This window comes from Methylobacterium crusticola (genome assembly GCF_003574465.1).
Classification (GTDB): domain Bacteria; phylum Pseudomonadota; class Alphaproteobacteria; order Rhizobiales; family Beijerinckiaceae; genus Methylobacterium; species Methylobacterium crusticola.
This window is the reverse complement of record NZ_QOWC01000022.1, coordinates 1-56,210: the sequence shown is the minus strand read 5'-3', so window position 1 is coordinate 56,210 and position 56,210 is coordinate 1. Positions and strand designations below refer to the sequence as shown.

Annotated in this window: 55 protein-coding genes and 4 pseudogenes (1 of these 59 running past the window's edge); 24 read left to right on the top strand and 35 right to left on the bottom strand. The window is 66.7% G+C overall.

All coding sequences use genetic code 11. The features are described from left to right. The 4 genes in view from DT057_RS13460 to DT057_RS13445 are tightly spaced (at most 8 nt apart) and all read left to right on the top strand, a layout consistent with a single transcriptional unit that may run on beyond the window. Nucleotides 1-423: the final stretch of a branched-chain amino acid ABC transporter permease gene (locus DT057_RS13460; RefSeq protein ID WP_128562615.1), read on the top strand. The gene continues 618 nt to the left of window position 1, outside the view; 423 of the gene's 1,041 nt are visible here — the last part of the coding sequence; its start codon lies off the left edge, out of view; the stop codon is at nt 421-423. After that, nucleotides 420-1,238: an ABC transporter ATP-binding protein gene (locus tag DT057_RS13455; protein WP_128562614.1), complete on the top strand. Its 819-nt coding sequence runs from the start codon at nt 420-422 to the stop codon at nt 1,236-1,238. Before DT057_RS13460 ends, DT057_RS13455 begins: the two co-directional genes overlap by 4 nt. Continuing rightward, entirely contained in the window at nt 1,231-1,935 is a 705-nt protein-coding gene (locus DT057_RS13450; RefSeq protein WP_128562613.1) for an ABC transporter ATP-binding protein, read from the top strand. Before DT057_RS13455 ends, DT057_RS13450 begins: the two co-directional genes overlap by 8 nt. An 8-nt stretch (nt 1,936-1,943) precedes the next feature. Next, nucleotides 1,944-2,297, top strand: a complete 354-nt coding sequence (locus DT057_RS13445; RefSeq protein ID WP_128562612.1) for a Rieske (2Fe-2S) protein — start codon at nt 1,944-1,946, stop codon at nt 2,295-2,297. A gap of 174 nt (nt 2,298-2,471) precedes the next feature. Here DT057_RS13445 and DT057_RS13440 read toward each other — a convergent pair whose 3' ends face one another. The 14 genes and pseudogenes from DT057_RS13440 to DT057_RS13375 form a co-directional block, all read right to left on the bottom strand. Continuing rightward, entirely contained in the window at nt 2,472-3,077 is a 606-nt protein-coding gene (locus DT057_RS13440) for an urea amidolyase associated protein UAAP2 (protein ID WP_128562611.1), read from the bottom strand. A gap of 11 nt (nt 3,078-3,088) precedes the next feature. Further along, on the bottom strand, nt 3,089-3,883 hold the full coding sequence (locus DT057_RS13435) for an urea amidolyase associated protein UAAP1 (RefSeq protein ID WP_128562610.1): 795 nt from the start codon (nt 3,881-3,883) through the stop codon (nt 3,089-3,091). An 11-nt stretch (nt 3,884-3,894) separates the two neighbouring features. Then, the gene (locus DT057_RS13430) at nt 3,895-4,491 is read right to left on the bottom strand and encodes a DUF1989 domain-containing protein (protein ID WP_128562609.1); all 597 of its coding nucleotides are present in this window, start codon (nt 4,489-4,491) and stop codon (nt 3,895-3,897) included. Nucleotides 4,492-4,494: 3 nt separating this feature from the next. Then, a complete protein-coding gene (locus DT057_RS13425) occupies nt 4,495-4,887 on the bottom strand; it encodes a RidA family protein (RefSeq protein WP_128562608.1) in 393 nt (130 codons plus the stop codon). Then, complete coding sequence (locus DT057_RS13420; RefSeq protein WP_128562607.1) at nt 4,884-5,693, bottom strand: amino acid ABC transporter ATP-binding protein; 810 nt, start codon at nt 5,691-5,693, stop codon at nt 4,884-4,886. The genes DT057_RS13425 and DT057_RS13420 overlap by 4 nt, the downstream gene beginning before the upstream one ends. Then, entirely contained in the window at nt 5,690-6,346 is a 657-nt protein-coding gene (locus DT057_RS13415; protein ID WP_128562606.1) for an amino acid ABC transporter permease, read from the bottom strand. The genes DT057_RS13420 and DT057_RS13415 overlap by 4 nt, the downstream gene beginning before the upstream one ends. Next, nucleotides 6,343-6,990 carry an ABC transporter permease subunit gene (locus tag DT057_RS13410; RefSeq protein ID WP_128562605.1) on the bottom strand — a complete coding sequence of 216 codons (648 nt, stop codon included), beginning with the start codon at nt 6,988-6,990 and terminating at the stop codon, nt 6,343-6,345. The genes DT057_RS13415 and DT057_RS13410 overlap by 4 nt, the downstream gene beginning before the upstream one ends. Before the next feature lie 6 nt (nt 6,991-6,996). Further along, nucleotides 6,997-7,851 carry a transporter substrate-binding domain-containing protein gene (locus DT057_RS13405; RefSeq protein WP_128562604.1) on the bottom strand — a complete coding sequence of 285 codons (855 nt, stop codon included), beginning with the start codon at nt 7,849-7,851 and terminating at the stop codon, nt 6,997-6,999. Between the two features lie 24 nt (nt 7,852-7,875). Further along, the gene (locus DT057_RS13400) at nt 7,876-8,709 is read right to left on the bottom strand and encodes a nitroreductase family protein (RefSeq protein ID WP_238313566.1); all 834 of its coding nucleotides are present in this window, start codon (nt 8,707-8,709) and stop codon (nt 7,876-7,878) included. An 862-nt stretch (nt 8,710-9,571) separates the two neighbouring features. Further along, nucleotides 9,572-10,906: pseudogene (locus tag DT057_RS13395) on the bottom strand (IS701 family transposase); the annotation flags it as partial. A 59-nt stretch (nt 10,907-10,965) separates the two neighbouring features. After that, nucleotides 10,966-11,927, bottom strand: a protein-coding gene (locus DT057_RS13390; RefSeq protein ID WP_128562603.1) for an IS630 family transposase whose coding sequence is annotated in 2 segments (ribosomal slippage) — nt 10,966-11,576 and nt 11,576-11,927 — 963 coding nt in all. Because the reading frame shifts where the segments join, the coding sequence is not laid out codon by codon here. Nucleotides 11,928-11,946: 19 nt separating this feature from the next. Continuing rightward, nucleotides 11,947-12,501 (bottom strand): recombinase family protein, encoded by a 555-nt coding sequence (locus DT057_RS13385; protein WP_128562602.1) that lies wholly within the window; start codon nt 12,499-12,501, stop codon nt 11,947-11,949. A gap of 297 nt (nt 12,502-12,798) precedes the next feature. Then, nucleotides 12,799-13,707 (bottom strand): ABC transporter substrate-binding protein, encoded by a 909-nt coding sequence (locus tag DT057_RS13380; RefSeq protein WP_162501395.1) that lies wholly within the window; start codon nt 13,705-13,707, stop codon nt 12,799-12,801. A gap of 346 nt (nt 13,708-14,053) precedes the next feature. Then, nucleotides 14,054-15,619 (bottom strand): winged helix-turn-helix domain-containing protein, encoded by a 1,566-nt coding sequence (locus DT057_RS13375; protein WP_407068105.1) that lies wholly within the window; start codon nt 15,617-15,619, stop codon nt 14,054-14,056. A gap of 149 nt (nt 15,620-15,768) precedes the next feature. On the opposite strand from DT057_RS13375, the gene DT057_RS13370 reads away from it, so the two are divergent. Further along, on the top strand, nt 15,769-16,746 hold the full coding sequence (locus tag DT057_RS13370) for a Bug family tripartite tricarboxylate transporter substrate binding protein (protein ID WP_128562599.1): 978 nt from the start codon (nt 15,769-15,771) through the stop codon (nt 16,744-16,746). 17 nt (nt 16,747-16,763) lie between these two features. Further along, nucleotides 16,764-17,396 (top strand): MSMEG_1061 family FMN-dependent PPOX-type flavoprotein, encoded by a 633-nt coding sequence (locus tag DT057_RS13365; protein WP_128562619.1) that lies wholly within the window; start codon nt 16,764-16,766, stop codon nt 17,394-17,396. A gap of 586 nt (nt 17,397-17,982) precedes the next feature. On the opposite strand, the gene DT057_RS13360 is transcribed toward DT057_RS13365, so the two are convergent. From DT057_RS13360 to DT057_RS13340, 5 genes are all read right to left on the bottom strand, one after another. Beyond that, complete coding sequence (locus DT057_RS13360; protein ID WP_128562598.1) at nt 17,983-18,525, bottom strand: hypothetical protein; 543 nt, start codon at nt 18,523-18,525, stop codon at nt 17,983-17,985. 204 nt (nt 18,526-18,729) lie between these two features. Then, the gene (locus DT057_RS13355) at nt 18,730-19,191 is read right to left on the bottom strand and encodes a hypothetical protein (RefSeq protein WP_128562597.1); all 462 of its coding nucleotides are present in this window, start codon (nt 19,189-19,191) and stop codon (nt 18,730-18,732) included. A 657-nt stretch (nt 19,192-19,848) separates the two neighbouring features. After that, a complete protein-coding gene (locus tag DT057_RS13350; protein WP_128562596.1) occupies nt 19,849-20,079 on the bottom strand; it encodes a hypothetical protein in 231 nt (76 codons plus the stop codon). Between the two features lie 133 nt (nt 20,080-20,212). Next, nucleotides 20,213-20,458, bottom strand: a complete 246-nt coding sequence (locus DT057_RS13345) for a hypothetical protein (protein ID WP_128562595.1) — start codon at nt 20,456-20,458, stop codon at nt 20,213-20,215. A gap of 464 nt (nt 20,459-20,922) precedes the next feature. Then, nucleotides 20,923-21,450, bottom strand: coding sequence for an Lrp/AsnC family transcriptional regulator (locus DT057_RS13340; protein ID WP_128562594.1), 528 nt, complete (start codon nt 21,448-21,450; stop codon nt 20,923-20,925). Between the two features lie 328 nt (nt 21,451-21,778). Here DT057_RS13340 and DT057_RS13335 point away from each other — a divergent pair, with 328 nt between their 5' ends. Continuing rightward, a complete protein-coding gene (locus tag DT057_RS13335; protein WP_128562593.1) occupies nt 21,779-23,389 on the top strand; it encodes a GMC family oxidoreductase in 1,611 nt (536 codons plus the stop codon). Between the two features lie 145 nt (nt 23,390-23,534). Next, nucleotides 23,535-25,163, top strand: a complete 1,629-nt coding sequence (locus DT057_RS13330) for an inorganic phosphate transporter (RefSeq protein WP_128562592.1) — start codon at nt 23,535-23,537, stop codon at nt 25,161-25,163. A 25-nt stretch (nt 25,164-25,188) separates the two neighbouring features. Here the strand turns inward: DT057_RS13330 and DT057_RS13325 are convergent. Then, a pseudogene (locus DT057_RS13325) lies at nt 25,189-25,705 on the bottom strand (CYTH domain-containing protein). A 128-nt stretch (nt 25,706-25,833) separates the two neighbouring features. Between DT057_RS13325 and DT057_RS13320 the strand changes: the two are divergent. Continuing rightward, nucleotides 25,834-26,313, top strand: coding sequence for a low affinity iron permease family protein (locus DT057_RS13320; RefSeq protein WP_128562591.1), 480 nt, complete (start codon nt 25,834-25,836; stop codon nt 26,311-26,313). A gap of 78 nt (nt 26,314-26,391) precedes the next feature. Here DT057_RS13320 and DT057_RS13315 read toward each other — a convergent pair whose 3' ends face one another. The 3 genes from DT057_RS13315 to DT057_RS13305 all read right to left on the bottom strand — a co-directional run bounded on the left by DT057_RS13315 (nt 26,392) and on the right by DT057_RS13305 (nt 27,640). Then, the gene (locus DT057_RS13315) at nt 26,392-26,652 is read right to left on the bottom strand and encodes a hypothetical protein (RefSeq protein ID WP_203236266.1); all 261 of its coding nucleotides are present in this window, start codon (nt 26,650-26,652) and stop codon (nt 26,392-26,394) included. Nucleotides 26,653-26,916: 264 nt separating this feature from the next. Next, on the bottom strand, nt 26,917-27,147 hold the full coding sequence (locus DT057_RS13310) for a hypothetical protein (protein WP_128562589.1): 231 nt from the start codon (nt 27,145-27,147) through the stop codon (nt 26,917-26,919). A 226-nt stretch (nt 27,148-27,373) separates the two neighbouring features. Continuing rightward, entirely contained in the window at nt 27,374-27,640 is a 267-nt protein-coding gene (locus DT057_RS13305) for a hypothetical protein (protein WP_128562588.1), read from the bottom strand. Between the two features lie 505 nt (nt 27,641-28,145). On the opposite strand from DT057_RS13305, the pseudogene DT057_RS36790 reads away from it, so the two are divergent. Then, nucleotides 28,146-28,436: pseudogene (locus DT057_RS36790) on the top strand (transposase); the annotation flags it as partial. 231 nt (nt 28,437-28,667) lie between these two features. Here DT057_RS36790 and DT057_RS13295 read toward each other — a convergent pair. Further along, a complete protein-coding gene (locus tag DT057_RS13295; RefSeq protein ID WP_203236265.1) occupies nt 28,668-29,045 on the bottom strand; it encodes a hypothetical protein in 378 nt (125 codons plus the stop codon). A gap of 191 nt (nt 29,046-29,236) precedes the next feature. Here DT057_RS13295 and DT057_RS13290 point away from each other — a divergent pair, with 191 nt between their 5' ends. Continuing rightward, complete coding sequence (locus DT057_RS13290; protein ID WP_162501394.1) at nt 29,237-29,845, top strand: PAS domain-containing protein; 609 nt, start codon at nt 29,237-29,239, stop codon at nt 29,843-29,845. A gap of 85 nt (nt 29,846-29,930) precedes the next feature. Here the strand turns inward: DT057_RS13290 and DT057_RS13285 are convergent, their stop codons facing one another. Together DT057_RS13285 and DT057_RS13280 are read right to left on the bottom strand one after the other, a co-directional pair. Next, nucleotides 29,931-30,215 (bottom strand): hypothetical protein, encoded by a 285-nt coding sequence (locus DT057_RS13285; RefSeq protein ID WP_238314349.1) that lies wholly within the window; start codon nt 30,213-30,215, stop codon nt 29,931-29,933. Nucleotides 30,216-30,410: 195 nt separating this feature from the next. Next, the gene (locus DT057_RS13280; RefSeq protein ID WP_128562585.1) at nt 30,411-31,025 is read right to left on the bottom strand and encodes a TetR/AcrR family transcriptional regulator; all 615 of its coding nucleotides are present in this window, start codon (nt 31,023-31,025) and stop codon (nt 30,411-30,413) included. 103 nt (nt 31,026-31,128) lie between these two features. On the opposite strand from DT057_RS13280, the gene DT057_RS13275 reads away from it, so the two are divergent. The 4 genes from DT057_RS13275 (at nt 31,129) to DT057_RS13260 (ending at nt 35,089) form a co-directional block, all read left to right on the top strand. Further along, nucleotides 31,129-32,043: an SDR family oxidoreductase gene (locus tag DT057_RS13275; RefSeq protein WP_128562584.1), complete on the top strand. Its 915-nt coding sequence runs from the start codon at nt 31,129-31,131 to the stop codon at nt 32,041-32,043. Nucleotides 32,044-32,136: 93 nt separating this feature from the next. After that, nucleotides 32,137-32,574 (top strand): DUF2147 domain-containing protein, encoded by a 438-nt coding sequence (locus DT057_RS13270; RefSeq protein WP_128562583.1) that lies wholly within the window; start codon nt 32,137-32,139, stop codon nt 32,572-32,574. A gap of 88 nt (nt 32,575-32,662) precedes the next feature. After that, nucleotides 32,663-33,796: an adenylate/guanylate cyclase domain-containing protein gene (locus DT057_RS13265; RefSeq protein ID WP_128562582.1), complete on the top strand. Its 1,134-nt coding sequence runs from the start codon at nt 32,663-32,665 to the stop codon at nt 33,794-33,796. A 195-nt stretch (nt 33,797-33,991) separates the two neighbouring features. After that, complete coding sequence (locus DT057_RS13260; RefSeq protein ID WP_128562581.1) at nt 33,992-35,089, top strand: alpha/beta hydrolase family protein; 1,098 nt, start codon at nt 33,992-33,994, stop codon at nt 35,087-35,089. Between the two features lie 440 nt (nt 35,090-35,529). Here DT057_RS13260 and DT057_RS13255 read toward each other — a convergent pair whose 3' ends face one another. Further along, entirely contained in the window at nt 35,530-36,891 is a 1,362-nt protein-coding gene (locus DT057_RS13255) for an esterase-like activity of phytase family protein (RefSeq protein WP_128562580.1), read from the bottom strand. Nucleotides 36,892-37,389: 498 nt separating this feature from the next. Continuing rightward, nucleotides 37,390-37,935: a recombinase family protein gene (locus DT057_RS13250; RefSeq protein ID WP_455429821.1), complete on the bottom strand. Its 546-nt coding sequence runs from the start codon at nt 37,933-37,935 to the stop codon at nt 37,390-37,392. A 4-nt stretch (nt 37,936-37,939) separates the two neighbouring features. Here DT057_RS13250 and DT057_RS13245 point away from each other — a divergent pair. Further along, nucleotides 37,940-38,298: pseudogene (locus DT057_RS13245) on the top strand (integrase core domain-containing protein); the annotation flags it as partial. Nucleotides 38,299-38,416: 118 nt separating this feature from the next. Here DT057_RS13245 and DT057_RS13240 read toward each other — a convergent pair. Then, nucleotides 38,417-39,519 (bottom strand): IS3 family transposase gene (locus DT057_RS13240; protein ID WP_128562578.1). Its coding sequence is split into 2 segments (ribosomal slippage): nt 38,417-39,258 and nt 39,258-39,519, totalling 1,104 coding nucleotides; the frame shifts between segments, so codons are not numbered across the junction. A 742-nt stretch (nt 39,520-40,261) separates the two neighbouring features. Then, nucleotides 40,262-40,552: a DUF6691 family protein gene (locus tag DT057_RS13235; protein ID WP_128562577.1), complete on the bottom strand. Its 291-nt coding sequence runs from the start codon at nt 40,550-40,552 to the stop codon at nt 40,262-40,264. 571 nt (nt 40,553-41,123) lie between these two features. On the opposite strand from DT057_RS13235, the gene DT057_RS13230 reads away from it, so the two are divergent. Continuing rightward, nucleotides 41,124-42,116, top strand: a complete 993-nt coding sequence (locus DT057_RS13230; RefSeq protein WP_244937375.1) for an AraC family transcriptional regulator — start codon at nt 41,124-41,126, stop codon at nt 42,114-42,116. Between the two features lie 177 nt (nt 42,117-42,293). Beyond that, nucleotides 42,294-42,722, top strand: coding sequence for a hypothetical protein (locus DT057_RS13225; protein ID WP_128562575.1), 429 nt, complete (start codon nt 42,294-42,296; stop codon nt 42,720-42,722). Between the two features lie 47 nt (nt 42,723-42,769). Here DT057_RS13225 and DT057_RS13220 read toward each other — a convergent pair whose 3' ends face one another. Beyond that, nucleotides 42,770-43,009, bottom strand: a complete 240-nt coding sequence (locus DT057_RS13220; protein WP_128562574.1) for a hypothetical protein — start codon at nt 43,007-43,009, stop codon at nt 42,770-42,772. Between the two features lie 624 nt (nt 43,010-43,633). Between DT057_RS13220 and DT057_RS13215 the strand changes: the two genes are divergently transcribed. From DT057_RS13215 to atpC, 6 genes are all read left to right on the top strand, one after another. Beyond that, nucleotides 43,634-44,617 carry a phosphate acetyltransferase gene (locus DT057_RS13215; RefSeq protein WP_128562573.1) on the top strand — a complete coding sequence of 328 codons (984 nt, stop codon included), beginning with the start codon at nt 43,634-43,636 and terminating at the stop codon, nt 44,615-44,617. 4 nt (nt 44,618-44,621) lie between these two features. After that, entirely contained in the window at nt 44,622-45,812 is a 1,191-nt protein-coding gene (locus DT057_RS13210; protein WP_128562572.1) for an acetate/propionate family kinase, read from the top strand. Between the two features lie 139 nt (nt 45,813-45,951). After that, the gene (locus DT057_RS13205) at nt 45,952-46,455 is read left to right on the top strand and encodes a hypothetical protein (protein WP_128562571.1); all 504 of its coding nucleotides are present in this window, start codon (nt 45,952-45,954) and stop codon (nt 46,453-46,455) included. A gap of 42 nt (nt 46,456-46,497) precedes the next feature. Further along, nucleotides 46,498-48,834, top strand: a complete 2,337-nt coding sequence (locus tag DT057_RS13200; RefSeq protein ID WP_128562570.1) for a DUF3141 domain-containing protein — start codon at nt 46,498-46,500, stop codon at nt 48,832-48,834. Nucleotides 48,835-48,837: 3 nt separating this feature from the next. Then, entirely contained in the window at nt 48,838-49,620 is a 783-nt protein-coding gene (fabI, locus tag DT057_RS13195; RefSeq protein WP_128562569.1) for an enoyl-ACP reductase FabI, read from the top strand. Between the two features lie 41 nt (nt 49,621-49,661). Beyond that, a complete protein-coding gene (atpC, locus tag DT057_RS13190) occupies nt 49,662-50,063 on the top strand; it encodes an ATP synthase F1 subunit epsilon (protein WP_128562568.1) in 402 nt (133 codons plus the stop codon). A gap of 7 nt (nt 50,064-50,070) precedes the next feature. On the opposite strand, the gene ppk2 is transcribed toward atpC, so the two are convergent. The 4 genes from ppk2 to DT057_RS13170 all read right to left on the bottom strand — a co-directional run. Continuing rightward, complete coding sequence (ppk2, locus tag DT057_RS13185; RefSeq protein WP_128562567.1) at nt 50,071-50,913, bottom strand: polyphosphate kinase 2; 843 nt, start codon at nt 50,911-50,913, stop codon at nt 50,071-50,073. A 42-nt stretch (nt 50,914-50,955) separates the two neighbouring features. Continuing rightward, nucleotides 50,956-54,147 carry an efflux RND transporter permease subunit gene (locus DT057_RS13180; protein WP_128562566.1) on the bottom strand — a complete coding sequence of 1,064 codons (3,192 nt, stop codon included), beginning with the start codon at nt 54,145-54,147 and terminating at the stop codon, nt 50,956-50,958. A 4-nt stretch (nt 54,148-54,151) separates the two neighbouring features. Next, on the bottom strand, nt 54,152-55,300 hold the full coding sequence (locus DT057_RS13175; protein ID WP_128562565.1) for an efflux RND transporter periplasmic adaptor subunit: 1,149 nt from the start codon (nt 55,298-55,300) through the stop codon (nt 54,152-54,154). A gap of 287 nt (nt 55,301-55,587) precedes the next feature. Continuing rightward, nucleotides 55,588-56,210 (bottom strand): IS3 family transposase (locus tag DT057_RS13170; protein ID WP_128562564.1); only part of this gene is annotated, 623 nt, incomplete at its 5' end.

Below are 56,210 nucleotides of genomic sequence, written 5' to 3'. Positions count from 1 at the left end.
AACGAGCCGCTGGCGCTGTCGGTGGGCATCAACGCCACCCGCACGCTCACCGTCGCGGCGGTGGTCTCGGCCGCGATGGCGGGGGCGGCAGGTAGCCTCTACGCGCATTACCTGCGGATCATCGACCCCGACGTGTTCCTGTTCGCCACCACCGTGACGATGGTCATCATGGTGGTGGGCGGCGGCAAGGGCACGCTGATGGGCCCGGTGGTGGGGGGCCTGATCTTCGGCCTGCTGCCGGTGGCGCTGCGCCCCGTCATGGCGCCGGAGGCGCAGTGGATCGTCTACGGGATCGTGCTGATCCTGATCCTGTTCCTGATGCCCCGCGGCATCGTCCCGGGGGCCGCCGCGCTCCTGGCGCGCGGCAGGGCGCCCCGCGCCGGAAATACGATCCTGAAGTCCCGCCCGGCGGTGCAACGATGAGCGCGGCGATCCTCTCGGTCGCGCATGTCGGCGTGCGCTTCGGCGGCCTCGTCGCCATCGCCGACCTGCACTTCGACGTGGCGCAGGGCGAGATCGTCAGCCTGATCGGCCCCAACGGCGCGGGCAAGACCACAGCCTTCAACGTGATGACGGGCTTCCTCAAGCCCAGCCAGGGCGAGGTGCGCTTCCGCGGCACGAGCCTGACCGGCCTGCAGCCGCACGAGATCACCCGGCTCGGCCTCTCACGCACCTTCCAGCGCACCAGCGTCTTCCCGGACGATACGGTGTTCGAGAACGTGATGATCGGTCTGCACCGGCAGGGCGGCGGCATGAGCCGGACGCTTCTCCTCGACGCGCTGCTGGCGCGGACCCGCGCGAGCGAGCGGGCGCTGCGCGAGCGCGCCGAGGCCCTTCTCGACTGGGTCGGCCTCGCGGGGCGCGCGGGGGAGAAGGCCGGGGCGCTGGCTTACGGCGAGCAGCGCCTCGTCGGCGTGGCGCTGGCGCTCGCCACCGAGCCCGCCATGCTCCTCCTCGACGAGCCCGTCTCCGGCATGAACGCCTCGGAGACCCGGATCTTCGTGCGGCTGATCCGCCAGATCCGCGAGCGCGGCATCACGGTCCTGCTCGTCGAGCACGACATGCCGATGGTCATGGAGGTCTCGGACCGCATCGTCGTCCTGAACCACGGCCGCCTGATCGCCGAGGGACGGCCCGAGGCGATCCGCAGCGACCCGGCGGTGATCGAGGCCTATCTGGGCCAGGGCAGCGCCGCGCGAAGGGCCGCGGCGGGCGCGCGGGAGGTCGCCCATGCTTGAGATCCGCGACCTCGTCTGCGGCTACGGCCACGGCACCGCCCTCAAGGGGCTCAGCATCGAGGTGAAGGAGGGGCAGCTCGTCGCCCTCGTCGGGGCGAACGGCGCCGGCAAGTCGACGACGCTGCGAGCGATCTCCGGCCTCGTGCCGCCCCGCTCCGGCGTGATCCGCTTTTCGGGCCGCGACATCACCGGCGCCGAGCCGCGCCGCATCCTGGCGCACGGCATCGCCCACTGCCCGGAGGGGCGGCGCGTCTTTCCGCAGATGAGCGTGGCCGAGAACCTCGCGATGGGCGCCTATCTCCGCCGCGATCGCCCGGGCGTCGCCGCCGATCTCGACCGCATCTACGGCGAGTTCCCGAGGCTCGCCGAGCGGCGGCACCAGGCGGCCGGCACTCTGTCGGGGGGCGAGCAGCAGATGCTGGCGATCGGCCGCGCCCTGATGGCCCGCCCAAGGCTCGTGCTGTTCGACGAGCCGTCGCTGGGGCTCGCCCCCACCATCGTCGAGCGGATGTTCGCGGTCATCCGGGCGATCCGCACCGCCGGCACCACGGTGCTGCTCGTCGAGCAGAACGCCTTCGCGGCCCTCGAACTCTGCGACCACGCCTACCTGCTCGAAACCGGCCGCGTCGTGCGCGCGGGCACGGGCTCCGCCCTGATCGCGGATCCGCACGTCCGCGAAGCCTACCTGGGCGGCTGAGGTCCGCGATGCCCTCAAGCCGTGACGTGGCCGGCGCGGACCGGTGGACCCGCGTCTGCCGGCTCGATGAGGTCGAGGCACGCGCGGTCGTTCCGGTCCGCGTGCGCGGCCGGCATCTCGTCCTGGTGCGGGACGGCGACTGGGTCGTCGCGGCCGAGCGCGCCTGCCCTCACGAGGGCGCGGATCTCGCGCGCGGCCGGTGCGCAGACGGGCGGCTGCTCTGCCCGCATCACCGCGCCTCGTTCGACCTGCGGGACGGGCGGGTCTCAGCCGGATGGGCGACGCGGCCGCTGTGCCTCTACCCGGTCGAGATCCGGGACGCCGAGATCTTCGTCGATGCGTCGGGCCTCGTGCGGTCCTGATCGCTCCCGGAGCGCCAGGAGACGCGGCGTGCCGCGCAGAGCCGGCCGGGGCCACCCGTCCGGGCATTCACGCCCCCGCGCGGCCAGCCGCTTCGGCCATCGGGTTTCAACCCGAACCCTCCTCACCCGCCTGGCACTCCACGGTGGGCTCATCGCGTCCCGAACGCCGTCCTTCTATTCCAGCACCTCCACCCGCACCGGTGTCGGGTGGAAGCCGTTGCAGGGGTTGTTGACCTGCGGGCAGTTCGAGATGACGCAGAGGAGGTCGATCTCGGCACGCAGCACGACGTGGTTGCCCGGCTGCGACACGCCGTCGACCACCGTGAAGTCGCCGCTTGGAGCGATCGGCACGTTCATGAAGAAGTTCACGTTGGCGACGATGTCGCGCTTCGACAGACCGTGCCGGGCGAGTTCGACCAGGAAGTTCTCGCGGCAGGCGTGCTGGTAGCGGGTCTCCTCGCCGAAGCGCACGGCGTTGCTCTCGCAGGAGCAGCAGCCCGCGGAGGTGTCGTGCTGCCCGCAGGAATCGGCGGTGATCGTCGCCATCACGCGCCCCTCGGACGAGATCAGCTGGCTGCCGAGCCCGAGATAGGGCGAGCCACCGATCCGCATGGTGTCCTGCGCGCTGTAGCGCTCGCCCGGGTCGGCGGCGGCGTAGAGCAGGAAGTCGACGGCCTGCTGGCCCTCGGTGTCGGTGATGCGCAGGCTCTGCCCGGCGCGCAGCAGGCGCGACCACGGGGCCTCGGCCGGGATGACGGCGTCGTAGAGGGCGGCGCTCATGACGGGGCTCCTCAGGCGTGGAGGCGGTCGGTGTGCGCGAAGGCGCGGGCCGCCTCCGGGCCGGCGCTGCGGCAGGGATCGTGTGCTGCCGGCGCGGGCGCGCGGAAGCGCACGGCCTCCAGCGGCCCCGGCGGGACGGTCTCGGGATCGAGCGGGTGACGGCAGTTCGACACGGCGACGAGCAGGTCCATCTCGGCGCGCAGGTCGACGAAGTCGCCCGCGGAGCGCCGCGTCCCGTCCCAGACGAAGCGACCGTCCGCCCCGACCGAGACCGGCGCGAAGAAGGTCACGCAGGGCGGGATGTCGCGCTTGGTCAAGCCGAGCTTGCCGACCGCGGCCAGGAAGTTGCCGCGGGTGGTGCGCCCCTCTTCGAGGCCCGCGTCCCCGCGTGAGCCGCCGACGAGGGCGTCGTGCGCGCCGCTCGTGTCCTCGATCAGCGAGAGCATCACCCGGCCCATGTCGGAGAGGAGGATGCGCCCGCGCCGGAGCGCGGCGCTCCACTGCACCTTCACGGTGTCGGCGGCGTTCAGGCGCTCGGACGGGTCGTCCCGCCGCCACGCGATCAGCGCCGCGGCCGCGTCGCCGCCCGGCGTGCGCAGGCGCAGGGCCTCGCCGCGGCGCAAGGCCGTGGTCCAGTACCAGCCGCCGGGCACGGTCTCATGGTGGATCACGGCCCCGTCCGGGATCGGGGCGCCGGACCGGTCGGTCGGGGGCGGCAGGGCCTTCGGGGCGGCCTCCTGCCCGCCCGCGCGCAGTGCCTCATAGCGGGCGCGGTTCCGCGCGATCACGGCCTCGGCGTCACTCACGGCAGCCCTCCTCACGCGATGCGGAAATGCGCCTCGACCGGGCGGCCGGCGGCGCCGTTGATCGGCAGGATGTCCTGCGGGCAGGCCGAGAAGGCGATCACGAGCTCCATCTCGGCGCGTAGCGCAACGTGGCCGCCCGGCACCGGCTTCGGGGGTGAGGCGAATGCCAGCGTCCCGTCCGGGCTCCAGGGGATGTTCATGAACAGGTTGAGGGGGCTCGGCACGTTGGGCGGGACGAGGCCGAGTTCGGCCATCCCCTGCGCGAGGTTGTCGGTGCAGTTATCGTGATGCCCCTCATGGCCGAGGAAGGCGTAACGGTGGCGGTCGCAGGCCGCGATCAGGGTGTCGTGCACGCCGCCCGAGGTGTCCTCCAGCCATGTCAGGATCGGCCGGCGGCGGTTGGTGCGCATCACGTCGCCAGGGCGCGGCACGAGGCGGAGCGTGTGCGCCCGGCTGTGCTCCATCGACATGAACTCGGTCAGGTCCGCCCGGTTGAAGGCCCAGGTATCGACCACCTGCTCGCCGTGGGTGTTGACCACCGTGACGACTTGGCCCTGCGCCACGAAGGCCGCCTTGCCCTTCCGGGCCGGGATGGTGAGGAGGTCCAAGGCTCAGCTCCGGGCCGCGATCAGGTCGATCTCGACGATGCCGCCGCGGGCGAGATGCGTGACCCCGACGGTGGTGCGGCCGGGGAGTTTGCCGGGCGCGAAGTAAGTCTCGTAGAGCGCGTTCATCGCCGCGTAGTCGCGCACGAAATCCGTGAGGAAGATCCGCACGAAAACCACGTCCGGAAAGCCGAGGCCGACGCCTGCAAGCACCCGGCGCAGGTTGTCCATGACCTTGCGCGTCTGCTCCTCGATGCCCTCGGGGAGCGCGGTCGCGTCGTCGTCCGGGTCGGTGGCGAGTTGGCCGGTGACGAACACGAAGCCGTTCGCCTCGACGGCGTGACTGTAGGGTGCGACGGGCTTCGGCGCGTCCGGCATCAGGTGGAAGATCGGACTCATCGGGTCTCTCCGGCGGAGGCGGGCGCGTAGCGGGCGAGGAACTGGCGCGCCCGCTCGGTCCGCGGCGCGGTGAAGAAGGCCCCGGGCGGGGCGGCCTCGACGATGCGGCCCTTGTCGAGGAAGACGACCCGGCTCGCGGCCTCGCGGGCGAAGCCCATCTCGTGGGTGACGACCACCATCGTCATGCCGTCGCGGGCAAGATCACGCATTACGCGCAGCACTTCGCCGACAAGCTCGGGGTCGAGCGCCGAGGTCGGCTCGTCGAAGAGCAGCAGGTCGGGCCGCATCGCGAGCGCGCGGGCGATGCCGACGCGCTGCTTCTGCCCGCCCGAGAGCCGGGCCGGGAAGGCGTCGCGCTTCTCCGACAGGCCGACCTTGGCGAGCAGCGCCTCCGCGGTCTCGCGCGCCTCGGCCTTCGGCGCCCGCAGCACCTGGACCGGTCCCTCCATCACGTTCTGGATCACCGTCAGGTGCGGCCAGAGCGCGAAGTGCTGGAACACCATGCCGATGCGGGCGCGGAGGCGCGACAGCTCGCGGTCGCCCATCACCACGCCGCCCGCTGTCACGCCGACGCGGTCCCCTCTCAGCAGCACCTGGCCGGCGTCCGGGCGCTCCAGCCAGTTCACGCAGCGCAGGAGCGTCGACTTGCCCGAGCCCGACGGGCCGAGCAGGCACACGGTCTCGCCGCGATGGACCCCCAGGCTCACGTCCTGGAGCACGGTCAGCGGGCCGAAGCGCTTCGAGAGCCCGACGATCTCCAGCGTCGGACGTCCCGGCGTGGTGTCGATGTCCGGCATCGCCCTCATCGCCGCGCCTCCGCGAGCCGGCCGACGCGGGCGACGCCCGCCTCGACGATCAGGCAGAGCGCCCAGTAGAGCAGCACCGCCGACAGGAATGCCGCGAAGGGGACGTAGCGGCGCGACTGGATCGAACTCGCCGCGTGGGTGAGTTCGGGGAGCGCGATGATGGTCAGGAAGGCGCTGTCCTTGATGATCTGGATCACTTGGTTGCCGAGCACCGGGCCGGCGGCGAGGAGGAGCAGCGGCAGGACGAGGCGGCGGAAGTGCCGCCACCCGTAGAGCCCGAAGGCGTGGCCGGCCTCGATCGGCTCGCGCGGCAGCGCCGCCCAGGCGCCGCGCAGGATCTCCGCCATGTAGGCGGCATGGTAGAGGCCGAGCGCCGCGAGGCCCGAACTCCAGTTGTCGAGGCTCACACCCAGCGAGGGCAGGCCGTAATAGACGAGGTAGGCGAAGAGCAGGAACGGCACGCAGCGCAAGGCATCGACTGCGGCTTGCGCCGCTTTGCGCAGGAGTGGAAGGCGGGCAGCGAGGACGGGGGCGAGCAGTGCGCCGAGCGCGGCGGCGATCAGCGCGCCGACGATCGAGAGCAGCACCGTGTTGGCGAGCCCCTGCGCGAGGAGCCCGCGCTCCTCCCAGACGATGCCGAAGTCGCGGATCACGCGGCGGCCTCCCTGCGCGCGTGGCGGCGCTCGACGGCGCGCTGGAGCGCCACGAAGGCGAAGACGATGGGGGCGTAGACCGCGACAGCCAGCAGGAAGGGCGGTAGCGGCTCGAAGCTCTCTGCCCCGATGCGCACCGCCGCGCGGGTGATGTCGACGACGCCCACGACGGCGAGCACCGGCGTGACCTTGATCAGGAGGGACATCTCGTTGAAGAGGCCGGGCAGGCTCGCGCGGGCGATCTGCGGGAGCACGATGCGCCGGAAGCGGGTGAGCGCCGGCATGCCGACCGCCTGCGCCGCCTCGTACTGCTCGCGGGGAAAGTTCATCAGGGCCGCCCGCCAGACCTCGCAGTTGAAGGCCGCCGTGTTCATCACCAGGGCCAGGATGGCGGCCGGCACCGGCCCGAGGGGCAGGCCGAGTTCCGGCAGGGCGAAGAACAGGAGCAGGAGCAGGGTCACGAGCGGCGTCGCCCGCAGCAGGCTGACGTAGACGGCCACGACCTGCGCCAGCCCCGGCAGCCGCGCCCAACGGATCACTGCCAGCCCGAGGCCGAGCGGCAGCCCGATCAGGATGCCGAGGCACGACAGCGTCAGCGTCGTGACGGCGCCCCGCAGGATGGCCAGGACGTCGAGCCAGCTCATGCGGACCTAGAACTCCGGGTTCCACGTCACCGGCAGGTCGCGGAATTCTTCCCCGAAGTACTTCCTCTGCAGAGCGTAGAAAGTGCCGTTGGCCTTCTGCCTGGCGATGAACTCGTTGAGGAAGGCGAGGAGTTCGGTGTTGCCTTTCTTGACCGCCCAGGCCGGGAAGGATTTGCCGGAGACGGGCTGGCCGACCTCGAACACCTTCGGTTTCTCGGTCACCAAGGCCTTGAGGTTGATGATCGTGTTGACGACGCAATCGGTGCGGCCCAGCGCGAGGTCCTGGTAGGCCTCCGGGTACGAGGTGTACTCAACCACCTTGCCGAGGCTGCCGCCGTCCTTCTCCAGCATCGCCTTGAGCTCGGGCAGGCGGGCCAGCAGCGCGCTACCAGCCTGGACGCCGACCGTCTTGCCGCTGAGGTCCTTGATGCCCCTGATGCTCGCGTCGCTCTTGCGCTTGACGTAGTAGTGCGTAGCGTCCGCGATCGGGCTGGTGAAGTCGAGGGATTGCGAGCGCTCTTTGGTGATGATCGCCGCCGTGATGGCGCAGTCGTACTTGCCCGTGGCAACCCCGGCCAGGATGCCAGTCCAGGGCAGGATCTGCTGGTTGACCGGGAACCCGGCCTCCTTCTTGAGGATCGCCACGAGGTCGTTGTCGAAGCCGGCGGGCTCGCCGTCCTTGACGAACTCGAAGGGGCGGAAATCGTCCTCCGTCGCGACGATCAGGCCGCGGCGCTTGATCTCCGCCATCGTGCCCTCCGCGCGGGCGACGCCGGAGCCGGTCAGCACCAGCGCTCCCGCGAGACCCGCGAGGGCGCCGCGGCGGGTGAGGCGGGTCGGGTCGAGGCGTCGGTCCGTCATCGCGGGATCCCCTTGAGGTGCGTTTCAGTCGAGGGTGAAGCCGTGGGCGCGCAGCCAGACCGGGAAGGCCGCGCCCTCCGGCACGGCGGCTTGGCGCGCCTTGTCCTCGGACCAGCCGTAGAAGGCGGCGCGGCCGAACCGGTCGGGGGCGCGCTGCTGCTCGGGCGGGATGGCGTGGACCGCGTGGCGGCGTCGGTCGTAGGCATCGAGCGCGGGCGCGGGGTCTGCCGCGTCGTAGGCGTCGCGGTGCACCGTAAGGCTGCGCGGCAGGCGCAGGCTGACGAAGCCGGGTTTAGCCGGGTAGCCGACGCAGAGGCCCGCCACTGGAAACACCTTGTCGGGCAGGCCGATGAGCTCCGCGACCGCGTCGACCCGGTTGCGGATCACGCTGATCGGGCAGCAGCCGAGCCCCACCGCCTCCGCCGCCAGGATGAAGGTCTGCATCGCCAGCGCCGCGTCCACCGCGGCGTTGAAGAAACCCTCCAGCGTGCCGTTCGCGACCGGCTTGTCCCGCAGGGCGCCCGCCGCTTCGAGCCGGCGCGCGTCGCCCAGAAACACGAAGAAGGCCGGCGCTGCGCCGATCCACGGCATCGCCGGGAACAGGGCCGCGAGGGCGTCGCGCTTGGCAGGATCGGCGAGACGCAGGATCGAGGCCTGCTGGAAGTCCGACTTGCTCGACGCGCTGAGCGCCGCGGCGACCAGGAGGTCGAGCAGGCCCTCGTCGGGCGCACGATCCGCGTAGGCGCGCACGGTGCGGCGCGTGAGGATGCGATGCAGCGCGGCGTCGTCGGGGGCGTTCGCGCCATCTGGCCCTCCGTCGCCGAACCGGGCCGTCATCTCGTCGGTGTAGCTCGGCACGCCATCCTCTCGGCCCGACCGCTAATGCGCAGCACGCTTCGTTTCAAGCGATGCAGCTAGCGTGCCAGATGAGTGACGCGGCCGATTTGCGCGTCAGCGAGGCTCACAGCCCTTGGAACTCGGTTTCTCCTCGATCGAGGGAGTGCGCGCTGGATCGTCCCGGCCCGGGGTTGCAACAGCCCCAAAGGCCACGTCGAGAACATTTCGAGGATCTCGACCGCGATGTGCGAGTTGCCGGAAGGTCCCCTGTCGGGTGGCGAGCAGCCATTCCGCGGACCCTGAGCGAAGGTCCGGACGTGGCGCGATCCAGATCTGAAAACTCGACCGTTTCTACGCCCGCTTTGGAGATGCTGTCTAAGGCCAGTGGACGACTGGGATGGCGCGCAATGCCGAAGGTCCGCTTTCCGGCCGGGAACTAAGGTCAGCAGATGATGCTTTGCCGAACCCCCGGGTCTGAGGTCGTTCGTCATTCGCACTGGGGCGTCCGGCCAACCCCCTCGCCTGCTCGGTGACTGCGCGATCCTCAGGCGGACGCGACCAAGACGGTCGAGCGGGTGCTCGCCTGCATGGATGGGCCAGGCTCGGACAAAGACCGCCTTTGCACGGCGATAGCTTGCAGAAGGCGCTCAATCGCTTCAGTCGCCAGCGCCTGGTGATCCGGTGAGTAGGCCGCGTAGATTTCTGTAATCGTAAACCCTCGCACGCGGTGGCCGAGTTGCCCCGATCCCTCCTCGAAGGGCACGCGTTCTTTCCGCATCCAACGTGCCACCGTGTGCCGCGGGCTGTATAGGTTCACCCGCCCGTCCAGCCCCGCTTTCGCGCGGCTTGTGCCTAGTACTACAGTCGGGTTTTGTGCGGTTTGGGTTTTTTGGTTGGTCGTTTTGCCGTTCGGGTGCGTCGTCGCCAATGGGCGCGTCTGGCGCGCTGCTGATGGCGCCGTCGCCAGACTGACCAGCGCAGAACCGCGGCGGTGTCGGGAGGAGGCAGGCCGACGAGGGCGGCCAACAGGTGCCGGATCTCGGGCACGGTCAGCGGCAGCAGATCCGCGGCGAGGTCGACCGTGACCACACCCCCCGATGGCCGCCCGGCGCAGGGCGGCGAGGTAGGCGTGGGCGAGCATCGCCAGGGTGACGTGCCGGTGCCAGCCTGGATACGAGCGCACCTCGTACTGGTCGAGCCCGACCTCGCCCTTGGCCTGCTCGAAGTTGCTCTCGATGGTCCAGCGCTGGCCGGCGATCCGCACGAGGTCGGAGAGGGGCGTGCCTGTCGGTGCGTGGGTGAGAGAGAAGGTCGTCTCGTCCGGATCGGCCAGCGAGCGGCGGACCAGAAGCGCGCACTGGAAGCCGGGCGCGGCCCCGCGATAGGGGATGCAGGCCCAATCGTAGAAGCGCGGGCCCTTGGCACCGTCACCCGCGCTCAGGCGCTGCCAGACGGGCTGGGCGTCCTCGGGCCACGCATCGACCCGATCGGCAAACCACTCTGCCACCGGGCACTGGCCGAGGCGCTGCTGGGTCGTGACCGTCAGCACGTAGCCGATCCCGTGCCGCTCCGCCCAGCGCCGGATCGCGCGATCGCTCCCGTAGACGCTGTCGCCCGCGATCCAGGCAAACGGCAGCTTGGCCGCGCGCGCCCGCTCCAGCATGGCCAGACCCTGCGCCGGCTTGGTCGCGAAGGTCACGTGATCGGGCACATGCGCGGCCCGGCAGCGCGCACGGTCGTCCGTCCAGGACGTGGGCAGGTAGAGCGCCCGGTCGATCAAGGCGTGGCCGTGGCATCCGGCATAACCCAGGAACACCCCGACCTGCGCGTTCTCGATCCGCCCGGCCGTGCCGGTGTACTGCCGCTGCACGCCCGCCGACTTCGTGCCCTTCTTCAGGAAGCCGGTTTCGTCGAGCACCAGAACCGCGTTCGGATCACCCAGATGCGCGGCGACATACGCTTGCAGATCGTCGCGCATGGCGTCCGCGTCCCAGCGCACCCGGCTCAAAAACTCCTGGACCCCATCGGGCGTGGCATCGCCCGCCGCTTCCGCCAGTTGCCAGCCGTTCTTGCGCTCGACCGGCGCCAGGAGGCCGCGCAGGTAGGCCTCGGCCCGCCGACGCGGCTCGGCCCGTCTGAACCGGCCCTCGATCCGCTCCAGAACCTCATCGAAGCCCCGCGCCCACCGCGCCGCATCCGCTCCCGTGACCCGCATCATGGCTCGCCTCCGCCATGATAACGCGCAAAACCCGACTGTAGTACTAGAGCCGTGCCCGCTCACGTAGCGACGGCCAAGTCGGTATTGTAGCCGGCTGCGGCGAGGCAGTTGCGGCACTCGTCGGCCGTGAAGCGAGCGAAGGCCTGCCGGATGCTTTGCCACAGGTCTGGGATAGTGCGGGCTGCCGCGGGTCGGAGCAGGCCCTTCAACTTGGCGAAGATCTGCTCGATCGGATCGAAGTCCGGGCTGTAGGGCGGGAGGTAGAGCAGCCGTGCCCCCGCTGCCTCGACCGCCTCGCGCACGCCCGTCACCTTGTGGGCTTGCAGGTTGTCGAGGATGACGGTGTCGCCGGGCCTGAGCACGGGCACGAGCGTGTCGGCGACGTAGGCCCGGAAGCGTGCGCCGTTGGTGGCTCCGTCGAACAGGGTGGTGGCACACAGGCCATCGCTGCGCAGGGCGGCGGTGAGAGTGGTGGTCTTGTAGTGGCCGTGCGCGACCGCAAGGCGACAGCGCTCGCCCCGCGGAGCCCGACCATAGCGGCGCGCCATGTTGGTGGCCGCGGCGGTCTCGTCGAGGAAGACCAGCCTGTCGGGGTCGAGGGCGTCCTGGTTCTCGAACCAAGCCTCGCGGGCCGTCCTTACGTCCTCGCGCGCCTGCTCGGCGGCGTGGATCGCCCCTTTTTACGGGTGATGCCGTGCCGGGCGAAGAAGCGGGACAAGCTGCTCGTGCTGGTCTGTACGCCGAGCTCGGCCAAGGCGTCACGCAACTCGTGCAGGAAGATCGCCGGCCGCGCCTCGTAGGTCGCCAGGATCAGCTCGGCCTGCGCCTCGATCCGGTGCGAGGCGTGATCGCCACCCGACGGCTTGGGCGCAAGCCGCCTTTCCTGGCGGAACTGTTCCGACCAGCGGCTGGCACTGGACACGCTGACACCGAAGCGAGCTGCCGCCTGATGACAGGACGCCCCCTCCGAAACGGCAGAGACGACACGCTCGCGTAGATCGACGGACAAGGGTGAAGGCATCGGTATCCTCCTTCACCCCTCAACGTCCCAACTCCCGAGCCGTCCCAACCCGCTCGGGCGCGGCTCTAGCTCGGCCGATGCCGAGGCGGCGCGCAATCTCAGTCGGGCTGATCCCCTCGGCCTTGAGAGCCCGTACCTCCTCCGGATCAATTGACGCCGGCCGGCCCTTGTAGACCCCCTCGGCCTTGGCCGTGGCGACGCCCTCCAGCTGCCGCTCCCGACGCAGGTTGGTCTCGAACTCCGCGAACACGCCCAGCATGTCGAGGAAGGCCTTGCCGGCGGCGGTGCCGGTATCGATCGGCTTCTCGGTCGCCTGCAGGATAGCGCCCTTGGCCTTGAGGGTGCTCACGATATCCTGCAGGTCGCCGATCGAGCGGGCGAGGCGGTCGATCACCAGTGTGTCGCCCACGCCGATGAAGGCGAGGATCGTCGCCAGCTCGACCCGGCTGTTGGTGCTGGTGGCGGAGATCTTCTCGGAGCGGATCACCTCGCAGCCGGCGGCCTTGAGGGCGGTGAGTTGGAGGCTGAGGTCCTGGTGGGTGGTGGAGACGCTGGCGTAGCCGATGCGGGCCATGAAGTGTCTCGCTAGGATCTAGATCTTCGCATCATGGTGTCTCGAAAATCGGAAAACAACCCTGTTGGGACGGCAAAGGTGTCTCACGGTCTCGTATCGGATAGATATGCCCCAATGAGGCACTTGGCCATGGTGCCTGTCCGGATGCAGTTGTTCGTAACTAACGTTCGCGGACGCCGGAAGTGGCCCGAAGCAGATGCGTACAGCGCCTATATTTATCCTACTCAATCACCTCGCTAGCTTGGGCGAGAAGAGCGGTTGGGATAGCAAGCCCCAACGCTCCGGCCGTTTTCAGGTTTAGGACAAGTTCAAGGCGTGCAGGCTCCTCATCGGTATCTCAGATGGGCTTTGGCCCTTGAGAATTTTGTCGACGAAGGATGCAACACGTCGAAATTGTGCCGGAAAGTTAGGGCCGTAGGATATCAAACACCCTTCGCAAACCATGAGGCCGTTCGCCACCATCGTAGCGACGCCGTGAGAGAGACCAAGCTTTGCGATCTGCTGACGCTCATTGAAGAATAGCGGGTCCTGCATGAACACCACAGCAGGTATCTCGCTACTGCGGACCCTCGTGAAGGCACTATTCAGTTCTTGGGGAGCTTCGATCCGGGTTACTTCGACAGCGACGTTGAGGGCTGTTGCAGCTGATCGAGTGCGCTCTTCGACAGCATGACTCATCGGCGGATCTTTCGCGTTCACAAACAAGCCAACGCGGGTTAAGCCTGGTATCGCAGCTTTCAACTGCTCGAGGCGTTTTGAACTTAGATCAACAGCTGCTGTTGAAAGGCCCGTCAGGTTTCCGCCCAGCCGCGAAAGACTCTTAGCAAAATTACGGCCAACCGGATCGGGCACAATCAAGAAGACAATGGGGATGGTCGTAGTGGCACGTTGGGCTGCCGTCGCAGCAGGTCCTGTAACGGCTATAATGACACCGACATTAGATTTGACTAACTGGGCTGCATTGACGATAAATTTCTCGTATTGTTCTGATGCATAAGTTTCAATAAAAATGAGATCGCGGTTTTCAACATAACCTAGATCCGAAAAGCTCTTCTTAAGTGGTTCAGCATATACTGCTTCGTCCTCGGGAGTGGCTGCGTGCCAGAGAACTCCAATCTTGGGGATGGGCCGCGTCTGAGCGAGTGCTGGTAACGAAACAAGCGGCGCCATGCCGAGCAAGGCTAGAAAGATCCGACGACGACTCATGCCGGCGCCGTTTCGATACCGGGTCCGAAAGTGTGATTGACGCATCCCATCACCTCGTCAGCACGAGCAGTATGGGCAGCGGACTCTGCCACAGTTCGATGCGGCTTCGATGCTCGCGGGTGGCGTCGACTTCGTCAAGTTATTCTCGAGAAGTGGACCAGCCGCAGCGACACCACACCCGGGGACATGACCGGCGCGGCAGGGCACAATCCACGGTAGATTCACGAAGTCGTATATAGATCCGATGAGACTCGATTTCTATTTTTTATCTGCTGAGGGATAGAGCTTTTGTACGCAATCAAATTTTTCCAGTTCACAGCCAAAATCTAGTGAAACAGCGGGCGAACTATTCAGGTAGCCCAGCCTTCCGCATGGCTTCCACAAATTTAGCCATGTGCTCTGGCCTTTGAAGGAACATCTGTTCGTGCAGGTTCGATAGCCGCAAACCCGGCTGAAGGGTTCGTAGGCGCGTCATCGCCTTGTGCGCCGCCCACTCACGCCCGGTAAGAGCGTTGCTCATCGCCGAGACACGAAGAGCGGCGGGCCAATCGGGTCGCATCTCGAGTGCCCGCTCCGCCCAAAGAGATGACTGTTGGAGATCGCCGACAAGGAAGTAGGCGAAGGCCGCGGCGCTTTGTGCTAAGTGCATCAAGGGGTCCAGGGGACAGAGGCGCATTGCAGTCTGAAGATGCTCAATGGCGAGCTCACATTCCCCCGCATAGACGCGGATCCAGCCGCTTCGCTGCCAAGCGACCGCTAGGTTCGGGTTCAACTGCAAGGAGTAATCCACCAAAGCGCGGCCACTCTCTATGTCACCTACGACGTGGGCAAGCGCATGTGCACTCCAAGCGAGCGCCACAGCGTCTTCACGGCCCAGGTTTGCTCCCAACCTCGCAAGCCGATCAGTTTCAGCTATCTCAACAGCCCGATCGACGACCCAACCGTTCGACTTGCGCATGAGATAGCAGCCTGCGCCAAGGGCGTGTGGCCTTGCAAACTTCGGATCCAGCTCGATGGAGCGATAGAACTGCTTCAGCGCCGCGTCGTGGCCATCTCTGCTCCAATCATGCCACCCCGCCATGCCCCGTAAGAAGCAGTCGTAGGCGCTCGGGCTTTCCGTCGGCTTCCGCCTCGCCCGCTCGATTTCCGCCCGCTCCAGCCTGGGTGCGACTGCGCCCACTACGGTCTGCGCCATTTGGACTTGGAGCGCGAAGACATCCTCAAGCAAGCTGTCGAAGCGATCCGCCCAAATGTGCGTTCCACTCTCCGCATCGACAAGAAGTCCGGTGATGCGCACGCGGCTGCCAGCTCTGCGCACGCTGCCCTCCAGGACGTAGCGCACGCCGAGGTCGCGTCCCACCTCCCGGACGTCGGCCGGCCGCCCCTTGTAAGTGAAGCTCGAGTTGCGCGCGATGACAAACAGATCGGAAAACTTCGATAACTCCGTAATGATGTCCTCGACCACACCGTCAGCAAAATAATCTTGATGTGGGTCGCCACTCAGGTTCGTGAACGGAAGAACCACGATTGAAGGTTGCTCTTGGATGGCTGGGCTCGCCTTCAATCTCTGCATACCAACAGCATGCGGGTTCGCCAGTCCTTCACCCTCACAAACGGCGCCTACGAAACGCATCCCCTTGCGGGGTAACGTCTTGATCAGCCGCTGTGCCACCCCGCTGTCGCCGATCGCTTTCCGGAGGCCGTTCAGACGCGTCGTCAAAGCGGCATCCGAAACGATACGTCCGCCCCAGACAGCAGCGATGAGATCGTCCTTGCTGACGACCCGCTCGCGATGGCGGATCAGGTAGACGATGATGTCGAAGGCCTGCGGCGGGAGGGCTACCAAGTCGGCACCGAGCCGAAGCTCGCGGCGGTCCGTGTCGAGCACGTATTTCTCGAATCTATACAGCAACTTGCGCTCCAACAACAAACGCCGCGGAGGCGGCTCCCGTGTCGAAGAAGAAAGACGATTGTAAGGACAATGTAAGCCGTTCGCAAAGCCGACAGACCGGTGCCATGGCACCGTCGCTGCCAGGAGGCACAGCATAGGGAATACGGGTCATGACGATCGTACGCCGCAGGTTTTTGCAAATTGCAGTAGGAACCACCGCGCTGCAGCTCGTAGCTTCCAATGGGCGAGCGGAAGCCTATCCGGCGCGGCCGATCCGCGTGATCGTTCCGCAAGCAGCTGGCGGAGCTGCAGACATCAGCGCACGGTTGATCGGTCAGTGGCTTTCTGATCGCCTCGGTCAGCCCTGCACCATCGAGAACCGACCCGGCGCGGGCGGCAACATCGGAACAGAAGCGGTCGTGAAGTCAGCGCCAGATGGCTACACGCTCCTGCTGTCCGGATCGTTCAATGCTATAAACGCGACACTCTACGACAAGCTCAACTTCAATTTCACGCGCGACATTGCGCCGGTCGCGGGGATCATGCGCAATCCACTGATGATGGTCGTGCATCCTTCGGTTCCGGCCAGCACCGTGGCTGAACTGATCACACACGCCAAGACTAATCCGGGACAGCTCAACTTCGGCTCGGCAGGCAACGGCAGCCCGCAGCACATGGCTGGGGAACTGTTCAAAGTGATGGCCGGCATCGACATGACGCACGTGCGCTACCGTGGCTCGGCGGCCATGCTGACCGACCTGTTGCGGGGCGAGGTCCATCTGGCGTTCGATCCAATCCTCTCATCGCTCGAGTACATCCGGTCCGGCAGGCTGCGGGCGCTGGCCGTGACGACGTCGACCCGGGCTCCTGCCCTCCCGGATGTTCCCACCGTGGCCGAAACCGTATCTGGCTTTGAATCAGTCGGCTGGGTGGGCATTGGCGTACCTCGACATACGCCAGCGCATATCGTCGTGAAGCTCAACGGCGAGATCAATGCGGGTCTCGCCGACGTCGCAATCAAGGCACGGCTCGCGGATTTGGGCGGCGCACCGATACCGGGCTCGTCGGCCGAGTTCGGCAGGTTGATTGCCGAGCAGACAGAGCGCTGGTCCCATGTCATCCGCGCTGCCCATATCAAGGCAGAATAGCAGCAAGAACACAGGTGATGCTCTTGTCAAGGCTTTTCGACGAGATAATCCTGACGCAACAACGCCTGCGCGAAGTTAGCAAGCTCCCGAGCTTGCGTGCGCAGAACAAAGTTATTGATCATCTCGACGATATATGTCGCCGATTTATTGCGGCCAGCCCTTTTATGATAGTGGCTTCACGGGGGAGAGATGGGCAGATCGACGTCTCACCCAAAGGCGATCCGGCTGGCTTTGTGTCCGTCCTCGACGAGAAAACGCTCGCAATCCCGGATCGGCCCGGGAATAATCGCCTTGATACATTCGAGAATTTAGTCGTGCATCCTGAGATCGGACTCCTCTTCATGATCCCAGGTCATGGCGACACGCTGCGCATCAGCGGCGTGGGGCAGATTGTCCGAGACGGCTCTCTGCAGGCGCGGCTGGCTGTCGATGGTAAGCAGCCGAATTTGATCCTCGTGGTCACGGTTTCGGAAATATTTTTGCATTGTCCGAAGTGCATCCTGCGATCGAAGCTATGGTCGCCGGATCACTGGCTCAAACCATCGAATTTACCCTCTCTGGCACAAGCGATCGCGGCACACGCAAACACGGGTGAGACGGTCGCAGATGTCCAAGTAGTTATAGACGAAAGCATTGCCTGTCTCTACTGATCCTTGAGACAGTTTACACTATTATTTTATGACATGCTTGAATTGCTATACATTCATAAAAATCCAGATTTGACTCGCTGCGCACGCTCATGATTCATGTGCGTCCTCATTCTGATCCCCTAAGCGTCACAAGCCAATTCCATACGCCGGGCTTATGCGAGCAACGGCGGCGTGACAGCCGGGCAGGAGACCGCTGGAGTCGGATTTTGCTTTCCGAACACGGAAGCCTTTCAGGTTTAAGTGGCTGAATATCCGTCGTTCTGTTGATATGCCGACGCGACCAGGCGAATTGCATTCTGAAGTTCTCTTAATCCTCACAACTCGGATTTCGAGCCTACTCAATCACCGCGTTGGCCTGGGTGCAGGCTCAGGAGGCCGGGATCATGCTTGCATCAGGCAGTGACGTGGGTCGTCGCGAGCCTCTCGTGAACGGTCCACGATTGACCGCAGGTCGGCACGAACTGGCGCTGGTCGGAGCAGAGCAGGCAGGTGCCCGGCAGCGCCGCACGCCATGCAGAGGAAACTTGCCATCGCGGCGCCTCCCGGTCGGGTCCCCGTCCCGTCAAACTTCGGCGGCGGACGGCGTTCAACCATCCTGCCGGGTCGTTCGCCCCGCCGCGGGGCCGGCGCGCCCCGTCTCCATCTCGACAGCCCGCAGCAGGGTGGGCTCGCGCAGCACGCTCGGGGGCAAGAGGAGCTGCCGGACCCCGAGCAGGAGGCGGTGTACGTCTGGGTCCCGAGCCGCCAGCCGCTGGATCCCCGCGCCAAAGCGCAGGTCCGTCTCCAGGTCCGGCGGACGCGTGCCTGATGTACGGGGATGCGCGAAGTCCGGGACCGCCGAGATGCCCCACGCCCCCCCGACCGTCGGCTGAATAGCCCGGAACAGGTCCTGGCCAAGATCCGCCAGCGGGTCGCCCGCTCCCCCGCGGCCCGCAGGCAGGTCGCGCAGGATGCAGGCCTGCTGGGCGGCGAGCGTCATGCCCTGGCCGTAGATCGGGTTGAGGCGGCAGAGGGCGTCGCCGACCACCAGGAGCCCGCGGGGGAAGGCCCCGACCTCCTCGTAGTGGCTCCAGGTGCTCTGCGGCAGGACGAAGCGGCCGATCCGCCCGATGAAGCGGCCCTCGCGCATGGCCCCGTATCATGCTGCCGACTGACTGTGTCCGCTCTACCGAACAGGCGCTCACACAGGCTCGCATCTGGGCACCCACTATGCCCGCATCCACGCGACGACCAGCGACATGAGTCCTGAGCCGTCGAGCTATCGCGTGGTCGGGCGGGACGTGCCTGCGCACATGCCGCGAGTTCCTCCCCTCCGAGACAACCGGAAGGCGCATCATCGTGGACATCCCTTCAGAAGGCCTTGCCCATTCGTGCCAATCGCTGCGCGCGCGCCGGCTGTCGGGAACACCTCGGAGGCCGACTTGCTGGGGAGCCTGACGACAAACGCCTTCTCGCTCGTGGTCACGAGGCGCTTCGCGAGCCTCTTGAGTTGGGCTTCCTCCTCTGCGCCTTCGATCTCCGCCGTGCCAGAAGGTCCGTCGAGAACGAACCGAAACTCCTCTGCCGCTACGACCACAAGGAAAGGCTCCTTTCCGCTGAGTGCCCCCATCTCGGTCTCGTATTGAAGCGAGAGGGACTTCCTCGGTGAACCCTGTGTGCAGGCGATGCCGAACGAGGACCCCGCCCTGTTCTCAACGGAGGCCAGAACCTCTCCCCCGGTTCCGGCGCGGATCGTCCAGCGCTCGGCGGCGCTGGCGACGTCAGCCCCCATCAGGACGAAGGCGATGAGGATCACGGCATTCCGCATTACAGGGTCTCCGACGACCGTCGCTGTTGTGACGTTTGGCTGGGCATGAGTTCCGGTCGTGACCGCAGCCCGATGCCGTTATGATGCCTCTGCTCGTCGATCGTAGGGGCACTCGGCGGGAAGGTGGGGCGGGCTGATCTCGAACGGATCCTTTGGAGGGCGGAGCTGTCGACGGTGCAGGCCTTGGAGTTCATCGCACCGAGGCGCTCGCAGTGGTCTGCGGGTTGGCCACCTCGTGTCTCCTGATGGACGACACGCGCCTGGATCTTAGATGCCGCCACCTGGATCGCCGGGGAAGTTCGTGGTGTCGATCAACGAACAGCTTGCGATCGAGGCATTCGCGCAGGCGGCAGGGGCGTTCCGCTCGAGCGAGCGGGATCTCGGGAGCCAGGAAGCTGACCGACTGCGCGAGCTGGTCGACTGCCTCGTGGCCGAGGGAGTGGAAAGCCATCCGACCGCGGTGGCCGTTCGCGCCCTGGCGCGGGCCGGCTATCGGCCCCGGCTATGCCGTGGTTCAAGGCGACGAGATCCTCTGGATCCAGGGCGAGCAGTGAGGTTTGAGTTGCCCGGCGTCAGCAAGGAGCAGAGGAGCACGGCCGCCCTGCCTGAAGGAGTACACAGAGTGGCCGCCCCTTCGCCGGTCGCTCAGCGATAGCCGCAGAAGCGCCGGGAACCCCAGCCGAAGCCGCAGCGATCGTAGAACCCGCTGAAGCGGTGGAAGCGGTGGAAGCGGTGGAAGCCACCGCCATGGAAGCCGTGGTGAAAGCCGCCGCCGTGGAACCCACGTCCGCCAAAGCCACGTGCCTCGGCGGAGCCGGCGAGCGAGACGCTGGCCACTGCGGCCAGGAGAGCCGCGCTAAGAACCGTCTTGATCATGTCCTGCTCCTCTGTGTGTCAGGTGAGAGCAGGGTGCGCGCTGCCAGAGCCACTCTCTGTGAGGCACGTCACACAGGGGTGTGGTTACGGCAGCCCGCTAACCGGATGGTCGAAGGCACCAAGTCCCTTATGATCAGGGCCGAGGCAGCGCCCCAAACGGCCGCGATCCTGCACCGACGAAAGCCCACGGCAGTACGGCTGGCGGCACCTCCGGCGCAGGCGCCAGCACCCGCGGCGCACCGCCCTCGAACGAGTGCGCCGCGCGCGCCGTGTTCAGGCCGCCCTCCAGCAGCTGCTGCCCGACCTTCGCCCCGTACGCCGCCGCTGCCCCGCCCAGCCCGCCGACCTTGAAGCCGACCGCCCCCGAGATCAGGTCCATGGCCTGGCTCGCCACCGCCGCGGCACGACCACCACTGGGAGCCGGCTCCCGTTCGGCATGTGCGTGGCTCGTACCGCATCGGCGTAGCGGTTCAGCAGCGCCAGATCCTCACCCGTGAACATGTGCCGGGCCAGCCCGCTGCCCTCGACACCGGTGAAGGTCCGGATGCGCTCCGCCTCCTCGGGTGCCGGCAGCCCAAGGACGGGACATGCTCCAGATTCCGGATGGGCGAGCGGTTTCGCATAAATCCGGCGTATGGGACCGGGCACGACGGACACGACGCAAGGAGGTGCTTCCGACCCTTCCGGAATCCTCCAAATGTCTGCTTACTGATCGATCTCGAATGACCTCGCGTGGCCGAGAGTGGATCGTCCGATTGGAAGCAGACTGCCGTCGCCGTCTCAAACTTGTCCGAACGGGATGCTGCCTTACCGAGCATCCAGGCTCGCCGATTGGGAGCTCTCTCAGTCCAGCGATACCTCGAGATCGATCGCCGTGTCATATTTGACGCGATTGAGGTTGAAACTCGTGCGAAAGCGCCGGATATTATGCTCGTTGGCGAGCACTTCGCGCACGAACGCATTGTAATGCTTCATGTCGCGGCAAGCGACTACCAGCAGATAGTCGCTCTCACCCGAGATGAAGTAGCATTGCTGAACAGTCTTTTGTGCCGCCATCTTGCGTTCGAATATGGCGAGCACGTCCTCGCGCTGGCGGTCCAGCTCAACACTCACGAAGGCGATCAGGGTGCTGCCCACCCGCGCCGGATCGACGATCGCCACCTCCCGGCTGATGTAGCCGTCGTCGTGCAGGCGCCTCACGCGCCGCGAACACGGAGCCGGCGAGAGACCGACGCGCTCGGCCATATCCAAATTCGTGACCCGGCTATCCCGCTGAAGAATATCGAGGATCTTCCGATCGATACGATCCAGCGCTACGGCGGGCGGTTGCTTCGGTGGCGGCGGATTGCTGCGTACGGCTGATTTTCGCATATCGATTGCTCAGATAACGGCTTGTCGAGCAATTCGAAGATCATGGATTGCTAAAAAACGCAACCCATCGCAATCGGGAAACGGGTAGCCTTGAATCACCTCGAGACACGGAGCCCCTTCGTGCGCTTCCGCGACGACCTGGAGCAAGCCCGGCCCACTGGAGCAGCATCCGATCACGGTTCCATCGGCCGCTGCTCCAGGTTTTTGAGTCTGCCGCATGTTCTGCGGCGAACCGGTGTCCACTTCGCCGGAAAATGCTCTAGCCCGAGGCAACGACGCCGCGCTTCTCTTCTGAGAAGCGCATTGTAGCCGAAAGGACTTCTGCAAAATGACTGAGCGCGACCACGATAGCAGTGAATTCATTCGGCAAGCCCAAGACAACCAGGCGCGGCTGACGGCAGATCTGAAGAGTCACTACGACTTCATCGTCTGTGGCGCGGGTGCGTCGGGCTGCGTGGTGGCGCGTCGCCTCGCCGAGAACCCGGACGCGCAGGTGCTGCTGATCGAGGCTGGGGGGAGCGATGAGACCGAGATCGTGCTCGATCCAGCGTTGTGGCCTGCCAATCTCGGCAGCGAGCGAGATTGGGGTTTTCAGGCGCGGCCAAACCCGCATCTGAGCGGCCGTGCGCTGTCCATGTCCATGGGAAAGGGGCTCGGCGGCGGGTCCAGTATCAACGTGATGGTGTGGGCGCGCGGGCATCGGACCGACTGGGACTTCTTCGCGTCGGAGACGGGAGATGCCGGCTGGGGCTACGAGAACGTCCTCGACATCTACCGGCGGATCGAGAATTGGCGTGGCGCACCCGATACCCGGTTCCGCGGGAGCTCAGGACCCGTCTGGGTCCAGCCCGCGCCGGATCCCAGCCCACTCGCCCACGCCATGCTCGACGCTGCCCGGGAGCTCGGGATACCCACCTTCGACCACCCGAACGGAGAGATGATGGAGGGGGACGGCGGGGCGGCGATCACCGACATGCTGGTCCGCGACGGCCGACGGCACTCGCTCTACAGAGCCTATATCCGCCCCTGGCTCGACCGCCCCAACCTGACGGTTCTGACTGAGACGACGATGCGCCGGGTGGTGTTCGAGGGGCGGCGCGCGACCGGGATCGAGATCGTTCGCGGGGGCCGCATCCTGACCGTCGGTGCGCGAGCCGAGGTCGTCCTGTGCCTCGGCGCGATCCAGACCCCGAAGGTGCTGATGCATTCGGGCGTTGGGGATTGTGCGGACCTCAATCGCTACGAGATCCCCGTGGTGCAGCACCTGCCGGGCGTCGGGCGGAACTTCCAGGACCACGTCTCCTTCCGGTGCCTTTGGGAGTACGTCGAGCCGATCGCGCCCCGGAACAGCGGAAGCGAGGCGACCCTCTACTGGAAGAGCCGCCCCGAGCTGGACTCGCCTGACCTCCTCTTCTGCCAAGTCGAATTTCCGGTTCCGAGCGATCGGACTGCCGCGCGACGCGTGCCAGCTCATGGTTGGACGATGTTCGCGGGTCTCGCGCGGCCGGCGAGCCGCGGCCGCCTGTGCCTGCGAAGCGCGGATCCACTCGCGCCGCTCGCGATCGAAGCCAACATGATGTCGGAGTCCGCCGACATGAGAACCGCGATCGCCTGCGTCGAGTTGTGTCGCAGCTTAGGCAATGCGGCCGCCTTCCGGCGCCTGGTCCGCGGCGAGGCAATGCCTGGAGACCTCGAGGGCAGTGCGCTCAAGGAGTTCATCCGCGATGCAGCCGTCACCTACTGGCACCAGAGCTGTACTGCCAAGATGGGACGGGATTCGATGTCCGTCGTGGACGGCGCGCTTAAAGTTTACGGGATAGACGCCCTCCGCGTTGCGGACGCATCGATCATGCCTCGGGTGACGACCGGGAACACTCAGGCGCCCTGCGCCATCATCGGGGAGCGCGCCGCCCAGATGATCCGGCAGGTGCATGGCTGACCACGCATCGTGAACCGGGATGTGACCGTGCACGGGGCAGAACCTCACGCGCGACGGTGTCGAGGCAACCGGTTCGATCTGTCACCCAAGCGTCATGCGGCCGCTTTAATCCCTCCCCGAACGATAAAATTTTTTGAAGGCACCCATGTCCGATGCAGCCCTCGCCTCGACCGGATCGATCGGGCACGCGCCGACCGGCAAGCCCAAGCTCGACCACGGCATCCACCCGGGCGGCGTCATCGCCTTCCTGCTCGTACTGGTCGCCGGCCTCGGCTACGCCGTCATCAGCCTGATCGCCGACATGAACGCGGTGCATCAGGAGCCTCTGGCGCTCGGTGCCTTCGTCCTCCTCGGCCTCGCGCTGCTGATTGCCCTGGGCTTCGAGTTCGTCAACGGCTTCCACGACACCGCCAATGCGGTCGCCACCGTCATCTACACCCACTCCATGCCGCCGCTCGTCGCCGTGATCTGGTCGGGCGCCTTCAACTTCCTCGGCGTGCTCTTGTCCTCCGGCGCCGTCGCCTACGCCATCGTTACCCTGCTGCCCGTCGAGCTCATCCTGCAGGTCGGCTCGGGCGCCGGTTACGCCATGATCTTCTCCCTGCTCATCGCCGCCATCATCTGGAACCTCGGCACCTGGGCGCTCGGCCTGCCGAACTCCTCCTCGCATGCCCTGATCGGCTCGGTGCTCGGCGTCGGCGTCGCCAACCAGCTCATGGGCGGACAGGACGGCACCTCGGGGGTCGACTGGAACCAGGCGTTCGGCGTGTTCAAGGCGCTGGCCTTCAGCCCGGTCTGCGGTTTCGTGGCCGCAGCCCTGCTGCTTCTCGCCCTCAAGTTCACGGTCCGGCGCAAGGACCTCTACGAGGCCCCGAAAGGCGATGCGCCGCCCCCGCTCTGGATCCGCGGCGTCTTGATACTGACCTGCACCCTGGTGTCGTTTTTCCACGGCGGCAATGACGGCCAGAAGGGGATGGGCCTGATCATGCTGATCCTGATCGGCGCGGCGCCGACCGCCTACGCGCTGAACCGCACCATGAACGCCGACGCGACGCCGGCCTTCGTGCAGCAGTCGCAAGCCGCCAGCGCCGTGTTCGCGGGCTACGCGAGTGGGGGGGCGCGGCCCGACGCAGCGCAGGCCCGTACGACCGTCGCCGACGCCCTGAAGGCGAAGGAGCTCAACAAGCCGGAGGTGTTCGGGGCCCTGGCCGCGCTCGCGACCGAAATCGCGACGTCCGTGAAGAACTACGGCTCGATCCAGCAGGTCCCGGCGGGGGCGACCTCGAACGTCCGCAACGACATGTACCTCGCTTCTGAGGCGATCCGCCTGCTCCCGAAGTCCGGCGCGCCCCTGTCCGAGGCCGATGCCAAGACCCTCAAGGGCTACACGGAACTCCTCAACGCCGGGACCCGCTACATCCCCGACTGGGTGAAGGTCTGCGTCGCCCTGGCGCTCGGCCTTGGCACGATGGTGGGCTGGAAACGCATCGTCGTCACGGTCGGCGAGAAGATCGGCAAGACCCACCTGACCTATGCACAGGGTGCCTCGGCCGAGATCGTCGCCGCCGGCACGATCGGGCTGGCCGAGCTGTACGGGCTGCCGGTCTCGACCACGCACATCCTGTCCTCGGGCGTTGCCGGCACCATGGCTGCGAACGGGTCGGGTTTGCAGGTGTCCACGGTCCGCAATATGGCGCTGGCCTGGGTGATGACGCTGCCGGCCGCGATCCTGATTTCGGGCAGCTTGTACTTCCTGTTCCGGCACCTGTTCTGAGGCGCCTCGCGAGGTGCGAGGCCCATCATGGGCCTGGGATGTCCGCCGCGAGGATCATCGGCAGGGTGAGGGGCCGGCCGGCTTGCGCGGGCAGGCGCAGCAGGGCGCTCTGGCGGAAGCGCGGGTCCCCGGAGACCCCTGGTCCCGCCCAATCCGGGACCTCGGAGGCCTGCTCCTCGTGCTCCAGCTCGACCTCGGCCAGGCTGACATCGGCCAACTCCCCCTCCGTACACGTCGACGACCCAGGTCAGCCCGGCGTGAGGCACGCAGTGGCGGGTCTTCTCGATCAGGCAGCCCCGGCACACGGCCCCGAGCATGGCCTGACCATCGGCCCTGGGGACCTCGTACTCGAACTCCGGCCGACCCAGGCCGACCCGGGCTCCCTTGACGGTGAGCCGGGCCCGCTCCTCGTCCAGGCGGACGCGGACCTTGCCCCCGTCGAACTGCCCGATGAGGCCATCCCGCAGGCGCCGGCTGCCGGTCGTGGCCGAGCGCCATCCATCGTGAGCAATCAGGAACTTCCGCTCGATCTCAAGCCGCATCGGGTCTCCGCCGCTGCCTCGGGTAGCGCGCGGTAGCACGTCCGGTCGCGAGACAGCACTCCGGCAGGGTGACCAACAGGGGCCTGGCGCTTGCAGGTTATCGACGAACGCGATCGGAGCGAGCCCGCATGTCTCCTGCCAAGCTGTTCACCGCATTTGCCTCGGCCGTCGCGAGAGCTGCCGGCAAGCCGGCGACATTTGCGACCGGGGTTGCTGCGATCGGACTCTGGGCCGTGACCGGCCCGCTCTTCCACTACTCGGACACCTGGCAGCTGATCATCAACACCGGCACCACCATCGTGACGTTCCTGATGGTCTTCCTGATCCAGAACACCCAGAACCGGGATGGGGCAGCGATCCAGGCCAAGCTCGACGAATTGATCCGCACGAGCGCGGCCCAGGACCGCTACATCGGCATCGAGAGCCTGACCGAGGAAGAGCTGGGCGATCTGCGCACCCGCTGTGTCGGCCGGGCCGAGCGGGCCAGGCTTGGCGAGGCCAGCGACGAGGCGGCGGAGATGGCCGATCGCAGGGCACGGGCGGCAGCCAGGCAGGCTTCAGGACTGCCGAGCTACCCCGGATCCGAGCAGGCACCCCTCGCCCCCTGACCCGCGGCACAGGGCCCGTCGATCATTCGTGGCAGTGATTGCAGAGAGGCTTGAACCAAGGAGTGCGGGATCATCCGATCACGAACTCGCTCGGCGGGTCAGCCTGCTCTGCCGCTGATCGACCACCGTGTGCAGGAAGCGTGTGAGGGGCTTGCGACCCGCTCCCGATCGATCCCGCACCTCGTGAAGCACGGCTTCGAGCGCGACGACGCGGTCGCTCGGCCGCGCGAAGGCCGCCTCGAGTTCGTCCAGGGCCTCGGCGATCAGATGGGCGACGGTCGAGTCCGTGATCGCCGAGGCGTGGTCGAGGCGTCGCAGGCAGCGACTGACGGGCGTCATGGCCATCCTCTCAGGCGCACGGCGAGCCCGGCCGACCGGGACCCAGCCGGGATGCTGCGGCCGCGTCCCCGACCTGTCTGCCGCACCAGGATCACGGGGGCGAAAGCCCGCGCGAGGGGGTGGGAACTCGAGCATTTTCCGGCGAAGTGGACACCGGTTCGCCGCAGACAATGCGGCAGACTCAAAAAGCTAGAGCAGCGGCCGATTGCAGCGTGATCGGATGCGGCTCTAGCACACGTCGTGCCGATGGAAAGCGGAAGGCCGTCAGTCGTCGGAGCCGTCCGACGGCGCGCGGCGCAGGGCGAGGCGCTCCTCGATGTCGTGCGCGGCGTCACCATAGAGCTCGAAGCGCCGCCGATGGATCGCCCGCTTGGCTTCGTCCTTCGTCGTCCCCGCACGCTCCTTGGCCTTGTCGGCCTTGGCGCGGAGCTTCTGGGCCAGCTTATCGTAAGCGCTGTCGATCTTCTCGGTGACCTCGGCCGTCTCACGCTTCAACCGTTCCGCCGTTCTATCGTCTGGCATGGCAGCCTGCCGAACCCTTTGTCACCGCAATCCCAATCCTCGCGCGGTCCCTCCGAGGCGGACCTTTGACAAAAAGGCCGCCCTCGCGGGCGGCCTGAAGTCAGGGAGGAACCGCTCATGGAGGGCGAAGCGCAGCAATAACGCGCGCCACTGCGGTGCACAATGGTTGTTGCACCGCAGCCGCTGCACAGAGAACCGCCTACTGCGTGCCCGAGCGTCGCGCAGCCGGCGAGGTCGTTCTCACGCTTCCGGTCGCCGCTGGCTCATCGCGGACACCCGAGCGTGCCAGTTCTCTTTGACGTTCAGCATCCTGGTGCATGAAGCGATACATGTCCCATTTCGTGGTACCTTCGCTGAACATGCCGGAGGGAGCTTTATAGCTGAAGTTCTCCTTGGCAGTCTGGGCGGCGGCAGCCGTCGCGACGAGCGCCATCGTCCCGGCCAGGAGCAGGATTGTCTTTGTCATCATAGATCTCTTGACGTTGTTGGAGCGAGCCGCTGCGTGGCGTATTTCGCTAGCTGCTTCTCGCTTCAGGTAATGTTAGAGCCGCGTCTGGCATGTGCGCTGCCACACATCTCGCAGTCAACGATCGAGATGATCCCACCCTTGCTGAAGATTAGCCACCTACATAGATGATGTCATATATTGCGTATTTGTGACAAGCACGTCCTGAGTGCCAAAAAAACTAGCTTTTAAGAATTTTATCCTACAAAAAGCCCTCAGCGCAGGGTTTTGTTTTTTAAACGAGAATGCATCAGCGCTTCCGCGCGATGGCCTCGCGACGAGCATGGCAGGCATGTGGCGTCGGTCGGGAGCGCGGGTGTAAGGGTCGGATCGAAGCAGTTAAGCCTGATTGCCACGGACGGTCGTGTCCAAGGGAGTGGTGTCGAAGCGGGTCGCTGCCAGGTGGCCATCGCCGGTCTTCGGGCAGGGTTCGGTTGCGAGCCAAACTCTGAGACCGGAGACGACGATGACCGACGACAGGATGGTCTGATCGACCTGATCAAGGAGGCGGATAGCGACCCGCTGGCCTCTGCGACCGAGCGCATGATGGGCCTGGAGGTCGAAGCGCGCACGGGGGCACCTAGCCGGCCAGCGCAATCCGGAGCGGCTGACACAACGCACCGGCTACTGGGAACGGCCGTGGGAGACGCGTGCGGGCCGGATCGATCTGGCGATCCCGAAGCTGAGGAAGGGGAACTATCTCCCTTCGTTCCTGGAGCCGCGGTGCACGACCGAGAAGGCGCTGACTGCCGTGATCCTGCGGTGAAGGCCACGGTCAGGCTGGATCTGTCAATCGGCGTCCAATCGGGTCTCTGATTCACTCTCGATAACGCCAGCGGGGTGGGAGGTGCGGATCTCCCATGATGGAGCAGCCCGATGCGCCTGCGCTTACGGCCATCGACCCATGATCCCGGCGCTCGCCTTGCAGCCGCGATGTCTGCAGCGCCCTCAGCGGAGAAGGTAGCGGCCTCCGCATCGGGCAGCGGTTTTAACTGCTCGAAGCATCGCCACTATGCGCGGCAGCAACCACCAGGTCCAGGCACTGCCGGCGCTTATCCGGATCGGTCACGCGGGCAAAGGCCCGGAGCAATTCGAGGCATTCTTCAGCCATCTCCGGCACGGCCGGTGTGACATCACGGGCACGAGTAGTGGCCAAAGCGTCGCGTCGTCCGTTGAAGACGCTCCCGATTTCGTCTTCGGCGAGGCCAAGCGCTGCAGCGATCTTCCGCTGTGTTCTTGTGAAGGATGACGCTTTGCCGGAAAGTGAGCGCGAAGCCCTTCCAGGCCAGGGCAGGAGTTCCGCCGGCGAGCGACTTTGCAACTCTCCCTGCCTGCCCTCGAACATGCGACTTTCGTCGTAGGTCATTCCGGGGATGCGCTTGTCATCTCTGTTCACATTCAGCGCCTTCTCTATCCAGGCATCTCACAGAGCGCTGACTATGGCCGTTCGATGACGATGCAGGGTACATGCCGCCTGCCGCGCGAAGGCTTGTATCACTGCAAAAATCTAACATAAGTTACATGACAAAATTTGGGCTTCTAACTGCCAAGGTTGTCATGGACGTGCACACTCCGACTATTGCGGAAATCCATCCCGAAGCGTTGCAACAATCGATCGATGAGTGCGATGTAGTAGGCTCCTGGAGCTGGCATGTCCAAGATGATTGTGTGTATACGGATGATCTCGTTGCTCATATCTTCGGGCTCGATCCTGCTCTCGGTCGGGCAGGCGCACCGATTGCCGCGTTCGTGAACGGCATACATCCCGATGATCGCACCGTCATCCTCGATCACATCAGGCGATGCGCCACCGAGGGCATCTCCTACGTCGCGGAGTACCGGGTGTGCTCGTCGGACGGGGTCACCCGCTGGGTGCTGGCGCGAGGACGCTTCAAGCTCGACGCGGATGGCAAGCCTTTGTGCGGTCGGGGCATCATCGTCGATGTGACGGCGTGCCGATTGAGCGACAATGCGTTTGCGCGACCGACAAGTGCGGAGATCTCACATCCGCTCGAGCAGGTTGCCGAACACTGCCTGCAGGCGCACGCCGCGATCAGCACATTGAAAAAGCCTCTGCTGCGCAAGCTGATCGAAATGCTTTTGCTGGAAATCGGCCGTGAACTTAGCGTGCTTACCCGTGAGCAGCCACGCAGCCGCAGGCATTGAAGGCCCCGCACACCGATCAATCTACGCGAGTAATCCAAGCTGACATCTCGATGGCGCCGAGCTAATCTTTGCCGCGCGATATATCTTAGGGCTTTGCTGCCCTTTGCTTATGCTTCTTCCGCGGCTTTGATGCTGGCTCGACGTCATCATCGTCGCCCAGCCGCTCGCCGAGCGCGAAGGCGTGAAGTTGCTGTACCTTGTCCGACGTGCCGTCGGTATGTTGGATCACCGCATAGAAAGCTGCCCGTGCAACGTCCTTCTTAGAGGCCTTGGGATGCTGCTCACGCACTGCTGCCATCAAAGCTTTCGGCTTCATGCCTGGAGAAGCCAGGCGAGTGAGCGTTGATGCGATTGCCTGGGTACTGGTCATGCTTCCTCCAAACACGCTGAGGTGGCGTCTACCAGGACACCAGGGAACTCTCATCGCATAGAAAACATCGAAAACAAAAGGGCCGCCCTTGCGGGTGGCCCAAGTCTAGGGAGGAAACGCCCATGAAGGGCACAGCACGACGACGCCATCGCCATGCTGCAACGCACGAACGCATCTTGCGGTGCATGGTTCCTGTCAGCCGCGCGGAGAGTTGCAGACCTCGACCGCAATGGAGCTGAAGGCCTGGGTCAGGAACGCCTCTGCCCCTTGATCACCCCCCGCCTGCATCCATTCCTCGATGGCCAGGCGCAGCGCCCCGAGCGACACCATCGCAACCAGCCGCAGGGCCGTGCTTCGTGCCGGGTCGGGCCAGCGCTCGACGAGCGCCGCGTGCAGGGCTTGCTCATGCAAGCCGTAGATTGCCTGCTTGCGCGCTCTCAGCGTTTCGCTGGTGCGCATCACGCGGTCGATGCTGATGAATTCCTGTGTGCGGATGCCGGCGGCGAGCTTCAACAAGGCATCGCGGACCACCTCGAAAGGCACCTTGCCCGCCGGCTGGGCCAAGACCGCCTTGTGCAGCGACGCGCTGAAACCCCGCATCTGCCAATCCAGCAGGATCTCTTCCTTCGACTTGAAGTAGTAGAAAAACGTCCGCCGCGAGATGCCGGCCGCCTCAGCGATCGCATCCAAGGTCGTCGCCTCGTAGCCGTTCCGGCTGAACAGCCTCAGACCGGTCTCGGCGATCCGCTCCAGCGTCTCCTGACGCTTTCGCGCGCGTAGGCCATCGGGCTTCGGTGACGGGCTATCCATGCCCTCGTTCTCGCATGCGATTTCGCACTTGCAAAGCTGCACTCAGTGCGATTATGTTTTTGCACCGAGTGCGGTTTGTTGCACGGCCGAGGAAAGTACGCGGATGTCTGGCTGGACGCTTGCCAACCTGCCACCACAAGCGGGGCGGGTCGCCATCGTGACAGGTACTGGCGGCCTAGGCTTCGAGGATGCTCTCGCGCTGACGCGAGCCGGTGGCGAGGTGATCATCGCCGGTCGCAACGCAGACAAGGGCGCGGACGCCGTCATGAAGATCCGGCAGCAGGTGCCGGACGCCAGGGTCAGCTTCGAGATCCTGGACCTGGCAAGCCTCGCCTCCGTGGCCGCCTTCGCCGAGCGGATGAGGGCTGGTCTCAACAGCGTCGACCTGCTGATCAACAACGCCGCCGTGATGAACCCGCCCACGCGCAAGGTTTCGGGCGACGGCTACGAGCTGCAGTTCGCCACGAACTATCTCGGCCACTTCGCCCTCACCGCCCATCTGCTGCCGCTGCTGCGCAGGGGGCGCGAGCCGCGCGTCGTCACGTTGTCCAGCGTCGCCGCGCGCGGCGGCAGCATCGCCTTTGACGACCTACAGGCGGAGCGCGCCTATCGCCCGATGGCCGTCTACAGCCAGTCCAAGCTCGCCTGCCTGATCTTTGCCCTCGAATTGCAGCGCCGCAGCGACGCGAATGGCTGGGGGCTCATGAGCCTCGCGGCGCATCCTGGCATTTCACGGACCGACCTGTTGCCGAACGGGTCGGGCCGCTGGAGCGCCGCCGGCATGATGCGGTCTTGCATGTGGTTTCTGTTCCAACCGGCCGCACAGGGAGCGTTGCCGACCCTGTTTGCCGCGGCCTCGCCGCTTGCGGCGGGCGGAGAGTATTACGGCCCGATGTGGCTGGGCGAAACCCGCGGCGCGCCCGGACCCGCCGTCATTCCCGTTCCAGCCCAGGACGAAGCTGTTGCGACGCGGTTGTGGGCTGTGTCGGAGCGTCTTTCCGGCGTGACGTTTCAATAGGTCTCAGCTCGTGGACACGTTGCCCTGAGCACGCGAAAGCCGAAGAAGAGGAGCAGCCGAGTGTTCGGATCGGTACGGGGAGCTTCGCTGGCCGTGGCTGTCGCCATATTGACGGCGGGACCCTCGATTGAACACGCCGCTGCGCAGACTTCCTCGCCGCGTGACATCGTCGGCGTGTGGGCCGAGGATGAGGGACAGCTCAAGTTCGAGGTCTTTGAGGTCGGCGAAGGCTATGAGGCCCGGATCATCCATAGCAGTCGCGTGATGGAAGCCGACGGCAGGACGTTCAAGGCCGATACGCTGAACCCCGATCCGGCCCTGAGAAGCCGCAGCCTGGAAGGTACTGTCTTGCTCTCCGGCCTGACGTGGAGCCCGGAACACCGGCGCTGGGAACGAGGCAATCTCTACGACGGCTCGTCCGGACGGACCTACTCCGCCCACGTGTCGCTCGTGGATGGGCACATGGAGCTGCGGGGCTACCTGGGCGTCCCGTTGCTGGGTCAAACCGTGATCCTGCGTCGCGTACAGTAAGTTGCCTCGATCCCTTCATCCTCAAAGATCCCGTGCGCGTAGCCGGTCACCCGGTTACTTGACCGCACCTCCCACGTGGAAGGAAACGATGTCGAACAGCGCGCTCACGTTCTGGATCGTCGTCGCAGCTGCCAGCGCCGTGTTCGGCGCGCTGTACGGCGTCCTGTTTCACGAGGGGCCGGCCGTTCTCGGTGTCACGTACGGCACCTGCATCGGCATCCTCGCCATTGCCTACGAACGTGGCGCCCTCTTCTCTCATTACACGACCTGCTTGCGGCGCCTGCCTTCCCTCGCCTACTTCGCCGCTGCCGAGATGAGCTTGCTGCTCGTGGTAATCGTCGGGATGGCGGTGGTGGGCATCGTCGTCTGGACGCTCGGCCTGACGGACAAGACTTTGTTGGAGACCGCGACGCCCCGTCCTCAGGCTGTGCTCTACGCCATGGTGGTCTCGGCTCTTCTGGTCAGTGTATTGCGCATGCGCGACTTGATCGGCTCCGAGGCTTTCATCAACTTGATCCTCGGACGCTATCACCGACCACTCAGCGAGGAGCGCATCTTTCTGTTCCTCGACGTTGTCGGCTCGACTGCGTATGCCGAGAAGCACGGTGACTTCGCAGCTCAGGAGTTGCTGAAGGACGTTTTCGCGGCGATTGCCGAACCTGTTCGTCGGCATCGGGGTCAGATCGATGACTACATCGGGGACCAGGTCATCATCTCCTGGCCGCTGATGCGAGGCATCGAGCGCGCTCGGTGCATCGCCTGCATCTTCGCAATTCGCCAAACGCTCAGCGATGACCGCAACCATTGGATTGCACGCTTCGGACTTGTTCCGGAACTGCGCGCAGCACTTCATGGCGGCAGCGTCGTGACGGCCGAGATCGGCATCGACCGGCACAAGATCGCCTACTTCGGCGACGTCATGAATGCGACCGCCCGACTGGAAGGTCTGTGCCGGGAGACGAAGAGGTCCGTGCTCATCTCGGAAGACGTCCTCGCCAGGATGCCCGTGCTTCCCGATGGCATTGAAGCCGAGGCGTTAGGGCGGCATGTCCTCAGGGGGCGCAGCGGAGCGATGGTCGTGCATGCGCTCGCTCAACGGCGAAAACTTGCGGTAGTCGGCGAGGTCCTTGGTCGCCCGCACTACGAGAACGAGGGCGGAATGGCGGCGGTTTTCGGGGGTCATCGTCGGGACGTGCGAACGACGCGAGCCGGTCACGGCTGAAACCTCTTTGGAATGTAGTCTTGACGCGCCTTGGAACGGCAAGGCGCGCCAGGCGGTCGGCACGGCCGGCGTTATCCCGTTCGCGCGGCGCCCGCTCGTCGAGCGGATGTTCGATGCGATGGTACGGCGGTCGTCGAGGGATCGCACCCCCCCTGCCGTCATCCCGTCTCGCCTTCTCTCGCGAAAGCCTCACTGATGCTCGATGGCCCCAACACGACGACCGTACGGCAGTCTCCGAACCGCCGTCAGGTCGGTTCCATGTTGCTGGGTACCCTCGCGGCGGGGATGACCCGCCGGGCGGTCGCACAGCCTCTCGTGGAGGACGTACGCGTCGTCGACTTCGATTGGGTCGACGGCGAGCGCCAGCGTCCGGTGCCGGTGCGCCTCTACTGGCCCAACACGTCCTCGCTGCAGCGTCCTGTTCCGCTCGTCGTGTTCTCGCACGGCCTTGGGCAATCGCGCACGGGCTACAGCTACCTCGGTCGGCACTGGTCCTCCCGTGGGATCGCCAGCCTGCACCTGCAGCACGTTGGCAGCGACACCTCTGTCTGGGCCGGCAACCCCTTGGCCATGCTCGACCGGCTTGAGGCGGCGGCACAGGAGCAAGAGGCCATCGCGCGGGCGCGCGATGTACGCTTCGCCCTGGACCGCATTCTTGTTCAGGACGGCGGTGCTTTCGGCGACCGGATCGACCGGCGACGGATCGTTGCGGCAGGGCACTCCTACGGTGCCAACACGACGCTGGTCGCGGCTGGTGCCCGGGTGATCCGTGAGGGACGCCTCCTTCAATGTCGTGACCTGCGCATCAAGGCCGGCATCGTGATCTCGGCACCGCCATTCTACGGCGAGCGCGACCTGCGGGCCGTCCTGGGCGCGGTGGAGATCCCGACCCTGCACGTGACGGCAACGGAGGATGTCATCCAGTTGCCCGGCCGCACCTCGCCTTTCAGCGACCGCCTCAATGTATACGAGGCCATTGCGACCCCGCGGAAGACGCTGGCGGTCTTCCGGGGAGGCTCGCACAGCATCTTCACCGACCGTCCCTTGACCGGCGGTCTGAACCTGAACCCGCAGGTCAAGGAGGCGACCGCCTCCGCCGCACTGGCCTTCCTCGACTTAGCGTTCCGAGGTGATCCGGAGCCGCTGCGCGCATGGTCAACGACATGGAGGCCGATCCTCGCCGTCGCACCCGTGGGCTTCGAGGGCGCGCCGACGGCGCGATCATCCGCGTCATCCCGCGGAACCAAGGACCGGATGCGGGACGGCCATGTTCGGCCCCTCCAAGGATCGTGAGGGCTGCAAGGCGCTCACGATGAGCCGGCCGGCCTGTATCCCCCTCTTCAGGCCAGCCGGTCTCCAATCCAGGACAGATCGGCGTCACTTGGCCGAAAGCGGCATGGCTGCTCCCGAATAAATCGGTCGAAGAAGCGGATCTTGCCGGTGGTACTACCTTGCCGAGCAACGCGCGGATGATCGCTGCGCGGCGGAGCGACGTCCCGCTGCAGGGCGATCCAGCGCCTGGTGAGACCTGTGCGCGTCTCGATGGAGCTACCAATCCTGGCATCCCTTGGCACAGAGCAGGCCCAAGATGCTGTGTTTCAAACGCTCCGCGCACAGGTCTCATGAGGCTCACCTCAGATGACGCGCCTGACGCGTGAGCGAAGTGCAGCCGCCGATGTCAGGAAAACGTGGCCGTATAACTACTACCAGGGACACTCCGCACCGGGTGACTCTCAGTCTGCCTTCAGGAATGACCCGACCTCGAGCAGCATGAACTCGTTGTCGTCGACGTTATTCGGGTCGCGACTCGCCGAGAAGGGCAGATTGTTATCATTGCCCACAATGATGTGGCTGGCGTCGACCATCTCGACATTCTCGATGGTTTGAAAGGGCATTGCGAGCGCCCCGTCCGTGAGCGGCTTGCGGGCAAGCTTGTTCGGGTCGGCGATGCGCATGAGGTCGATGGAGCCGACCTTGCGCACGGGACCGCCCACATTGGCATCTGTCATCTCAATCTTGAACACGCGCTTGAACTTCGCCGGCGTCGCGAAACAGTCCGGGCGCTTCTGGTCTGGCGGGCAGGCGCGGTCCGTTGTGCCCTCGCCGTCATCGCGCTCGATGACGAGGCCATGAGTGGCGTCGATCAGGTTGAAGTCGCCGATGGCGTGACCGTTCGCCTCAAGCACGTACTGCCAGTGTCGCCCTGTCCAGCGCTCGCGCGCCACGTCGAACTCGAGGATGCGCAGGTAGGTACGTCCGTCCGCCGTGGTCTCAAACGCCTTCTTGTCCGCGTCCCAGAGTGGTCCCTCGAGGAGCGGGTAGAGGAAGCGCCCGTCCGGCGAGGCGGCCATGCCTTCGAAGCCCTTCGAGCGGCGCGCGTTGAAGGTGACCATGCCGCCGGGCAGCGCGGGGGTCGTCACGGCGTAGTGGTCGGGCGAGCGCACGGGCTTGCCGTTCACCTCGGTCTCGAACACCGCCTCGACCTTGCCGGAACGGTCGGCGCGCAGGAGGTAGGGGCCGAACTCGTCGCCGATCCAGAGTTTGTCGCCGACGAACTGGAAGCTCTCGATGTCGAAGTCGGCGCCCGTGAGATAGCGCGTGGGCGTCGCCTCGTTGGTGATGCGGAAGGGCACCTTCCTGTCAGGGTCGCTCAGGAAGATCGTGGCGAGGCGCTGCATCGTGCCCGCTGCCCAGTCCATGCGGTACTGGTTGAGGTAGAGCATCGCGTCGGGCGAGTTCGCCTTCGTGCCGAAGCCGTTGTCGGTAAGTACCCAGAAGCTGCCGTCGGGCATGCGCTTGATGCCGGAATGGCCCTGGAGCGGCGGGCTCTTGAGGGGCAGCTTCACGCCGGTAGGTCGGCCGTCGTTCATGCCCATCACCGTGCCGGAGGCGTCGACCCGCCGTCCCGTGGTGAACTTGCCCGGGACCTTGAGGTCGTCGGGTGCATCGGCGGGCGCCGCCAGGAAGCTCTCCGCCGGCATCACCACGTGCCCGGCGAGCGTCGCGGGATGGACGGTCTCAGCTTGAGCAGGCGTCAGTGCGGTGAATGCCGTGGCCGTAAGGGCTAGTCTGCCGAATGTTCCAAGGAGCGTCATGTGGTCCGACCAGGGGTGCAGGGTTCGGCGTTTCTTGGTAGGTCGGCCATGACACGCCTATGACATCGAACGCCGAGGCACAGCAGCAGCTCCAGCCTCCGTCATGCGCGAGGCGCTGGTTCAGTTTGGGTATGCCCTTCCTGAACCAGGCATCTGACTGGTTCGGGAAGGCTGGCGTGAGGATCAAACTGAACTACCAAGTCATGGACCATCCAGACTGAACCACCGTCGCTGTGATGCTTGCATTGTATAGATAAAGCCTGATCGGTCTGACATGACCTCGGCTGCGAGCCTGATCGATGCAGTGTTCCGGTTAATACTTAGGGGAGTCGTTCACATGAGCGCTGGGACAACATTACGAGTGCACATCAATCCCGGTAACAGAGATACTCATTCTCCACAATCTTGCTCGCATGTTGCCCTTGAATTCCAGCACAAAGATCGAAACTACTTGCTAAAAATTCCATTACTTGAAATCGTGCGCTTACCGGTGTCGGATCATGAGCTTTTGGAGCTTGCGATGTCATCGTTGAAAGAAGCGTTGGAAACCATACCGGGATACAAGTGATTATTGAGCAGGACGTGAGACGCGAGCGCCTCGTAGAGCGCGGTCTTGCTTACCTTCAGCCTCATGGCGGCCTCACGCACGTTCAGCCCCTGCCCCATCAGCACCTGTGCCTTGCGCAGGATCTCGGGCGTCACGACAGGCTTGCGGCCACCCTTCCGGCCCCGAGCCGCCGCGGCACTGAGCCCGGCACGCGTGCGCTCCCGGATGAGATCGCGCTCGAACTGCCCCGGCGCGCCGAAGATGTGGAAGATCGGCCGGCCGTTGGGTGTCGTCGTGTCGATCTGCTCGGTGAGCGAGCGTAGCCCGATCCCTCGCCCCTCCAGATCGTGCACGGTCTCGATCAGGTGGCCCATGGAGCGGCCCAGGCGGTCGAGCTTCCAGATCACGAGGGTGTCGCCCTGGCGCAGATCGGCGAGCGCCTGGGTGAGGCCGGGCCGTTCGGTCTTGGCTCCTGAGACGCCGCGATCCTCGAACACGCGGCTGCATGAGCGTCGTCCCGTCCAGGGCAGCGGGCTGGTGCATCACTCGGATCGCGGCTCGCAATATCTAGCTCTGCGCTACACAGAGCGCCTGGCCGGAGCGGGCATCGAGCCGTCGGTTGGCAGCGTCGGCGACAGCTACGACAACGCCCTGGCGGAGACGATCAACGGTTTGTTCAAGGCGGAGGTCATCCACCGACGAGGGCCGTGGTGCTCCTTCGAGGCGTCGAGTATGCCACACTGGAGTGGGTCGACTGGTACAACCACCGCCGCCTGCTCGCGCTGGTCGGTAACGTCCCTCCCGCCGAGGCCGAAGCGCGCTATCATGCCAACTTCGGCGGCCAGATCATGGCCGCCTGACCCAAGACAACAAGCCTCCGAAGAACCCGGGACGGTTCAGTCAGCCCTCATCTGAGTGGTCTGCCCTGAAGTATGGCTCTGAGCCGACCTGGTCCTGCCCCGGCTTGTGGTCCAAGGGCTATGCAAGTTCTCGGGCTGTGACAGCTTGGTTGGCGAAGGCTCGAGGCGTCAAGCCGCCCAGGGCTGTGTCAGGTCGGTCTTCGTTGGAGTGGCACCTCCCTTCCTCGATGCGCGCACGGGCATCAGCGAGCGACAAGAACCACGACGCGTTCAGACACTCTGCCCGTAAGCGGCCGTTAAAGGCCTCGATGTAGGCGTTGTCCGTCGGTTTTCCGGGCCGAGAGAAGTCGAGCTTCACTCCATCCAGGTAGGCCCACTGATCCAGCATACGACCGGCAAAGTCCGGCCCATTGTCCACCCGCAGGCTATTGGGTCTCCCGCGGAGCCGAACCAGCGCGTCGAGAACCTCCACCACCTGGTAGGCGCGGAAGGTGGCTCTCGGTGACAGCGAGAGCGCCTCTCGCGTGTGGCAGTCCACCACGGTCAGGATCCGGAACGGACGTCCGTCAAAGAGGCCATCGGACATGAAGTCCATCTCCCAGACCTCGTTGGGACCGCCGATCGCGGGCCGCCCTTGCCGGTAGCGCCAGGCTCGCTTGCGCTTGGGCAGCTTGCGCCGGATCGACAGCCCCTCGTCCCGGTAGAGCCGGTAGGTGCGCTTGTGGTTCAAGATCCAGCCCTCCCGCCGCAACAGGACGTGCAGTCGCCGGTAGCCGTAGCGCACCCGCGCAGCTGCCAACTCCTTGAGTCGCATGCGCAACGCGACCTGTGGATCCGAGCGCGTCCTGTAGCGCTGGGACGAACGGCCGAAGCCGGTGGCCTGGCAGGCCCGCCGCTCGCTGATGCCGTGGGTCACCTGCAGGTGACCGACGACCTCACGACGAACGGCGGGCCTCACCACTTTCGCTTGAGCACGTCCTGCAGCATCGAGCGATCCAGCGTCAGGTCGGCGACCAACCGTTTGAGCTTACTGTTCTCGTCCTCTAATTGCTTCAGGCGTCGGATCTCCGGCACGCCCATGCCGACGAACTGCTTCTTCCACCGGTAAAAGGTCGGCTCGGACACGCCCATCTTCCGGCAGACCTCATCCACCGTTGCACCGTTCTCCGCCTGTCGGAGAGCGAAGGCGATCTGTTCGTTCGTGAAGCGTTTGCGAGGCATGGCATCCACCCTCCTTCAGGGTTCAGGATGCCCGAAAAACTTGCGCTCGGCGCGGACCAGTTCGCCGGGGCAGGGTCATTGATTGGATGCTGCGAATGGAATTGGCGTGGACTTTCCATTGGCATCGGCAAAAATGCGCGATTGTGCTCAAAAAACTCTGACTGCAACCGGAACGGTACTCCAGTCCAAGCTGCGCAGGGTAGAATATCCTACATGCGTTCGCGCAATTGGGCGAAAATCCGGGCATACAACGGCAGGTCGGAGATAAAAACTCCTTTTATTAGGTCGTTAGATCGAGCCAGAGACATGGCATCTGATTTTTTTAATAGCATACGCCACTTTCTGACTTTCGCAGTCGATTGAGGGAAAGTCTTTTATCGCAGCAAGTTCTAGTAAAACGTGCAGCCCGTATCACTCCGACGGCTCCGACTTCCTCCTGTGAACGCGCCTATTGAGGAACTAGCATCCATTAGGGTCGAAAGCGCAAAGCCTCAACTCGAAAAACGAAGGCCGGCGCTTGCTTGGTGGCGGTTCGGAAAGTAGAGATCGTAGCGCAGAAGGGGCGGGCTCCAAGGCTCCAGGAACCAAACGAGCTCGCCGGTTTTCAGAAAATTCTACACCTGCCCGCACGGCAGGTAGGCGACTCCGAACCCGTCAAGTCCGCCCGTAAAATCATGCCGACGGTGGTGGAGACACTCTCCTTTTTCGGCGACCTTTACTCAAGATCGAGGCAAACAAGTGATCAGTGATACGCTTTTACAACGTCGCGGAGCCGGGCATGGCTCAGGAGCGCCTGGGCGCTCATGCCGACGAGCGTGGCGAGCACGAACACTGCGACCTGCGCCGGCCCGGTCGAGATCGACGCCGCGGCCGGGCCCGGGCGGGGGCCCGAGGGAGCCCAGCCGATCGTGAACAGGGCCGCGCCGCCGAGCACGGCGATCAGGCTCGGATCCGCGGCGCCCGCCACGCTGAGGAAGCCCAGCACTCGGACCAGGTCGGGCATCTCCGACAGCGACGGGCCGAGTCCGCACATCAGGCCGGCGACGCCTTCTGCCAGAGGCTGACGCGATGCTGGCGCTTAAGAGCGTGACCTCGCGCTTCGCAATGCAGACCGTGGATTTGACCGGTGCTCTCCCGCTCCCGGCCCCTACGGCCCGCCGGCGGCCGCTCACCCGCCGATTGCGGCGAGTCGGATTCGCGCCGCCCCGGATGGGACCCGGGGTGCCGGTAGGCGGTCGCCGCGACCAGACCGCAACCCGGTGGCGCGAATTGGCAGCGGAATGATAGCTTCACACTTAAACGCCGGCGCGCTTCTCAGTGTCAATATGGTCGCGAGCAAACTAATATAGATAAATAACCCCTGTTTAACTGCCTTCAGATCGATCCGCGTTGCCAGCTTATCTTTTCCATGATCTAAGGCGTTTTGCTGACCCAGCAAGACGGGAGGCAGGATCATGCCCTCCTCGGATTCTCCCGAACACAGTCAGTCTACCCGCCTAGCGGAAATAGATAAAATCCCTTGCCGTTTAGTTCATCCCATTCCGCTCGGATTCGTTCATTTTTGTGCCGTTCAGGCGATACACGAGATTCTGATAGAACGTGATGTGGATCCGAAATTTATCTTCCAGAAAGCGGGGATCAGCACGCAGTTTTGGGAGAATTTCGATGTCGTTCCATTGACGGTGTTGGGCCGGTTGACGGCCCTCGCGGCCGACCACACGCGGTGCTCCCATTTCGGGCTCCTCGTCGGTCAACGCGCGACCCTCGCCTCGCTCGGCGTGATCGGGGCGCTGATGCGCAACTCGGAGACGGTAGGCGACGCACTCCGCGCCCTGGTGAGGCACCATGGCATCCTGAATCGCGGCGCGGTGGTGGAGATGTTGAGCGGCGACCACATCGTGGCCGTGAGCTACGTCCCGTACGAGCCCGACGCCGAGGGCGCCGCCCTCCACTGCGAGCGGGCGCTCGCGGCGCTGACCAAGGTGCTGTGGTCCCTGTGCGGCTCCGACTGGACTCCGGAGGCGGTGCTGCTGCCGCGGCTGCAGCCGCCGGACACGACGCCCTACACGGGCTTCTTCCGTGCGCCCGTCCAGTTCGAGCAGGAGACCGCGACCCTGCTGCTCCCGTCCTGGCTCCTGACCAGGTCCATCGAGGGCGCCGAACCCCGCGTCCGAACGGTCGTGGAGCGACGCATCCGGCAGATTGAGGACGAATATCCTCCCGACCTGATCGACGAGATCCGGCGGCGCATGCGCACGGCGGGAATCCGGATGTGGACCAACGCGAAGCAGGTTGCGCGCCAGATGGAAATCAACCGGCGCACGCTGAGCCGCCGCCTGAAGGCCGAGGGCACGAGCTTCAGGCTGGTCGCGAGCCAGCTGCGGCTCGGTATCGCCAAGCAGCTGCTGGCCGACACCAACATGAGCCTGGCACTGATCTCTGCCGCGCTGGAATTTTCGGAGCCGGCCGCCTTCACCCACGCCTTCCGGCGCTGGACGGGCACGACGCCGAGCGCGTGGCGAAAGGAGCGCCGGCCGGACCACGCGACGCCAGGTCCAAGCGCGGCCTGGGGCGGAAGCGGGGTCGCAGATCGATGATCCCACCGAACGGCCAGCGATGATCCGCCGCGTCCCGCCCGCCGCCGCGCCCGCTCCGTTCGAGACGGCCGCGGCTCAGGGCTCTGGCTTTGGCGGGTCGCCCGCGAGGAGCCGGAATCTGCCTCGCCGGACCATGCGCGGGCATCGTCAAAGGCGCAGGCTCGTGGAGAGGGCGACATGGGACTAGCTAAGGTTGTCGGCGCTGTCGGGCTCGGCGTGGGCCTTGCCGCCTCGATCGGGGTGGCGGACGCGCCGGCGGCGCAGGCCGGCCTGTCGGGCTACCAAGGGGCCTGGGTGCTGAGCGGGCGCGACTGCGCGTCGGTGTACTCGTCCGCCGGGAAAGGAACGTCGTTCAAGAAGCCGATCGACATCTTCGCTCCCGCCTTCGTCGTCGCCGGCAACCGCCTGCGGACCCCGATGGCCTTATGCCGCATCGCGTCAGTCCGCCCGGCCAGCGACCGTCAGATCCTCGTCCTCAATTGCGCGAACTCGGTGGCGGCCAACGAAGTCAAGGTCATCATGGCGACCATGCCGAACGGTATCCTGAAGCGATACTACAGCGAGCAGGACTCGACAGGCGTCGATTACCAGCGTTGCTCGCAGTAGCGGCCGGCCGCCGGAACCCACCCCGCGCGGAGCGGCTCCGCCTCGGGTCATCGCCGGGCGGAGGCCGGCGGCGAGACCGGCTTAGCCCGATCCGGGAAGATCACGCCGGCGTCGCGGATGAACAGGGCGCGCAGCTTGTCCCAGAAGCTGCCGCCCAGCACGAAGACGCTGGCCACCTGCGTGATGTCCATCAGAGCATCGACCCAGACCCGATTCTTGATGAGATCCGGCGCGATCTGGCCGGCATAGCGTTCGAGGAAGCCTTGGAGGATCGGCACGCAGAACATAACGAGGCCGATCCTGTGCCGCGTGGGCCCGACCTAGTCTGGGGGGCGATCCGGCTGAACAGCCACCGCCTTAGGAACGCGAAGCCGGGCTTGCCCAGGACGGCGACGGTGCCGACGAACAGCACCTTCTGGAGGATAACCCCGGCGCCGACGAGGCTCGCCACCGTCGCCACGGGAAGGCCATAGGCGACGACGGGGACCAGCAGGCCGTAGGGGATGAGGGTCAGCGGGAAGAGCAGGAGGCCGAGTCTCAGGCGCCACCCCGTCGGCAGGGCCGCGTCGGTCGGAGTGCCGTCGGTCGCCATGCCCACCTCCTGCGACGTTGCCCCGCAGGAAAGCACCTTGCGCGGGCACTGCCATCTATCCTCGCACGCCGGGGCGCCGCCCAGAGGCTCTCGAGGCGTCGTGCTTCGGACCCGCGCGATGGATAGGCTGTCCCGTCCGATCAAGCTTCGGGGTCACGGTTGCAGCAGACTGCGGCACGTAACCGACACAACCCGACAAGGCCGCACCCCGGAAGGCGAGCGCAGATTCAGCGTAACTCGTTCTAGTTCGGTTGATCGTCGCCCGATCGGGCTTCGCCCGCGGCGTCCGCTTTCCTTCCAGCTGTCAGGAGAGGTGATCGTGCCGAGTTCGACACTCAAGCCGGCCCAGGACGAACCTCGCGAGCTCAGGGGGCACGAGAAGTACCACCGCCTGATCGCGGCGGCCCGGGCGCTGCCGCGGCTGAGGGTGGCCGTGGTCCACCCCTGCGACGAGGCCGCTCTCGGGGCCGCTCTGGAGGCCGTCGAGCTCGGGATCGTCGAACCGATCCTCGTGGGTCCGCGCGGGAAGATCGCCGAGGCCGCCGCCGCGCTCGGCGCCGACATCGCGCCCTACTGCCTCGTCGAGGCCGCTCACAGCCACGCCGCCGCCGAGGCGGCCGTCGCCCGCGTCGCCGCCGGCGAGGCCGAGGCGCTGATGAAGGGCAGCCTCCACACCGACGAGCTGATGGCCGCGGTGGTGCGCCGGGACGGCGGGCTGCGGACCGCCCGCCGGGTCAGCCACTGCTTCGTCATGGACGTGCCGAGCCACGACGTGCCGTTGATCATCACGGACGCGGCCGTCAACATCGCCCCATCGCTGGAGGAGAAGCGGGACATCGTCCAGAACGCCGTCGATCTCGCCCACGCCCTCGGAGTCGAGACGGTCCGGGTCGCCATCGTGTCGGCGATGGAGACGGTCAACCCGAAGGTGCCCTCGACCCTTGACGCAGCGGCACTCTGCAAGATGGCCGATCGCGGCCAGATCACCGGCGCCGTCCTCGACGGGCCGCTCGCCCTCGACAACGCCATCGATCTCGGCGCAGCACGGATCAAGAAGATCCGCTCGCCCGTAGCCGGCCAGGCCAACGTCCTCGTGGTCCCGGACCTCGAGGCCGGCAACGTGCTGGCCAAGAGCTTGACATTCCTGGCCGACGCGGACGGCGCCGGGATCGTGCTCGGGGCCCGGGTCCCGATCATCCTGACGAGCCGGGCCGACTCGCGGCTGACGCGGCTGGCCTCCTGCGCGGTGGCCTCCCTGTTCGCGGCAGCGAAGCGGGCGCAGGGCTCGCTGCCGGAGGTCTAGCGGGATGACGCCCGTCTGCCTCGTCCTCAACGCCGGCTCGTCGAGCCTCAAGTTCCAGGTCTTCGCGCTCGACGGCGCCGGCGACCCACGCCGCGTCTTCCGGGGCCTGTTCGAGGGGCTCGGCGGCGCGCCCCACCTGCTGATCTGGGACGGCGCCGGCGCCGCGGAGGCCGACGCGACGTTCGACGAGGGGTTCGGCCACGAGGAGGCGCTCCTGCACGTGGCGGCCTGGCTGCGCGAGCACGGCAGCGGCCTCGCGCTCGTCGCCGCCGGCCACCGGGTCGTCCACGGCGGCATGGCCTACGCTGCCCCGACGCGCGTGGACAATGCGGTGCTCGGGGCCTTGGAGCGCCTGGTGCCGCTGGCGCCGCTCCACCAGCCCCACAACCTGGAGCCGATCCGGATCATCCGGCGACGTTTCCCGGACCTGCCCCAGGTCGCCTGCTTCGACACGGCCTTCCACCGCGACCAGCCGGAGCTCGCGCAGCTCTTCGCGCTGCCGCGCGCGATGACCGAGGCGGGCGTGCGGCGCTACGGGTTCCACGGCCTGTCCTACGCCTACATCGCCTCGGTCCTCGCCGACACCGACCCCGCCCTAGCCGCCGGGCGCGTCGTGGTGGCCCATCTCGGCAACGGCGCCAGCCTGTGCGCGCTCCGGGCCGGCCGGAGCGTCGCGACCACCATGGGCTTCTCGGCCCTCGACGGCCTGCCCATGGGCACGCGGTGCGGCAGCCTCGACGCCGGGGTGGTGTTCTACATGCTGCGGGAGATGAGGCTCGATGCCGACGAGGCCGAGCGGATCCTCTACACTCGGTCGGGGCTGCTCGGCATCTCGGGTCTCTCCAACGACATGCGCGAGCTGCGCATGCGCGCCGCCGCCGATCCAGACGCGCGGCGCGCAATCGACCTGTTCGTCTACCGCATCGGCCGCGAGCTCGGCTCGCTGGTCGCCGCGCTCAGCGGCATCGACGCCCTGATCTTCACGGGCGGCATCGGCGAGAACGACGCGGCCACCCGGGCCGAGGTCTTGCGCGGGGCCGCCTGGGCCGGCTTCACCCTCGACGAGGCCGCCAACGCTTCCGGCGGCCCACGGGTGACGACAGGCGCCAGCCCTGCCGCCTGGGTCGTCCCGACCGACGAGGAGCTGATGATCGCGCGCGGCACGCGCGCGGCACTGAGCGAGGCCCAGTGCTGAGCATCATTCCGCCGGGCTGATCGTACGGTGCCGGAGTCGTCACCGGTTCGACTGCCAAAATGATGCGAAAACATAAAGATGAGCAGAACTGCACGAGGCGGTTCTGCTTACCCCGCCCAGCGACCACAAGGAGCTCGCCATGGAAGCCGTGAAGACGAAGCCGCTCGCCGACCTCGAACTCGGCGATGAGACATTCATGTCGGCCGCGGAGCTCGGCGACTATATGGCCAAGCTCAGGGCCGCGAATGCCATGAAAGACTTCCAGTCTCTCGACCGCAACGACAAGGCGCGGGTCGAGCTTATCAAGACCCTGTCGGTCCCGATCGACGTCACGCCCGAGAAGGTGCACGAGATCACGCAGTCGCTCCTGCACAAGCTCCGCATCGCCGCCGAGCAGGGCAAGAACGAGCTGATGGTGATGCGCTTCCCGAACGTGATGTGCGCGGATCACGGCCGGGCCATCAACAATGCCGAGACGGGCTGGCCCGAGACCCTGCGGGGCCGCCCGCGCCAAGCCTACGAGTTCTGGCGCGACCGGCTTCACCCGGCCGGCTACGGCCTGAACGCCATGATCGTGGACTGGCCGGACGGCATGCCGGGCGACGTGGGCTTCTTCCTCACCTGGGAGAAGCCACGCAGCTGACCGCGCCTCCAGGCCCAGGGCATCCCATCAGGACATCCCACCATGACGAGCGCCCCGAACACTGATCCGCCCCGGGCCCCCGAGAGCCTGTCCCCGCTGGCACTCCAGGTGCGCCTCGCGCAGGTCCTCCAAGGCCGCTGCCTGTCGGCCGCGCAAACCTACTTCGACGCCGTGGGCGCGGCCAACGCGGCGTGGCTCGAGGCGGCCCGCCCCCGGCCGGCCGCAGCGGCCCTGGGCGACGCGTTCGCCTACTGGACCGACTTCGCGCAGCGCTCGGTCCTGTTCTGGGACACGCTCCGGAAGCGCGGCAACAACTGGCTGGCGCACGAGAAGGCCGGCAAGCCGCCGCTCCTGGCCTTCGGCTGGACCATGGAGGCGGATGCCCGCACCTTCGCGCGCCCGGTCAACTACGCCCTCGTGCGCGTCGAGGCCCCGCCCGGCACGCGGACCGACGCCGACAAGCGGCCCTACGTCATCATTGATCCCCGCGCCGGCCACGGGCCGGGGATCGGCGGGTTCAAGCCGGATTCGGAGGTAGGCGTCGCCCTGCGGGCCGGCCACCCGGTCTACGCGGTGATCTTCTTCCCCGATCCGGTCGAGGGGCAGGTGCTCGCCGACGTGGCGGCGGCCGAGGCCGCGTTCCTGCGCCTCGTCCGGGAACGCCACCCCACCCGCGGCAAGCCGGTGATCGTCGGCAACTGCCAGGGCGGCTGGGCCGCGATGCTGGTTGGGGCCCTCGATCCCGACTGCGCCGGTCCCATCGTGGTCAACGGCGCGCCGATGTCCTACTGGGCCGGCAACGACGCCGAGAACCCGATGCGCTACGCCGGCGGCATGCTCGGCGGAAGCTGGCCGGCCCTCCTCGCCAGCGACCTCGGCGGTGGCCGCTTCGACGGCGCCTACCTGGTCGACAACTTCGAGTACCTCAACCCGGCGAACACGTTCTTCAGCAAGAACTACAATCTCTTCGCGAAAATCGACACCGAGACGGAGCGCTACCTCGAATTCGAGCGCTGGTGGGGTGGCTACTTCCTGATGAACCGCGAGGAGATCAAGTGGATAATCGACAACCTGTTCGTCGGCAACAAACTGTCCGCCGGCGACGCCGAGTTCGCGCCCGGCCACGCCGTCGACCTGCGCGCCATCCGCTCCCCCATCATCCTGTTCGCCTCGCTCGGCGACAACATCACCCCGCCCCAGCAGGCCTTCAACTGGGTGGCCGACCTCTACCGCACGACGGAGGAGCTGAAGGCCAACGGGCAGGTTATCGTCGGCCTGATGCACCGAAGCATCGGCCACCTCGGCATCTTCGTCTCGGCCAGCGTGGCCCGGCGCGAGCACGCCCAGATCGTCGACCTGCTCGAGTACATCGAGCACCTCCCACCCGGCCTCTACGGCATGCAGGTCGAGGAGCAGCGCGTCGACGGCGTCGTTCGCTACGACGTCGTCCTGACGGAGCGGCAGGTCGAGGACCTGCAGGCGCTCCAAGCATACGCCCGCAAGGACGAGATCCCATTCGCGGCCGTCGACCAGGTGTCTGCGTTCAACGCCGCCCTGTACGAGGCGCTGGTCCACCCGGTCCTCGCCCCCCTCGTCCCGCCGGAGGCCGCCACCCTGGCGCGGGTGCTCCACCCGCTCCGGGCCCGGCGCTGGGCGATCTCGGACCTGAACCCGTTCCTGGCCCCGCTGAAGGGGTCGGCGGACCTCGTGCGGGCCCATCGCACGCCGCGCGACGAGGCCGGGTTGGGCGCCGCCACCGAGCGGCTGGTCGCGGCCGGCGTGACGGCCTCGTGGGACCTCTACCGGCAGCTGCGCGACGCGGGCGTCGAGACCCTGTTCTACAACACATACGGCCCGATGAGCCTCGCGATGGGCTCCGCGGCGGCCCGGCCCGAGGCGGCCGCTCCCGGCCTCGGCCGCGACGCCCCGGCTGTCCGCGAGGCTCTCTCGCGGATCGAGGAGGGCGGGTTCACCGAGGCGGTCGTGCGGGCAGCCCTGCTCGCCGCCCGGGCCAGCCGGAGCCCGCGGCGGCTGTCGACCTTCAAGCGCGTTCGCGAACTCGTCGGCCGCGACGTCGGCCTGCTCGACCTGCCGGCCGACGAGGCCCACCGGCTCGTCGAGCGGCAGGCTCACATCGTCGCCCATGAGCCGGAGCGGGCGCTCGAGACGCTGCCCGCGCTGCTCCGCACGGCCGAGGAGCGCCGCCGGCTGCTCGGCCTGCTCGGCCGGATCTTCGAGGCCGTCGACCTGAAGCCCGAGCAGCGCGCGCTCGTGCCGGCGTTCGAGCGCATCCTGGCCCCGGCGCCGGAGCCCGTCCGGGCCGCACCGTCGCAACGAACCGGGCGCGCGGAGCGGCGGGCCCGGGCCGTGGAGGGTTGACCCATGACGCAGATTCCCGACGGCCACGCGCTCTCCGGCAAGCGCGCCCTGGTGCTCGGCGTCGCCAACGAGCACTCGATTGCGTTCGGCTGCGCCCGGGTCTTCCGGCGCCTCGGGGCGGAGGTGGCCCTCACCTACCTGAACGAGAAGGCCAAGCCCTTTGTCGAGCCGCTGGCGCGGGAGCTCGAGGCCTCGATCTTCGCCCCCTGCGACGTCCAGAAGGAGGGCGAGCTCGACGCCGTCTTCCGGCAGGTGACCGAGACTTGGGGCAGCCTCGACATCGCCCTGCACTCGATCGCCTTCGCGCCCAGGGAGGATCTTCACGGCCGCCTCGTCGACAGCTCGTCGGAGGGGTTCAAGGTCGCCATGGACGTGTCCTGCCACTCCTTCATCCGCATGGCGCGCCTCGCCGCGCCGCTGATGCGGGACGGCGGCACGCTCCTCACCATGAGCTACCACGGCGCCGACAAGGTGGTGCCGAACTACAACCTGATGGGGCCCGTGAAGGCCGCGCTGGAGTGCGCGGTCCGCTACCTCGCCTACGAGCTGGGGGAGAGCGGCATCCGCGTACACGCCGTGTCACCCGGCCCCCTCAAGACCCGGGCGGCGGCGGGCCTCAAGGACTTCGACGTCCTCTTGACGGAGGCGGTCGCGCGGGCGCCCATCGGCGAGCTCGTCGACATCGACGACGTCGGCCTCACCGCGGCCTATCTGGCGACGCCCTACGCCGCCCGCCTGACCGGCATGACGGTCGACGTGGACGGCGGCCTCAGCATCATGGCCTGACCATCCTTCCCGCTTGATCCGAGCCCAGAGACGCACCCATCATGGCGACGCTCTTCGCCGAGCTGGTCTCCCTGGAGCGGATCGTCTTCGCGGAGGAGGTCCGCTCCGTGGTCCTCCAGAGCATCGAGGGGGACCTGACGGTCCTGCCGGGACACGCGCCGGCGGTGACCCTGCTGCATCCCGGCATCGTCTTCGCCACCGACGCCGCCGGGACGGGCCGCCGCGCCTTCGTGTGCGGCGGATTGGCGGAGATCATCGGAACCAAGGTCACCATCCTGGCCGAGCGGGTGCACCCCGTCGAGGAGGTGACCCCGGACCAGATCGACGAGGAGATCCTCCACCTCCAGATGCAGCGCGACGGCACGGCGGACGACGCAGTCCGCGCCCAGTTCGACGTGTCGATCGGCCGGCTGGAGGAGTACAAGGCGAGTCTCAGGTTCTGAGGCGGGCTCAATACGCGCCCGGGACGAAGCGCCGGTTCCGCAGCGTGTCGTCGTAGGCGCGCTCCTTCGAGCGCTTCGGAAGCTCGACTGTCTCGGTCTCCAGTTCCTTGTAGGGGACCAGGTGGAGCAGGTGTGCGATGCAGTTGAGGCGCGCCCTGCGCTTGTCGTCCGACACCACGACGTGCCAGGGCGACTCGTCGGTGTCGGTCGCCTCCAGCATCAGGTCGCGGGCTCGCGAGTAGTCGTACCAGCGCCGGTAGGATTCGAGGTCCATCGGGCTCAGCTTCCACTGGCGCAGGGGATCCTCGATCCGGGCCTGGAAGCGGCGCTTCTGCTCCTGCTTGCCGACCTCAAGCCAGAACTTGATGAGCTGGATGCCGCCGCCGATGATGAAGCGCTCGATCCGCGGGCACAGTTCGAGGAAGCGGCGCTGCTCGGCCTTGCTGCAGAAGCCCATCACGGCCTCGACGCCGGCCCGGTTGTACCAGCTGCGGTCGAAAATCACGATCTCGCCGGCGGCCGGGAAGTGCGCGATGTAGCGCTGGACGAACATCTGGGTCTTATCGCGGTCCGAGGGCGCCGGCAGCGCCACGACGCGGAAGACCCGGGGGCTGACCCGCTCGGTGATGGCCTTGATCGTGCCGCCCTTGCCGGCCGCGTCCCGGCCCTCGAACACCACGATGATGCGGGCGCCGGTCCGCTTGACCCAGTCCTGCAGGTGGCAGAGCTGGACCTGGAGCTTGTGCAGCTCCCGCTCGTAGTGCTTGCGCCCAAGCTTCGTCGTGCCCCCTGCCTCGTGCGGGTCGTCGTCGGGATCGGCGGTCGCCAGGCCCGGCTCGCTGTCGTGCATCGTCGTGCTCCTCCCTGATCGGCCCTGCGCCGGGCCATCGGGTCACTCAGCCGGCTGGTGCTCCGGCGTGTTGCGGGCGCCGTCGGGCGGCGGCTGCGCCGGCCGCCTCGCGTCCTTGCCGCCGAGGAGGCGCCAGGCGCTCTCGCGCAGGCCCTGGAACAGGACGTAGAGCGGCGGGATCACGAAGATGCCGAGGAAGGAGGCGGCGACCATGCCGCCGAAGACTGGCGTCCCCACGTTGCGCCGGGCGAGCTGGGAGGCGCCCACGGCGATCACCAGGGGCAGCAGGCCCAGGATGAAGGCGAAGGACGTCATCATCACGGGCCGGAAGCGCAGCCGGGCGCCCTCGGTGGCCGCCTCCCGGAGCGGGACGCCCTTCTCGCGCTGCTCCTTGGCGAACTCGACGATCAGGATGCCGTTCTTGGCCGCGAGCCCGATGAGCACCACCATGCCGATCTGGGCGTAGAGGTCGAGGGTGATGCGGCCGTACACCATGGCCGCGTAGGCGCCCGCGACGCCGACGATGACGGACAGCAGCACCGGCACCGGGATCGTCCAGCTCTCGTAGAGGCCGACCAGGAACAGGAACGCGAACAGGACCGCGAAGGCCAGGATGATGGCGGTCTTGCCCTCCGCGCGCTTCTCCTGGAAGGCCGTGTCGGTCCACTCGCCGGCGAAGCCCGACGGCAGGGTCCTGGCCGCGACGGCCTCCATGGCGGCGAGCGCCTGCCCGGACGAGACCCCCGGGGCGGGCGAGCCCTGCACCGTCACGGCGCGCAGGTTGTTGTAGCGGATGAGCGAGGGCGGTCCCACGATGATCCGGACTTCGGCCAGGCTCCGCAGCGGCACCATCTGGCCGTCCTTGTTGCGCACGTTGATGCGGTAGATGTCGTCGATCTTCGCCCGGTCGGCGGCCTCCGCCTGGACCTGCACCTGCCAGGTGCGGCCGAACAGGTTGATGTCGTTGACGTAGAACCCGCCGAGCGAGGCCTGCAGCGCCTGGAACACGGCGTCGAGCGGCACGCCCAGGATCTGGACCTTGTTGCGGTCGATGTCGAGGTAGACCGAAGGGTTCCCGGCCGAGAAGGTGCTGAAGATGCGGTCGAGCTGCGGCTCCTGGTTGGCCGCGACGACGAGGCCGCGCAGAACCTGTGCCAGCTCCTTCGAGTCGCCGCCGCGCAGGTCCTCCAGCACGTAGCTGAAGCCGCCGCCCGTGCCGAGGCCGATGATGGGAGGCGGCGCGAGCGGGACGACGCTCCCGCCCGGGATCTCGCGGAAGCGTTGCCCCAGCCGGGCGATGAGCGCGGCGGCGCCGTCCCTGGCGCCCTTGCGCTCCTCGAACGGCTTGAGGGTCACCACCAGGAAGGCGGCATTGCCCTGGGAGTAGTTGTCGATGAAGTTGAGGCCGATCACGGATGTGTAGTCCGCGACCGCGGGCTCCTCGCGCAGGATGGCCTCGGCCCGGGCCACGACCGCGGCGGTCCGCCCCACCGCCGCGCCCTCGGGCAGCTGCACGACGACGAAGAACGCGCCCTGGTCGTCCTCGGGCAGGAAGCCGGTCGGGGTGACCCGCGCGAGCTCGACCGTGCCGAAGGCCGCGACGGCCGTCAGGACGAGGCCGAGGAGCGAGAGCCGGACGATGCGCGCGACGGCGGCACCGTAGCCGTCGCGCACGCGATCGATGGACCGCATCACCACGCCCATGATGCCCCGGCGCGGCCCGTGGTGGGGCCGCAGCAGCACGCCGCACAGGGCCGGCGACAGGGTCAGCGCGTTGATGGCCGAGATCAGCATCGAGACGGCGACCGCTACGGCGAACTGGCGAAACAGCTCGCCCGAGATGCCCGGCACGAAGGCGACCGGCACGAACACCGAGAGCAGGACCAGCGTGATGGCGATGATCGGCGCCGTGATCTCGGCCATCGCCCGCTTGGTGGCCTCCCGGGGCGACAGCTCCGGGTGCTCCTCCATGACGCGCTCGACGTTCTCGACCACCACGATGGCGTCGTCGACCACGATGCCGATGGCGAGGACGAGGGCGAGCAGCGAGACCGAGTTCGCCGAGTAGCCGACCGCCTTCAGGGCGATGAAGGTGCCGACGAGGCTGACCGGGACGGCGAGCGTCGGGATGAGCGTGGCGCGCACGGAGCCCAGGAACAGGAACACCACGACGACGACGAGCACGAAGGCCTCGACGAGGGTCTTCTGCACCTCGTGCACGGTCTCGGTGATGAAGGCCGTGGGGTCGTAGGTGACCTTCCACTCCAGCCCCTCCGGAAAGGCTCGTGCCAGCGCGGCGACCCGCGCCTTGACCTCCTCGAGGGTCGCGAGGGCGTTCGCGCCAGGCGACTGGTAGATCGCCACGACCGTGGCCGGGCTGCCGTTCAGGCGCGTCTCGCGGTCGAGGCTGGCGGCGCCGAGCTCGACCCGGGCGACGTCGCCGAGCCGCAGCAGCGAGCCGTCGGCGTTCGTGCGCAGGACCACGTTGCGGAACTGGTCGGCCGAGGTCAGGCGACCCTGGGTTTGGATGCTGAGCTGGAGCTGCTGCTCGTCGGAGATCGGGCGGGCGCCGATGCGCCCCACGGGGGCCTGGACGTTCTGGGCCCGGATCGCCGCGATCACGTCGCCCGTGGTGAGGTTCAGGCCGGTGAGCTGGTCCGTGCGCACCCAGGCCCGCATGGCGTAGTCCTGCGGTCCCCACAGCGTCGCGTCGCCGACGCCCGGCGTACTCCTGATCCGATCAAGCAGGTTGATGGTCACATAGTTCGAGATGAACAGCGGGTCCTGAATCGCCTTGGGGGAGGAGACCGCCAGCACGCCCAGCAGGGCGGACGACTTCTTCTTGACCGTGACGCCCTGCCGGCGGACGTCCTCGGGCAGCTTCGCGAGCGCGATCTGGACGCGGTTGTTGACGTTGACGGCGTTGATGTCCGGGTCGGTGCCGAGCTCGAACGAGGCGGTGAGCGTGTAGCTGCCGTCGTTGCCGCTCACACTCTTCATGTAGATCATCTTGTCGACGCCCACGACCTGCGACTCGATCGGCTGGGCGACGGTTGATTCCACCACCTCGGCGGCAGCGCCAGGATAGGTCGCCGTCACCGAGACCTGGGGCGGCACGATGTCCGGGTACTGCGCCACCGGGATGGTGAGAAGGGCCAGCGCGCCCGCGATGGAGATCACGATGGCGATGACCACCGCGAGGCGCGGCCGGTCGACGAAGATGGCGGAGAGCATGGGCTCAGGTCCTGCCGGCCGCGGGGCCGGCCGGGGCGGCCCGCACGGGCATGCCCGGTCGCACGCGCTGCAACCCCTCGACGACGACGAGCTCGCCGCCCGAGAGCCCCTCTTCCACGACGACGTCCTGGCCGGTGCCGCCGGCCGCCGGCCTGATCCGCCGCATGGCGGCCCGGCCGTCCTCGACCACGAACACGTACACGCCGCCCTGGTCGGCGATGAGCGCGGCCTGGGGCACGACCACCTTCTGCTCCGGCGCGCCGGCCTGGATCGCCACCTGGACGAGCTGCCCGTCGCGCAGCGCGCCCGCCGGGTTCGGCATGGTGGCACGCACCACGACCGTGTCGGTGGCCCGGTCGACGCTGATGTTGACGAAGTTGAGCCGCCCGACCTGGCCGTAGGTCGACCCGTCGGAGAAGCGGATCCGGACCGCGACCTTGCTGCGGTCGGGGCGCTCGCCGGCCTGCTCGTAGCGCAGGAACTCGCGCTGGCTCACCGGGAAGGTGACATAGATTGGGTCCTGGCTGACGATGGTGGTGAGGATTCCGCTGTCCGGGCCCACGACGTTGCCCTTCGTCAGGCTCGTGCGCCCGATCCGGCCGGCGATCGGCGCCAGGATCTGGGTGTAGGCGAGGTTGATGCGCGCGGTCTGCAGGCTGGCCTCGTCGCCGGTGACGGCCCCCTTCGCCTGGTCGAGAGCGGCGCGCGCCTGGTCGCGGGCCACCACGGTCCCGGAGTTCCTGTCGAGCAGCTCCTGCGCGCGCTGGAGCTGGATGGCCGCCAGGGCCTGGGCGGCCCGGCTGCGCTCGAGCGCGCCCTCGGTCTGCTTGACCGCGGCCTCGAAGAGGTCGGGCTCGATCCGGTAGAGCGGCGCTCCCTCCTTGATCGGGTCGCCCTCCTTGAACAGGACAGCCTCAAGGTAGCCGGTGACCCGGGCGCGGATGTCGACCCGGCTCACGGCCTCGACGCGCCCGACGAAGTCGAGGGCCTGGTCGACGGCCTCGCGCCGGGCCGCGACCGTCCCGACCGGGAGGGCAGTGGCAGGGTCCGGCTCGGCCCGCGCGGGGAGCGCGAGCGCGGCGACCAGCAGGATCGCGCAGCAGGGGTAACGGAGGCGGCGTACGTTGCGAAGCTGGATCGGGCCTTTGCGCATCGCGTCTCTCCCCGCGGCGAGGCTCGTGAACCCCGTCGCTCCGGCAGCCTGGCCGGCTCTCCGCAGGCGTCCGCTTCCCCGCCCAGGGACGCCGGCACCCTGACCTTAGAGGCGGAGCCACGTGTGCCGCTTGATCGCACAGGACAGCCGCCCAAGATGGCTGTGCCGGTGAGTGCTCCCACAGCCCGCCGCTCACATCGGCCCCGTGACGGCCTCGATCCGCGCCGAGCGCACCGCAGACCTGAACCAGGAGCGGGTGATGTTGACCCGCTCTCGTGGAGTGGTGATCAGATTGCGGGCGATGGGTCCGTCAGCATCTCCTTCTCGTCGCTGACCGGCGAGCGGTAGCCGAGAGCGGAGTGGCGTCGAAGCGGATTGTCGAAGCCCTCCACGAAGGTGAAGACGGCCATTCGGGCCTGAGCTTGTGAAGCGAAGCGCCGGCGGTCGAGCAGTTCGCATTCAAGGGTCGCGAAGAAGCTCTCAGCCATGGCGTTGTCGCAGGCATCGCCGACCGAGCCCATCGAGGGCCGAACACAGGCTCCCCGGCAGCGGTTGCCGAAGGCGAGAGCGGTGTACTGACTTCCCTGGTCGGTAGGGTGGATGACGACGCTCCGTTTACGCTGGCCGATCGCCATCTCCAGGGCGTCGAGCACGAGCGCGGTTCGCAGATGGTTCGCCATCGCCCACGCCACAATCCGCCGGCTCCAGGCATCGAGGACCACGGCGAGGTAGAGGAAGCCGGCGGCGGTCGGCACATGGGTGATGTCGCCGACCCAGAGCTGGTCGGGACCTTCGGCTCGGAAGTTGCGGTCCACGAGGTCGGGGGCCGGCCGGGCTTCCTTGTCGCGCCGGGTGGTGGTGATGCGGCCTCGCCGCCGGCTAGGCTGTGTGGACTCTTGGGGTTCACAAG

Coding starts and splice junctions, on each gene's coding strand:
- DT057_RS13455 (WP_128562614.1), top strand. CDS start 420: ATGAGCGCGGCGATCCTCTCGGTCGCGCATGTCGGCGTGCGCTTCGGC.
- DT057_RS13450 (WP_128562613.1), top strand. CDS start 1,231: ATGCTTGAGATCCGCGACCTCGTCTGCGGCTACGGCCACGGCACCGCC.
- DT057_RS13445 (WP_128562612.1), top strand. CDS start 1,944: ATGCCCTCAAGCCGTGACGTGGCCGGCGCGGACCGGTGGACCCGCGTC.
- DT057_RS13440 (WP_128562611.1), bottom strand. CDS start 3,077: ATGAGCGCCGCCCTCTACGACGCCGTCATCCCGGCCGAGGCCCCGTGG.
- DT057_RS13425 (WP_128562608.1), bottom strand. CDS start 4,887: ATGAGTCCGATCTTCCACCTGATGCCGGACGCGCCGAAGCCCGTCGCA.
- DT057_RS13420 (WP_128562607.1), bottom strand. CDS start 5,693: ATGAGGGCGATGCCGGACATCGACACCACGCCGGGACGTCCGACGCTG.
- DT057_RS13410 (WP_128562605.1), bottom strand. CDS start 6,990: ATGAGCTGGCTCGACGTCCTGGCCATCCTGCGGGGCGCCGTCACGACG.
- DT057_RS13405 (WP_128562604.1), bottom strand. CDS start 7,851: ATGACGGACCGACGCCTCGACCCGACCCGCCTCACCCGCCGCGGCGCC.
- DT057_RS13385 (WP_128562602.1), bottom strand. CDS start 12,501: ATGGCCCGCATCGGCTACGCCAGCGTCTCCACCACCCACCAGGACCTC.
- DT057_RS13380 (WP_162501395.1), bottom strand. CDS start 13,707: ATGAGTCGTCGTCGGATCTTTCTAGCCTTGCTCGGCATGGCGCCGCTT.
- DT057_RS13370 (WP_128562599.1), top strand. CDS start 15,769: ATGACGATCGTACGCCGCAGGTTTTTGCAAATTGCAGTAGGAACCACC.
- DT057_RS13365 (WP_128562619.1), top strand. CDS start 16,764: ATGCTCTTGTCAAGGCTTTTCGACGAGATAATCCTGACGCAACAACGC.
- DT057_RS13360 (WP_128562598.1), bottom strand. CDS start 18,525: ATGCGCGAGGGCCGCTTCATCGGGCGGATCGGCCGCTTCGTCCTGCCG.
- DT057_RS13350 (WP_128562596.1), bottom strand. CDS start 20,079: ATGATCAAGACGGTTCTTAGCGCGGCTCTCCTGGCCGCAGTGGCCAGC.
- DT057_RS13345 (WP_128562595.1), bottom strand. CDS start 20,458: ATGGACCTGATCTCGGGGGCGGTCGGCTTCAAGGTCGGCGGGCTGGGC.
- DT057_RS13340 (WP_128562594.1), bottom strand. CDS start 21,450: ATGCGAAAATCAGCCGTACGCAGCAATCCGCCGCCACCGAAGCAACCG.
- DT057_RS13335 (WP_128562593.1), top strand. CDS start 21,779: ATGACTGAGCGCGACCACGATAGCAGTGAATTCATTCGGCAAGCCCAA.
- DT057_RS13330 (WP_128562592.1), top strand. CDS start 23,535: ATGTCCGATGCAGCCCTCGCCTCGACCGGATCGATCGGGCACGCGCCG.
- DT057_RS13320 (WP_128562591.1), top strand. CDS start 25,834: ATGTCTCCTGCCAAGCTGTTCACCGCATTTGCCTCGGCCGTCGCGAGA.
- DT057_RS13315 (WP_203236266.1), bottom strand. CDS start 26,652: ATGACGCCCGTCAGTCGCTGCCTGCGACGCCTCGACCACGCCTCGGCG.
- DT057_RS13305 (WP_128562588.1), bottom strand. CDS start 27,640: ATGACAAAGACAATCCTGCTCCTGGCCGGGACGATGGCGCTCGTCGCG.
- DT057_RS13295 (WP_203236265.1), bottom strand. CDS start 29,045: ATGACCTACGACGAAAGTCGCATGTTCGAGGGCAGGCAGGGAGAGTTG.
- DT057_RS13290 (WP_162501394.1), top strand. CDS start 29,237: ATGGACGTGCACACTCCGACTATTGCGGAAATCCATCCCGAAGCGTTG.
- DT057_RS13285 (WP_238314349.1), bottom strand. CDS start 30,215: ATGACCAGTACCCAGGCAATCGCATCAACGCTCACTCGCCTGGCTTCT.
- DT057_RS13280 (WP_128562585.1), bottom strand. CDS start 31,025: ATGGATAGCCCGTCACCGAAGCCCGATGGCCTACGCGCGCGAAAGCGT.
- DT057_RS13275 (WP_128562584.1), top strand. CDS start 31,129: ATGTCTGGCTGGACGCTTGCCAACCTGCCACCACAAGCGGGGCGGGTC.
- DT057_RS13265 (WP_128562582.1), top strand. CDS start 32,663: ATGTCGAACAGCGCGCTCACGTTCTGGATCGTCGTCGCAGCTGCCAGC.
- DT057_RS13260 (WP_128562581.1), top strand. CDS start 33,992: ATGCTCGATGGCCCCAACACGACGACCGTACGGCAGTCTCCGAACCGC.
- DT057_RS13255 (WP_128562580.1), bottom strand. CDS start 36,891: ATGACGCTCCTTGGAACATTCGGCAGACTAGCCCTTACGGCCACGGCA.
- DT057_RS13235 (WP_128562577.1), bottom strand. CDS start 40,552: ATGTGCGGACTCGGCCCGTCGCTGTCGGAGATGCCCGACCTGGTCCGA.
- DT057_RS13225 (WP_128562575.1), top strand. CDS start 42,294: ATGGGACTAGCTAAGGTTGTCGGCGCTGTCGGGCTCGGCGTGGGCCTT.
- DT057_RS13220 (WP_128562574.1), bottom strand. CDS start 43,009: ATGTTCTGCGTGCCGATCCTCCAAGGCTTCCTCGAACGCTATGCCGGC.
- DT057_RS13210 (WP_128562572.1), top strand. CDS start 44,622: ATGACGCCCGTCTGCCTCGTCCTCAACGCCGGCTCGTCGAGCCTCAAG.
- DT057_RS13205 (WP_128562571.1), top strand. CDS start 45,952: ATGGAAGCCGTGAAGACGAAGCCGCTCGCCGACCTCGAACTCGGCGAT.
- DT057_RS13200 (WP_128562570.1), top strand. CDS start 46,498: ATGACGAGCGCCCCGAACACTGATCCGCCCCGGGCCCCCGAGAGCCTG.
- fabI (WP_128562569.1), top strand. CDS start 48,838: ATGACGCAGATTCCCGACGGCCACGCGCTCTCCGGCAAGCGCGCCCTG.
- atpC (WP_128562568.1), top strand. CDS start 49,662: ATGGCGACGCTCTTCGCCGAGCTGGTCTCCCTGGAGCGGATCGTCTTC.
- ppk2 (WP_128562567.1), bottom strand. CDS start 50,913: ATGCACGACAGCGAGCCGGGCCTGGCGACCGCCGATCCCGACGACGAC.
- DT057_RS13180 (WP_128562566.1), bottom strand. CDS start 54,147: ATGCTCTCCGCCATCTTCGTCGACCGGCCGCGCCTCGCGGTGGTCATC.
- DT057_RS13175 (WP_128562565.1), bottom strand. CDS start 55,300: ATGCGCAAAGGCCCGATCCAGCTTCGCAACGTACGCCGCCTCCGTTAC.